Source organism: Arthrobacter hankyongi (genome assembly GCF_022012395.1).
Classification (GTDB): domain Bacteria; phylum Actinomycetota; class Actinomycetes; order Actinomycetales; family Micrococcaceae; genus Crystallibacter; species Crystallibacter hankyongi.
This window is the reverse complement of the sequence record NZ_JAKLTQ010000027.1, coordinates 1-55,203: the sequence shown is the minus strand read 5'-3', so window position 1 is coordinate 55,203 and position 55,203 is coordinate 1. Positions and strand designations below refer to the sequence as shown.

Genomic DNA, 55,203 nt, shown 5'->3' with positions numbered 1-55,203 from the left:
CACCAGCCAGGGCGTCCTGCACCATGCCAAGGGCCCGGTGATGGTGGTTCCGGACACCAAGGACCCGCGGCTGGAAGACCGCCGGAAATTCGGCTCGATGCCGGAGGACGCAACCTAGGGCCGTCAGTCGTGGTGGCGGGTTTCGTGCACCGCGTGTGAGGCCGGCTCCAGCTGGAAGGTGCAGTGCTCGGTGTCGAAATGGTCGCCGAGGCAGTGGGTCAGCCGGTCCAGGACCTCGTCCAGCCCGACGGCGCTGAGCACATCGTCGGCCAGCACCACGTGCGCCGAGAATACCGGCACGCCCGAGGTGATGGTCCAGATGTGGATATCATGCACATCCAGCACGCCCTCGGCGGCCAGGATGTGCTCGCGCACCGACTGGACCTCCACGTCCCGCGGCGTGGCTTCCAGCAGCACGTTCACCACCTCGCGCAGCAGGCCCCAGACCCGCGGCAGGATCATCAGCGCGATCAGGACCGAGGCGATCGCGTCCGCCTGCCGGAAGCCGGTTACGGCAATGACCACGGCCGCGGCGATGACGGCCAGGGACCCGAGCAGGTCCCCGAGCACTTCCAGGTAGGCGCCGCGCACATTCAGGCTCTCGGCCTGGCCCTTGCGCAGGATCAGCAGGCAGGCCAGGTTGGCGACCGCCCCGAGCACCGCGGCCAGCAGCATGGTCCCGGTCTGGATTTCGGGGACGTGGTTGAAGCGCCGCAGGGCTTCGAGGAACACGACGACGGCGATCACCGCCAGCAGCACCGCGTTGGCGAGCGCGGCCAGCACCTCGGCCCGCTGGTAGCCGTAGGTGCGCCGGGCCGAGGCCGGCCGGGTGGCGATCCACGCCGCCAGCAGCGCGATGCCGACGCCCGCGGCGTCGGACAGCATGTGCCCGGCGTCGGCCAGCAGCGCCAGCGAACCGGACAGGAACGCGCCCGCCACCTGGACCACCACCACGGCCAGCGTGATGCAGACCACCAGCAGGAGCCGGTGGCGGTGCCGGCCGGTGGCGGTGGTGCCGGCGGGCAGGCCGTGGCTGTGGCTGTGCCCCATCCTCAGTCCCATCCCAGTTCGTGCAGCCGGTGGTCATCGATGCCGAAGTAGTGGGCCACCTCGTGGATCACCGTCACCTTGATCTCGTGGACCACCTCCTCCCGGCTGCCGCAGCAGCGCAGGATCGGGCCGCGGAAGATCGAGATCCGGTCCGGCAAGGATCCGGCATCCCACCAGGCACCGCGCTCGGTCAGCGGAACCCCCTCGTACAGCCCCAGCAGTTCCACGCCCGGTTCGTCGCCGGGCCGGGGCACGTATTCGTCTTCGATGACGACGGCGACGTTGGCCATCGCGGCCATTTCGCGCGCCAGCTCGTCCGGGATGGCGTCGATTGCCTCGTCGACCGCCTCCTCGAAGTCCTGCAGGGACATTTGCATCGGCACGTATCCGACTCTACCGGCAGGTGGCCGGTGGGGCCGGTGTGTCAAGCCCAACAAGGTTTCCCCAACCTGCTGCTGCGAAATTTGTCGGCATGGTAGCTGCACTTGAGCTGGAAATCCGCCCCGTTCGGCGCCGCCGGCTGATCATCGTTCCGTTGATCCTCGTGGGCCTGCTCGCGGCCGGGCTCGGCTACCTGTTTACGACCGCCGAAACCAAGCCCAGCACCCAGTTGGGCGCTCCGGCCCAGGTGCCCGGCGGGATAGCGCTGATCACGGGCATCGTGCCGGTGGAATCGGATGGCTGGGAACCGCCTGCTCCGGTGGATTCCCTCCAGCGCCCGGTGCCCGAGGGGGCGCACCGGGTGCGGGTCCAGGTCCAGTTCATGGCCATGGACCCGCAGGGCCTGCGGCTGGATCCGGCGGCCTTCGTGGTGGACGGGCTCGGCTCCGGCCGGCCGCATCCGCTGTGGACCTCGCCGCAGTCCCGTGTCCTGGCGCGGGGCGAGACCGCGGAAGCCACGATGGTGTTCGAACTGCCGGACAAGGCGGTGGCGCTGGTCCTCGAAGGCCCCGGGGGAGGCCGGCTGTCGCTGGGCAAGTCGCACCATTCCGGCAGCTGAGCCGCAGCCCGAAACATCGAATTACTAGTCATCTACTGGGAGGGTGGCTCGAAAATGTCAGTAACCCGACGTGACCTGTTCAAGCTGGGCGGGGTGGGCGGGCTGGGGCTCGTGGGGGCCGGCCTGGTCACCGTTCCGATTTCCACGGTGTCCGCGAAGTCCGCCAGCCAGCTCGGTTCCGCGGACATGCCCAAGCCGTACGCGGCAGCCTTCTACCGGCCGCCGGTGCTGAAACCGCAGTCCACCTCGGTGGACCCGGACGGCGCCAAGGTCAACCATTACCGGATCACCATGCGCCAGGCGGATGCGCAGATCCTGCCGCGGAAGAAAACCGGCATCCTGGGCTATGAAGGCATTTTCCCGGGCCCGAGCATCGAACTCGAGCAGGGCACCCGGGCGGTGGTGCACATGCGCAACCAGCTGCCGCAGTTCCACCCCAAGTTCGGCCACCTGATGGCCACCTCGACCCACCTGCACGGCTCGGCGTCCCTGCCGCAATACGACGGCTACGCCAGCGACGTGACGCCCCGCGGGTTCTGCAAGGACTACCACTACCCCAACTTCCAGCCGGCGCGCACGCTCTGGTACCACGACCACGGCGTCCACTTCACCGCCCAGAACGTGTATTCCGGCCTCGCGGGCCTGTACATCATGCACGACAAGCTGGAGCGGGCACTGCTGCCGCAGGGGGCCTACGATGTCCCGCTGGTGCTCAGCGACGCGATGTTCGCCGCGGACGGCAGCCTCGGCTACGACGACCGCGACCATTCCGGCCTCTGGGGCGACGTGGTCCTGGTCAACGGCCGGCCCTGGCCGGTGATGAAGGTCCAGCCGCGGGTCTACCGCTTCCGGATGCTCAATGCCTCCGTCTCGCGCTCCTACCGGCCGTCGCTGAGCACCGGGGACCCGCTCTACATTGTCGCCACCGACGGCGGCCTGATGCCCTCGACCCAGGCCGTGAGCAACTGGCGCCACGGCATGGCCGAACGCTACGAGGTGCTGATCGACTTCAGCAAGTACAAGCCGGGCCAGCGGATCGAACTGCGCAACCTCTCCAATCCGAACAACCGCGACTACGACCATACGAACAAGATCATGGCCTTCGACGTGGTCGCGCCGCCGAGTGAGAGCGCGATGAAGCTGGACCCGAAGTGGAACGTCATCCCCACCAAGCTGGCGGACAGCCACGTGATGGCGCTGACCGAGAAGGACGCCGAGAAGAAACGGTATTTCCGGGTCGAACATGAGGGCACCGGCGAGCCCTGGACCATCAGCGACGTGACCTGGGAGGACGTGATCGCCAGCAACTTCAAGCTGGTCAGCGCCGATCCGAGGCTGGACGCCGTCGAGGTCTGGGAGATCGAGAACAAGTCCGGCGGCTGGTTCCATCCGGTGCACATCCACCTGATCGACTTCCAGATCCTCAGCCGCAACGGCAAGGCGCCCTTCGGCTACGAGAAGGGCCCGAAGGACGTCGTCTACGTCGGCGAGGGCGAGAAGGTCAAAGTCATCATGAAGTTCGGCCCGCACAAGGGCCGCTACATGGTCCACTGCCACAACCTGCCGCACGAGGACCATTCCATGATGATCCAGTTCCGGGTCGGCCTGGCCGCGGACGATCCGGACCCGAACGATCCGATCCACGCCGCCCCGTGCGAGCTCGACACCGAGACGGACTAGCCGTGCGTGCCCTCATCATCGACCGCCCCGCCGCCACGGGCAGGACGCGGCGGGACCGGGCCGTCCTGGCTGCCGCGGCCGCGGTGCTCCTGGGGCTGCTGGCCGTCCGGCTCTGGATCCTGGAGCCGGTGGCCGTGGCCTCGGACAGCATGGCCCCGACGCTGGAAAACGGCAGCCTGGTGTTCGTCTTCAAGCCCGGCCCGGTGGTATCCGGGGTGCACGCCGGCGACCTTGTGGTCTTCAGGTCCCCGGCGGACGGCACTCCGGTGATCAAGCGGGTGGTCGCCGTCGGCGGCCAGCAGCTGGAGGTCCAGGATGCGGTGCTGTACGTGAACTCGGTCCGCATGCATGAGCCGTTCGTGGATCCGGCCACCATCGACGGCACCTACTATCCGGTCACCGAAGTGCCGCCCGGGACCGTCTTCGTCATGGGCGACAACCGCGAGCGGTCCATCGACTCGCGCGACTACGGACCCATCCCGCTCGAGGCCATCGAGGGGCTGGTGCTCAGGCCCTGACTCCGAAACCCGTTCCGACCGCATCACTCCACCCCCCCCCCGAAAGGACAAGGCAAGATGGAACATTTGAAAGCAGGCCAGGGGCCGCGCCGGACACGGACCGCGCTCATCGCGGTCTCGGCCGCCAGCCTGGCCGCCACCTCGCTGTTCGCGGCCCAGAGCGCCAGCGCCGCCGTCCCGTCATTTCCCGACAACGTTGTGGTCTTCCCCGACCGGGACTTCGTCTCGATCGAGGGCTTTGCCGAACATGCCGGGGAAAAGGCCGTCATCGAGGTGACCAGGCCGGGCCAGGGCGTCATCGGCTCGGCCGAGTCGACCATCTCGGGCACCGACGTCGCGTTCGAGGTCAACCACCCCGGCGGGGTCTGCTGGGGCAACGGCACCACCCACAAGGTCACCCCGGACATCCGGCCCGGCGACGTCGTGGCGATTAAGTTCAGCGATGGCACCTCGCAGGAGACCACCACGGCCGACGCTGCCGTCACCGGGGACATGACCCGGAACGGGAACACGATCACCGTCAGCGGCCACGTGGGTCCGACGGTGAACAAGGCCCAGATGGAGCAGCGGATCATCAACCCCGACCTGGTGGACACCGCGGTGGCCAAACGCGACATCCGGGCCGTCCCCGGCCCGCTGGTGCCGGCGGCCAAGGGCGGCTACTCGTCGAGCCTGGAATTCCCGTCCGCGGATACCTTCCGGGCCACCTACGTGTTCGACGACGCGGCCACCGCCGGGATCGCTGCGGCGGCCGACCTGGGCGAGCGGGCGATGTCCTGGCAGGTGGAGGATGCGGACGGCAACCGGCAGGGCCTGACCATCGCCGAATACGGCGAACTCGGCGGCCCCGGCATGGGCGGCTGCCCGGCGGGCCCGGGCGACCAGGCCGCGCCGCAAGCCGGCGCCGCCTCGGTGGTCTACTCGGCGGACAAGACCTCGATGCAGGTGAAGTGGACGCCGGCGGTGCCCCAGGCGGGCGCGGCTGTCGTCACCGGCTACAGCATCGCGGCGATCGCGCAGACCGTCACCGGCGGCCAGCAGGTCCAGCTCGGCATGCGCACGGAAGCCAATGCCACCCAGACCACCATTTCCGGGCTGGACCCGGCAGAGAAGTACACGGTGGAGGTGCGCTCCCTGGCCGGAGCAAGGATGAGCGAGGCGCTGACCATGGCACCGGCACCCGCCACGGATCCGGGCACCCCGGGCGACACCGTCCAGCCCACGCTTGAGATCTCCCCGGCGCCGGCCGCAGCCGGCGGGCCGACGACGGCGGAGTCCGTCACCCTGTCCAGCGACGGGCAGATCTTCTTCACCACCGACGGCAGCCCGGTGGTCAGCGGGAACCTTCCCTCCGACACCGCGCAGCTGTACACCAAGCCGATCGCCATCACCGGGCCGGTCACGCTGCGGGCGGCCGCCTTCGACCAGGCCGGCAACAGCCGGATCTTCGAAGGCGACTTCGCGCCCCCGGCAGCGCAGCTGGAACCGCCGGCCGCGCCGACCGGCCTGAACGCCACACCGGGCCAGGGATCGGTCACGCTGCGCTGGGATGCCGGCGCCGCCTCGGTCACCGGTTACCAGGTCACCGTCTACAACGCGGCGGGCACCGCCCAGGTGGCCAATGTCCAGCCGGCGGAAACCACGGCCAGGACCCAGACCGTCACCGGCCTGACCGGCGGCACCGGCTACCAGTTCACGGTCAAGGCCAAGAACGCCGCGGCCGGGTACGGCGCCGAGTCGGCCAAAGTCACCGCGGCCGCCCAAGTGGTCACCGACCGGGTAACGATCGGCACGGCCAGGTGGAAGGCCGGTTCGGAGTTCCGGATCACCGGCACCGGATCGGTGGTCGGCGCCACCGTCACCGTGTACCGGGCAACCAGCACCGGCACCATCGGGACGGCGATCACCGGCGCCAACGCCGCGGTGGTGGCCGCCGCGCCTCCGGGCATCGGCGACTACGACATCCGGCTGCGCAACGGGTCCGTCCCGGCCACCAATCCCGGCCGGATCTTCGTCAAATCCAGCAACGGCGGGGTAGCCGGCCCCTTCACCGTTTCCACCAAGTAACACCATGGGCAGGACGTGCCGCCGGCAGCCCCGGCGGCACGTCCTGCGTCCTGCGGAGGCGGCCGCCGGCTGATTTTGGAATTTTCCAGCCGAGGCCCTATAGTTTTATGAGTCCGCAGCGGAGACAACCCGAAGCGAACAAGGCCCCCATCGTCTAGCGGCCTAGGACACCGCCCTTTCACGGCGGCGGCACGGGTTCGAATCCCGTTGGGGGTACGCAGGGGAATTTATTCCCAGGCCGGGATGGAGTGGTCAAAAGCTCCTGAAAAGCCTGCTAAGATGGATTCTCGTGCAAAGCAAGGCCCTGTAGCGCAGTTGGTTAGCGCGCCGCCCTGTCACGGCGGAGGTCGCGGGTTCAAGTCCCGTCAGGGTCGCTGTAGCTTCCTGGAGCATCCGGGAAGCCAACGGTGATCATCGCCAGATGTTCCCACGGCTCTGTAGCTCAGTTGGTAGAGCGTTCGACTGAAAATCGAAAGGTCACCGGATCGACGCCGGTCGGAGCCACCACCTAGAACCCCCGGTCCGCCGGGGGTTTCTGTTTTTAACAGTCCGCCACCCCGCATAAACCCCGCACATTCAGATCAGCCGTTCGAGCCGCTGCCCCGTGACCTCGGCGGCCCGCGTCGATCCCTGACTTCGCGTTGTGTGCTCGACGTATCATGCAGGCGTGGAGGGATCGGTGAAGGCACTTTGCTCGACGGATCCGGAACCGATCCACCCAAGAATGATGCATCGGTCCCCGACCCGCCGCGGCGCTGGGGCTCCGCGGCCCTCGTCACTGGCCTTCACCTGCGCCCGGATGGTGTGATGCGAGACACCGCAGACCTCCGCGGTGGCCAGGTAGGACAAAGCCAAACCATAGGTCGCTAGAATTTCCATGAACTCCCTGAAGACTTCAAGACGAGCCCCTTCTTTCAAATACGCGTGAATACGGCGATTGGCATCGCTGTTCCACGCGGAAGGAAGGGGCTCTCCCCGTACCGCCACGGGGAACGAAAAGGGACATCACCGGCACAGGACGCAGGCCGGCCGGACGAGCCGGTCACATAGAGTATGCGCCGTTCGAAAAGTCGGGTCATTCGAGTAGACCGTAGTTATTTCGCGTAGCCGATACGCATGTTCCCTCCTGCTCCGCTCCCTAGCGTGAAACGTATCGACATCCCAAGGAACACCCCCAGGAGGCGATTTTGAGCAAATACGTAGTTCGAGGCGCTTGCAGCGCCGTTTTGCTGTCCGGGTTGTTAGCCAGCGGAGTAAGTGCAGCTTCTGCTGCCACGGACCAGAGCCAGACAGGGAAAACAGCCGACGCGACCCAGATAAATTCATCAGCCCGCCATGTTCCGCCTGCTGGAAATGGGGGCAACGGCGGCGGTAACGGCAACGGCAACGGCAACGGCGGCGGTAACGGTTACGGCAATGGCGGCAACGGCAACGGCAACGGCGGCGGTAACGGTTACGGCAATGGCGGCAACGGCAACGGCGGCGATACCGGCACTCCGGCCGACGGCGGCAACGGCGGCGATACCGGCACTCCGGCCGACGGCGGCAACGGCGGCGATACCGGCACTCCGGCCGATGGCGGCAACGGCGGCGATACCGGCACTCCGGCCGATGGCGGCAAGGGCCACGACCATGGCAAGGGCCATGACCGCGGTGACAAGGGCCACGGCTGGGGCCATGACCGCGGTGACAAGGACCATGGCAAGGGCCATGACCGCGGTGACAAGGACCATGGCAAGGGCCATGACCGCGGTGACAAGGGCCACGGCTGGGGCCACGACCGGGACGATTGTGACGACCACGGCAAGGGCCACGACCACGGCGATAAGGACCATGGGAAGGATCACGACCACGGCGATAAGGACCACGGCAAGGATCACGACCACGGCGACAAGGACCACGGTTCGCATGCCGAGTCCGGTTCTGGCGGCGCTGAACGTACCGTAGCTGTCGCCGAGGTGGGCGCGGTGATGAACCAAGGGATGAATGTGCAGACGGCGGTCGCAAGAGCTGACACCGCGCAGACGCCGGCGGGACCCATCGCTTTGGCTTTGAGCGGGCTCATGCTTGCTCTCGGTGCAGTTGCACGCCTGCGTCGTACCAGCGGCAGCAACTAGTTCCTCCAGTCGGCGCTTCCCCTGGCCACTCGTCAGGGGAAGCGCCGACGTTTCAGCCCCCAAACCCACGTACCGGTGGCCCAGACCGGGTCTCACTCCCTACAAAGCAAATCCGGACCAGGTGAAGCAGCATGGACGATCTTGAAGAACCGACAGAAGCCGCAGGACGTTCTCCGAAAAATACGGCCGGTACGCAAAAAACCGGATGGCGATTCCATCCTCGTCTGTTCGTCCTAGCCTCACTTCTGACGGCACTTCTGGCGGCGCTTTTCCTCGGGGGAAGCTCGGGCCTCTACCTCGTTCCGCCGGGCCCGTCCTCCAGCCCAGCGGCAGCCACCCATGTGCCGGCCGCTTCTGTGCCGAAGGCTGCGGCACTGGTTACCGCTCGGTCACAACCCCCTGCGCCAAGCACCCAGACCAGCTCGACCGCGAAAAGGCCTAGCCAGCCCCCGGCCTCGGCCCCGCTTCACCTTACCGTCGCTTCTGCCGGGATTGACATGCCGGTGCTGCCGCTGACCCCGACGGGAAGCGATGTGGCTGGCCATTCGATTGTGCCCCCCATGACATTCGACGCCTACTGGCTAACCTCTTATGGCATTCCCGGGAAAGGCTCGGTCAATACCACCTACATCATTGGCCACAGTGGGATCAACCAGGATGCTCCGTTCAACAGACTCAGCACCTTGGTAAAGGTTGGCGACACCTTCGTCCTGACAACAGGTTCCGGGAAAATCAAATACGAAGTTGTATCGGTCGCCACGCATGACAAAAACACTCTTGTGAATAGCGATATCTGGCGGGTCGTGCCAAACAAGGTCGTACTGATCAGTTGTTACACAGAAGACCCTTGGGGAAAGAACGTCGTCGTCTCCGCCTTACCTGCGGCCTAACCCCAATTTTTGGCCGTCAACGAGCCATGGTGGCCTCGTAGGTCGTGGTCGGGGTCAGCAGCAGGCGGTTGCCGGGGTGCCTAGGTGGTGCAGCAGCCCTGGGCTTCGCCTTGGGCTGCGGAGAACGTGGGGCTGTCGGCCAGGACGGTGTAGATCTCCCACTGTTCGCCGTTGGGGGTGTTCTGTACCCAGAACTTGTCCTGCTTCGCGTAGCAGCAGGTGGTCCGCCGCTCGTCCACGGTGGCGAACCCGTGTTCTGCGAGCCGGGCCTGCTCGGTATCGACGGTATCGGTGTCCTGGACCTCCACACCCAGGTGATTGAGCGATCCACCCTTGCCGGGGTTCTCGATGAGGACGAGCTTGAGTGGCGGTTCGGCCACGGCGAAGTTGGCGTAGCCGGGACGGCGCTTGGCCGGCTCGGTGCCGAAGAGCCGGCTGTAGAACGCGACCGACTGCTCAAGGTCGTCGACGTTGAGGGCAAGCTGCAGGCGGGACATGGGACCTCCTATAAATAGATGGTTGTCTATGTCTCGAGATTGCCACCGAATATTGATGTATGTCAATATTCATGTGTGTCGAAATCCCTACTTGAACTGACCCCGGTCGAAACGGTGGCCTGCTGCGCCCCGCTGACGCGGGAACCGATGGCTGCGGCCCAGGCCGAGCGGGTAGCCCCGCTGCTGAAAGCCCTGGCCGATCCGGTCCGGCTGCGGCTGCTCTCGCTCGTGGCCTCGCACGAGGGTGGGGAGGCCTGCGTGTGCGACCTGAATGAGGCCTTTGACCTGTCCCAGCCCACGATCAGCCACCACCTGAAGGTGCTGCACCAGAGCGGACTGCTGGAGCGCAGCAAGCGCGGTGTCTGGGTCTACTACAAGGTGGAGGCGAACGTGCTGGACTCGCTGGGCAAGCTGATCTCCAGCGCCGGCGCATGAGCGGCCTGGCACGGCGCTCCCTGGCCGAACTGATCGGAACCGCCCTGCTGGTGGCCACCGTGGTGGGCTCGGGCATTGCCGCCTCCCGGCTCTCCCCGGAGGACACGGGACTGCAGTTGTTGGAAAACAGCCTGGCCACCGGCGCCGTCCTGGTGGCGCTGATCATCGCCCTGCAGCCTGTCTCGGCCGCCTTCAACCCGGTGGTCACTCTCGCCGAGCGCTGGCTCGGGGTCATCGGCTGGCGGGAAGCCGGGGCGCTGATCGCCGCCCAGGTCGCCGGGGGAATCCTGGGCACCGTGCTGGCGAACCTGATGTTCGACCTGCCCGCCGTCACCATCTCGGCCAACCAGCGCACCGGGCCCGGGCTGTGGCTGGCCGAGGCCGTGGCCACGGCCGGGCTGCTGCTGATGATCTTCGGGGCCGCCCGCGCCGGGCGCAAGGACATGATCGCCTTCGCGGTCGGCGGGTATATCGCCGCGGCCTACTGGTTCACCAGTTCCACCAGCTTCGCCAACCCCGCGGTCACCGTGGCGCGGATGTTCTCCGACACCTTCGCCGGCATCGCCCCGGCCTCGGTCCTGCCCTTTGTGGCCATGCAGCTGGCCGGCGGGATCCTCGCGGCCGTGCTCATCCGCCTGCTCTACCCCCGGGCCGCCCAGGCGGCGGCCGAAATGACCACCGAAAACAGCACCGAAGGATGATCCCGATGACCAGCCAGCCCACCGTCCTTTTTGTCTGCGTGCACAACGCCGGGCGCTCCCAGATGGCCGCCGGCTACCTGCGGCAGCTGGCCGGGGACCGCATCACTGTGCTGTCCGCCGGTTCCGAACCGGGCGACAAGGTCAACCCGGTGGCCGTGCAGGCCATGGCCGAGGAGGGTATCGACATCAGCCAGGCGGTGCCGCAGATCCTCACCACCGGGGCCGTGCAGGAATCCGACGTCGTCATCACCATGGGCTGCGGCGACACCTGCCCGGTCTTCCCCGGCAAGCGGTACGAAGACTGGGCCCTCGAGGACCCGGCCGGCCGGGACCTGGACATGGTCCGCGGTGTCCGGGACGACATCAAGAAGCGCGTCCAGGCGCTGATCGAGGAACTGGCCGGCTGACCCCGCACCCCCCGTTGAAACTTGGGCGGGATAGATGCTGTTATCGAGCCTGATAACAGCATCTATCCCGCCCAAGTTTCAGGGGTAGGGGGAGGACTTGCCTGAGGCTGGGAGCAGGCTGGGACTTTGCTGCTATTACCCTGTGCTTGTTGCCGTTGGGCCGTTTTTGCCTGTCTGCGGCACGAGGGGCCGGTATACGCTGGAATGGAGCTTTCAGCCGAGGATAGGCGGGGTAGTCGAAGGGAGTCCGGTGCACGTCTGTTTCCAGGTTGCCACGGTGGCCGCAGCGGCGGTCCTGGCACTTACCTCCTGCAGCCCGCCGGCAGTTCCCGGCCCGGACGCCACGTCCGGCGCCTCGGCGACGGCCGCCACACCCCCGCCGGCAGCTGTCCCGCCGGCTACCGCGGGCGGAACCGGCCCGGCCGCGCGGCCGCAGGAGCCCGGCAGCCAGACGCCGCAGCCGGGCAAATCCATGAGCCGCAGCGCGCAATGGGGCAGCTATTCGGGCCGGCAGGAGGCCTGCGTGGCCGTGGCCGCCAACGTGGCCGTGCTGCTGCTGGTGCCGCTGAGTTTCCTGACCGAAGTGGATCAAGAAGAGCTGGCCGATCTCGAGGCCCAGGTAGCCAAGACGCGCAACCGGGTTCCGCGGGCGCTGGAGAAGGATTTCGCCCACCTCGAAAAGGTGCTCGCCAAGAACAACGCCAACGAGGAGTTCGACGACGAGGCCTTCCTCGATGCCGTGGAACCGATCCAGGACTGGCTGGCGGCTAATTGCGCAAGCTGAAGTAGGCTGGCAGCAGGAGAACACAAGGAACCACTGCGACCGGCCGACACGGGGGACCGAGATGGAAGAACCAGCTGGACCGGGTGCGCTGCCGGCCCCCGGCCGCACCGTTATTGCCGAGACCGCCGTGGCCAAGGTGGCCGCGATCGCGGCGCGCGCCGTACCCGGGGTTTTCGCGCTGGGTGCCGGCAGTGCCCGGGCCCTGAGCGCCCTGCGGGATGCGGTCGGCGGCGGCGAGCAGAACCAGGGTGTGCGCGTGGAGGTCGGCCAGACCCAGGTGGCCGTGGACGTGAGCCTGGTGGCGTTGTACGGCGAGCCGCTGCAGGACCTGGCCGCCCGGGTCCGCGCCGCCGTCTACCAGGCCGTCGAGGACCTGGTAGGCCTGGAAGTCATCGAGGTCAACGTGGAGATCAACGATGTCCATCTGCCCGGGCTCAGCGAGGCCCGGGCGGTGGAGAAGCCGGCCCGGACGCCCGCGCCGTGAGACGCGCCGGTGGCTGGCCGCAGGAACGCTCCACAGGGCGGGGAAGCGAGGCTTGGATGAGCTACACAGTGGTGGGAATGGCAGCCGGAGCGGTCCTGGCCTGGGCCACGCTCAGCTACCGGTTCTGGGGGTTCCTGATCATGCTCGTCTTCCTGGCCGCCGGGGCCCTGTGCGGCCGGGCGGCCGAGGGCAAGCTGGACCTGCGCGGCATCCGCGACGCTCTGACCGGGCGGCGTTCCTCTTCATGAGCGGCGGCACGGACGCGGGCCGGAGCCTAACCGGCCACACCCGCGTGAGCACCCAGGCCCTGACCAGCACCGCGCAGGGGGTGGCCGGCGAGGTGCTGGGCGTCGCGCCGGAACTGGTCCGTGCCGCCTGGCGGGATGACAATGGCTCGCTGGCCCTGGCCCTGTCGCTGCCGCTGGGCATTCCGGCCCTGGACCGGGTGGTGGCGGATCCGCGCCTTGTGGCCGGCTTCGACGGGACCGTTCGGGAGCGGCTGCAGGCCGCCAAGGGCCGGATCCTGGACCGGATCGCGCAGCTGAGCGGTTCGGCGCTGAGCCGCGTGGACATCCGGGTCACGGGCGTGCGGATCCGGGAAGGGGGCCGGGTGCGGTGACCCAGCTCAGGGACGACACGGCGCGGGACAGCCTGCGGGCCGGCCTGGTGCGGCGCGAAATGCACAGCTCCCGGGCGCCGGCCTCCCTCATTCTGGCCTTCCTGCTGGCGGCGCTGTGCCTGTACGTGCTGCTGGAAGTGCTGCTCGAAGCCATCGGCCAGCCGCCCTGGCTGCTGGACCCGCGGGGCTTCGCCGCCTGGCTAAACCAGCTGCCGGACAATGCCAGCCCGCTGGTTCTGGGCGCGTCCGGAACCCTGATCCTGCTGGCCGGACTGGTCTTTTTCCTGCAGGGCGTGTTGCCCGGCCGGCTGCACCGCCACCTGCTCCCCAGCCGGCGCGGGATCGTGGTGGTCGATGACGAGGTCATCGCCGCCGCCCTGGCCCGGCGGGCCCGGCTGGCCGCGAATGTGACCCGTGAACAGGTGCTGGTGACCGTCACCCGCAGCACGGTCGAGGTCCAGTTGCGGCCCACTTCGGGCAGGCCGGTCAGCGAGGTGGCCATCCAGGCCGCGGTCGAGGACGAACTGGCACGCACCGGGATCGAGCCGGTGCCGCTGGTGACCGTGCGGGTCTCCGCCTCCGGGGTGGTGGGGCAGTGAACCAGACCCCGCGCGCGCTCAACCGGGTGGTGCTGGCCGTCTGCGGGCTGGCGCTGATGGCCGCCGGCGCGCTGGTGGTGGCGCTCGCGGTCTTCGAACCGGTAGCCCGCTGGTGGCGGTCGGCCACGGCGGAGGCGGGGAATCGGCTGGACCAACTGCTGGCGGACACCACGCTGCCCGGCCAACCCGGCAGCTGGGTGTGGCTGGCGGCCGCCGGCGGGCTGGTGGTGGTCCTCCTGCTGCTGCTGGGCTGGACCGTCCAGCAGGGCAGCGGCCGCCTGGGTACCGTGGTGGTGGATTACGACGGCGACGGCGCGCCCGGCATCGTGTCGCTGGGCAGCGAGGTGGCCGAGCAGGCGCTCAAGGCGGCGCTGCATGAACGCCCCAACATCCTGCATGCGTCGGTCGCAGCCTACGAATACCGCCGCGTGCCGGGACTGCGGCTGCGGGTGCTGCCGCGGCCGGGCGTGGCCCCGCAGGCGGTGGCTGCGGACATCATGGAGCTGGTCGAGGCACTGGACCAGGTGGTGGGTTTCGACCCGCCGGTGGTGCTCAGCATCGGCGCCGGCGCCCGCTCCCGGCTGGTCCGCGCCGACCACCGCGTGCACTGAGCGCGCCGGATAACCAACCTAACTGCCGTTGGGCAGCAGCCAGACCGCCGCGTCCGCGGCCAGCACGCCGCCGTCTGCCGTGCCGGGGCCGGAGGCCAGCACCACCCGGTAGCCGGCCGGCAGCGGCACCGGCCCCTTGCCCATGTTGGCCAGCACCAGCAGCGAGTGGTTGTGGTAGGACAGGATTCCGGCCGCCGGGTTGTGTGCGTCGCTCCAGACCAGGCTGCCGTGGCCCAGGCCGTGGCCGGCGCGCAGCCGCAGGGCGTGGCGGTAGAACTCGTAGGTGGAACCGTCTACTCCCACCTGCCGGTCCGCGGCGTAGCGCGCAAAGCTGGCCGGCTGCGGCAGCCAGGGTGCGTGCCGGGACGAGCCCCAGCCGTAGCCGCGGTCCGCGGCCCGCCACGGCAGCGGCACCCGGGAACCGTCCCGGCCGCGTTCGGCGCCGCCGGTGCGGAAAAAGCTGGGATCCTGCCGGGCCTCGGCCGGCAGCGTGGTGTGCTCGGGCAGGCCGAGTTCCTCGCCCTGGTAGATGTACGCGGAGCCGGGCAGTGCGAGCATGACCAGCGCGGCGGTGCGGGCCCGGGCCAGGCCGAGCTCTTCGTCGGGCTGTTCGTCCTCGGCGCCGATGCCCTTCGGGTAGCTGGTGGGATCCGACAGCCCGAACCGGGAGGTGTGCCGCACGGTGTCGTGGTTGGAGAGCACCCAGGTGCCGGGCGCGCCAACCGTGGCGGCGGCCAGCAGGGACTCGTCGATGCTCCGGCTCATCCGCACCGCGTCCCAGCCGGCCAGCAGGTAGCCGAAGTTGAAGGCCTGCTGCATTTCGTCCGGGCGCACATAGGCAAAGAGCCTCTCGGCCGGCTCCACCCACGCCTCGGCCACCATCATCCGGTCCCCGGGGTATTCGGCCAGCACGCGGTGCCATTGCCGGAAGATCTCGTGCACGCCGTCCTGGTCGAAGTACGGCGGCGCGGCGGGCACGGGGTTTTCCCGGTTGTCCAGCGCGCTGCCGGCCACCATGGCGGAGCGGGCGGACCAGTCCGGCAGCCCCGCGGCCTTGACCAGCCCGTGGGCCACATCCACCCGGAAGCCGTCCACGCCGCGGTCCAGCCAGAACCGCAGCACGGAGACTATCTCCGCGCGGACCTCGGGGTTGTCCCAGTTCAGGTCCGGCTGGCGGGTGTCGAACAGGTGCAGGTACCACTGGCCGGGGCGGCCGTCCGGCCCGGCGAGCCGGGTCCAGGCGCTGCCGCCGAACACCGACTGCCAGTTGTTTGGCGGCTGCGCCCCGCCCCGGCCCCTGCCGTCGCGGAAGATGTAGCGGGCCCGTTCGGGCGAGCCCGGGGCGGCGGTGCGCGCCTGCCGGAACCACACGTGCTCGTCCGAGGTATGGTTCGGGACCAGGTCCACGATCAGTTTCAGTCCCAGTTCGTGGGCCCTTGCCAGCAGGCCGTCGAAGTCCGCCAGGCTGCCGAAGAGCGGATCCACCGCGCGGTAGTCCGCGACGTCGTAGCCGGCGTCGGCCTGCGGGGAGGCATAGAACGGGCTGAGCCAGAGGGCGTCCACGCCCAGGTTCTTCAGGTAGGGCAGTTTCGCGCTGATGCCGGCCAGGTCCCCCATGCCGTCCCCGTTGGCGTCCGCGAAGGAGCGCGGGTAGATCTGGTAGACCACCGCGTCCCGCCACCAGGGCTGACGCGAAGTCCGGCCGGCCACGTTGCCAAATCCTGTCTGTGCAGTGGACATGCCTTCATTCTGGCAAGGTCAGGAGGCCCGGGCCAGTTGCCGGATCTTGATCCAGCGTGCGGCCAGCCGGCGGTAGGCCGCCGCCGCGCCGGTCATGTCGCCTTCGACCAGGCATTCGATGCCGGCGCGCACATCGCCGGGGGAATCGTCCGGGAAGACCAGGTGGGCCAGCTCCCCGTAGTCCAGTTCCACGATGCCGGCGAGCGAGAAGGTCTCGAGCCACTCGGTGATTTCGGTGAGCTCCTCGAGCAGGTCCAGTCCGGGGGCGGCGATCGCCAGCGAGGCCGCGGCGTAGCGGGCCCGGTCGATGCACTGGGAGATCGGCGCGGCCAGCCGCACGGTTTCGATGCCGCCGTCGTCCTCGACCACCTCGATCCGGTCATCCTCCCGGAACAGCACGAACCAGCCGAACGGGATGCCCCAGGTGGCGCTGCGGGTATGCAGCTTGGACAGCGACTCGGCGAAGCTGTCCGGGTCCAGCCGCTCCTGCTGGGCCACCCGCGCGGCATCGGGCACCAGCAGTCCCAGCAGCGGGTTGCGCAGGTTCTGGGTCAGGGATTCGGCGGCCAGCGTGCTGCGCACCGCGAGCTGGTTGGGGCAGTAGTACGGGGTGCTCAGTCCCTCGGCGGACGGGTAGCGCAGCACCCGCACGATGTCCTGGCCGTCATGCGGGAACGGATCCGAGACCGGGCGGGTGATCCGCCGCAGCGACTCGCTGCGGTCCAGCTGTTCGGTGGCTTCCCGGTCCCTGCCGCGCTGGGCCAGGATGAGCAGCTGCTGCTGGTCGTCGAAGGCGTCCAGCGGCTCGTAGATCCGCAGGAAGGAGACGTACGGGAATCTCCCAGTCATGGTGGCTAGTCCAGTTCCACGATCACGGGTGCGTGGTCCGAGGCGCCCTTTCCCTTGCGTTCGTCCCGGTCGATCACGGCCCCGGTGACCCGGGCCGCCAGGGCGGGGGAGGCCAGCACGAAGTCGATCCGCATGCCTTCCTTCTTGGGGAAGCGCAGCTGGGTGTAGTCCCAGTAGGTGTACACGCCGGGGCCGGGGTTGTGGAGCCGGACGACGTCGGCGAAGCCCGCCTCCTCGATCGCCCGGAAGGCGGCCCGCTCGGGTTCGCTCACGTGGGTGAGCCCCTCGCGCCGGAAGAACTCGATGTCCCAGACGTCGTCGTCCTGCGGGGCGATGTTCCAGTCGCCCATCAGCGCGATCTGCGCCTGCGGGTTCGCGTCCAGCCAGCTCCGGGCCTGGCTCCGCAGTCCGTCCAGCCACGCCAGCTTGTAGGGCATGTGCTCATCGTCCAGGGCCCGGCCATTGGGTACGTACAGGCTCCAGACGCGCATCCCGCCGCAGGTGGCGCCGATGGCGCGCGCCTCCGCGACCGGGTTCAGCCCGCTCTTGCCGAACGGCGGCTGGCCCACGAAGGTGCGTTCGACGTCGTCGAGCCCCACCCGCGAGGCGATCGCGACGCCGTTCCACTGGCTCAGGCCGAAGTGGGCCACCTCGTAGTCGTTCTTCTCGAAGAGCTCCCAGGGAAAGTTCTCATCCTTGGCCTTGGTTTCCTGGATGGCCAGCACATCGACGTCGGAGCGCTGCAGCCAGGCTTCGACCCGGTCGGCACGGGCACGGATGGAGTTCACATTCCAGGTAGCAATCTTCACAGTGCCTAGGTTACCGAATAGCTACTGCCACCATTTGTCGAAGATGCTCACCGGCACGGTGCGCTTGTGCCGGGTGCGCAAATACTTCTGCTCGATTGCCGCGGCCACCTCGTCCGGCACCTGCCGGCCTTCGAGGTAGTCGTCGATCTGGTCGTACTTCAGCCCCAGCTCGTCCTCGTCCGTGCGCCCGGGCCGGTGATCCAGCAGGTCCGCGGTGGGCACCTTGGCATGCAGTGCGTCGTGCGCGCCGAGGTAGGCCAGCAGCTGCCGGTTCTGCCGCTTGTTCAGGCCGAACAGCGGCAGGACGTCCACCCCGCCGTCGCCGTACTTGGTGAAGAAGCCGGTGACGGACTCGGCCCCGTGGTCGGTGCCGATGACCAGGTAGTTGTGCTCCCCGGCCAGCGCATACTGGGCGATCATCCGGGACCGGGCCTTGACGTTGCCCTTGCCGAAGTCGGAGAGCTCCCGGCCGGTGGTGCCGGCGAATTCGGACTCGAAGCCGTCCACGGCCGGGCCGATGTTGAAGGTCTGGACCGTCTTGGGCCGGATGAACTCCAGCGCGGCCTGGGCGTCCGCCTCGTCGTGCTGGACCTTGTAGGGCAGGCGCACGGCGACGAAGCCGGCGTCGATGCCTTCGGCGGCGAGCTCCTCCACGGCCAGCTGCGCCAGCTTGCCGGCCAGCGTCGAATCGATGCCGCCGCTGATGCCCAGCACGAATCCCTGGGTGCCGGTGGCCTTGAGGTAGGCCTTGAGGAACGCGACCCGCTTGGCCACTTCCTGGGCCGGATCGATGGCGGGCTTCACACCCATTTCTTCAATGATGGTGGCCTGGAGTTCGCGCATGCGCATCAGCCTACTACCGGCTGGTTTCAAATGGGTTCCACGGGCAGGCCGCCGGACCGGATTTTGCGGGACGAGCGCTGGGCAAAGCTCCCCGGACGCCACCGGCCAACTAGAATCGAGACCATGACCGTCCTCGACACCGCCTCCGCCCGTGCCCGCCTGCTGGAACTGATCAAGGAACTCGCCGTCGTGCGGGGCAGGGTGATCCTCTCCAGCGGCGCCGAAGCGGACTACTACATCGACCTGCGCCGCATCACGCTGCACCACGAGGCCTCCCGCCTGGTCGGGCAGGTCATGCTGGCCATGCTCGACGAGGCAGGCATCGGCTGCGAGGCGGCCGGCGGCCTGACCATGGGTGCCGATCCGGTGGGCACCGCGCTGATGCACGCCGCCGGCGACGCCGGCCGCGCCGTCGACGCGTTCGTGGTGCGCAAGGCGCAGAAGTCCTACGGCATGGGCCGCCAGGTGGAAGGTCCGGACGTCAGCGGCCGGCCCGTCGTCGTCCTGGAGGACACCTCGACCACCGGCGGGTCGGCGCTGGCCGCCGTCGACGGCGTGCGCAAGGCCGGCGGCAACGTCCAGGCCGTGGCGGTCATCGTGGACCGGAACACCGGGGCCAAGGAACGCATCGAGCAGGAGGCCGGCGTGCCCTACCTGTTCGCCTTTGGCAAGGACGAACTGGGCCTGGACTAGGCTCCGGATTCCGGCCGGCCGCGCCGGCCGCTGCCTGAGGCCGTATCGGTATGGATTTTCCGGATCATGAGGCCGTCCGCCAGCTGCGCATGGCCAGCGGGCTGCACCAGGTGTCCCGGCGCAGTTTCCTGATCGCGTCCGCTTTCGCCCTGGCCACCAGCGCGGACCTGCTGGCCACCCGCAGGCTGCAGGCGGAGCGCTCGGACCCGCGCATCCTGGTGCTGGAGGACGAGGCGGCGCGCCAACGGTTCCCGCTCAGCAGCTGGGTGCTCTTCCCCGGCTACAAGACCAGCTGGGAAGAGGGGCTGTGGATCCTGAATTCGCTGCGCCCTGCGCTGACCCGGCGCGGCCAGCTGGCGGTGGCGGGCTATTCCAACCGCGGACTGGACCTGGCGCAGCTGGCCCGGGTGCTCCAGCGCCATGTCGAGGAGCAGGGCCTGGAACGGCTCTACTTCTACGGGCACAGCTTCGGCGGCATGGTGGCGGTGGAAATGGCGGCCCGGCTGCGGGCCAAGGGCATCGGCGTGGAGCTGATCCTGATGGATTCCACCCCGTACAGCCGCTTTGACGTGCTGGACCGGACCATGTTCGAGGGCGTGGTGCTCAGCTACGAGGCCGGCTACCAGGTGCCCAGCGTGCTGCGCGGGGGCTACGAGCTGGGTGAACGGATCGTCAACAAGCACGAGCGCAGCTGGCGGACGGTCATCGAGCAGAGCATGGAACAGCTGTCCCCGCTGGCGGTGTCCAGCGCGCTGATCCAGTCCGAGTCCGCCTACATCTACCATTTCGAGGGCCGCGGCTTCGCCTCGCAGCTGGGCCGGACCAAGCTTGCCTGGATGGGCAATCCGGCGGACAAGACGGTGAATTACAACACCGCCCGGCGCAGCTGGCTGGTCAATTTCAAGGAGCATTTCCTGACCAATGAGCTGGTGACGGCCGGGGCACTGCCGGCGCATGCGAGCCCGCAGTGGAACCCCGCCGTCTACCAGCCGCTGATCGAGACCTTGGAGGACACCCACTTCCCGCTGCCGTCCATCGGCGGCCTGCGCCGGCCGGTTTAAGGCCGGCGGAGGCCGGCGTCAGCCCAGCGGCCCGGTGACGTGTTCGACGGCGGTGCGCAGCGCGCCGTCGGCAATCAGCTCCTCCGCTGCGGCCAGATCCGGCGCCAGGAAGCGGTCCGGCCCCGGGCCGCCGACCCGTCCGCGCAGTGCGGCCAGCGCGGCGGCGGTGGCCGGACCCGGCTGCAGCGGGGCGCGCAGTTCGATGCCACGGGCGGCGGCCACCAGCTCGATCGCCAGCACCCGGCGCAGGTTGGCGACGGCGGTGCGCAGCTTGCGGGCCGCGTGCCAGCCCATGGACACGTGGTCCTCCTGCATCGCCGAGCTCGGGATCGAGTCCACGCTGGCCGGTACGGCCAGCCGCTTGTTCTCCGAAACCAGTCCGGCCTGGGTGTACTGGGCGATCATCAGGCCCGAGTCCACGCCCGGGTCGTCGGCCAGGAACGGCGGCAGGCCGTGCGAGCGGGCCGGATCCAGCAGCCGGTCGGTGCGGCGTTCGGCGATCGAGGCGACGTCGGCGGCCACGATGGCCAGGAAGTCCAGCACGTAGGCCACCGGGGCGCCGTGGAAGTTGCCGTTGGAGGTGACCGTGCCGTCGGGCAGCACCACCGGATTGTCGATCGCCGCGGCCAGTTCGCGCGCGGCCACGGTGGCGGCGTACTCCACGGTGTCCCGGGCGGCGCCGGCCACCTGCGGGGCGCAGCGCAGCGAGTAGGCGTCCTGGACCCGGGTGTCCCCTTCCCGGTGCGAGGCGACGATCGGGGAGTGGGCCAGCACGCGCAGCATGGTGTCCGCGCTGGCGGCCTGGCCCGGGTGCGGGCGCAGCGGAGCGTGCAGTTCGGGCCGGAAGACCTGGTCCGTGCCCAGCAGCGCCTCCACGCTCATCGCAGCGGTGATGTCCGCGACGGTGAGCAGGCCGCGCAGGTCCGCGATCGCCATGACCAGCTGGCCGAGCATCCCGTCGGTGCCGTTGACCAGGGCCAGGCCTTCCTTCTCGGCCAGCACCACCGGCTCGATGCCGGCCTCGGCCAGCAGTTCGGGCACCGGGCGCTCGGCGCCGTCGGGCCCGGTGGCCCGGCCCTCGCCCATCAGCACCAGGGCACAGTGCGAGAGCGGGGCCAGGTCCCCGGAGCAGCCGAGCGAACCGTACTCGTGCACCACCGGGGTGATGCCCGCGTTGAGCAGGGCGATCAGGGTCTCGAGCACCTCCGGCCGGATGCCGGTGCGGCCCGAGGCCAGGGTCTTGGCGCGCAGGAACATCAGGGCGCGGACCACCTCGCGCTCCACCGCCGGGCCCATCCCGGCGGCGTGCGAGCGGATCAGGGACTTCTGCAGCTGGGTGCGGTGGTCCGCCGGGATGTGCCGGGTGGCCAGGGCGCCGAAGCCGGTGGAAATGCCGTAGACCGGGGTGTCTGACCGGGCCAGCGCGTCCACGTGCGCCCGGACCCGGGCCACCTCTTCGCGGGCCCCGGGGGAGAGTTCCACCCGGGCGCCGTGGCGGGCCACGGCAATGACGTCGTCGGCGGTGGTGCCGGCGGTGTCCAGTACCACGGTGGCGAGTTGCGCCGTCGTCATGATTACTTTCCTTCGTTCATGGGGATGCGGACGCCGCGTTCGGCGGCGACCTCGATGGCACGGGGGTAGCCGGCGTCGGCATGGCGGATCACGCCCATGCCCGGGTCGTTGGTCAGCAGCGCGGTCAGCTTCGCCGCGGCCAGCTCGGTGCCGTCGGCCACGGAGACCTGGCCGGCGTGGATCGAGCGGCCGATGCCCACGCCGCCGCCGTGGTGGATCGAGACCCAGGTGGCCCCGGAGCTCGCGGCGGTCAGCGCGTTCAGCAGCGGCCAGTCGGCGATGGCGTCGGACCCGTCCGCCATGGCCTCGGTCTCCCGGTACGGGGAGGCGACCGAGCCGGAGTCCAGATGGTCCCGGCCGATCACGATCGGGGCCGAGACCTTGCCCTCGGCCACCAGCCGGTTGAACAGCAGGCCGGCCTGGTGGCGCTCGCCGTAGCCGAGCCAGCAGATCCGGGCCGGCAGGCCCTCGAACTCCACGTGCTCGGCGGCGGCGTCGATCCAGCGGTGCAGGTGCTCGTTGTCCGGGAAGAGGTCCTTGATCGCCTCGTCGGTGACCCGGATATCCTCCGGATCCCCGGACAGGGCGACCCAGCGGAACGGGCCCAGGCCCTCGCAGAACAGCGGACGGATGTAGGCCGGGACGAAGCCGGGGAACTCGAAGGCCCGCTCGCAGCCGCCCTTGCGGGCCTCGTCGCGGATCGAGTTGCCGTAGTCGAAGACCTCGGCGCCGGCATCCTGGAATTCGACCATCGCCTGCACGTGCCGGGCCATCGAGGCCTGGGCCTTTTTGGTGAAGCCGACCGGATCCGCCTCGGCCTCGGCGTGCCAGTCCTCGACGGAGATGCCCTCGGGCAGGTAGCTCAGCGGGTCATGGGCGCTGGTCTGGTCCGTGACGATGTCCACGGTCAGCTCGCCGGCCTGGTGGCGGCGGAGGATTTCGGGGAAGACCTCGGCGGCATTGCCCACGTAGCCCACCGACAGGGGCCGGCCGGCGGCCTTGGCGGCGAGCACCTGGGCGAGCGCGGCGTCCAGGTCGGTCTCGACCTGGTCCAGGTAGCGCTTGGATTCGCGCCGGCGCAGCCGGGATTCGTCCACGTCCACGATCAGGCAGGTTCCGCCGTTCAGGGTCACGGCCAGCGGCTGGGCCCCGCCCATGCCGCCGCAGCCGCCGGTCAGGGTCAGCGTGCCGGCCAGTGTCGCTCCTGGTGCCGCGGACCGTTTGGCGGCGACGGCGGCGAAGGTCTCGAAGGTGCCCTGCAGGATGCCCTGGGTGCCGATGTAGATCCAGGAGCCGGCAGTCATCTGCCCGTACATCATCAGCCCCTCGGCCTCGAGCCGGCGGAACTCCGGCCAGGTGGCCCAGTCGCCGACCAGGTTCGAGTTGGCGATCAGCACCCGCGGGGCCCACTGGTTGGTCCGGAACACGCCCACCGGCTTGCCGGACTGCACCAGCAGCGTTTCGTCCTCCGCCAGCGTCTCCAGCGTGCGCACGATCGCGTCGTATGCTTCCCAGGACCGGGCGGCGCGGCCGGTGCCCCCGTAGACCACCAGGTCCTCCGGCCGCTCGGCGACCTCCGGGTCCAGGTTGTTCATCAGCATCCGCAGCGGGGCCTCCGTCTGCCAGCTCCGGGCACGCAGCTGGGTGCCGCGCGGTGCCCGGATGCTGCGGGAGAGGTCATGCCGGGTGAAGTTCTCAGCCATTTGGCGTTCCTTCTTTCGCGTCGTGGGACTTCTGCCTCCATCAAACAGTCCGCGCAGCCCCGGCGCACCGGGGTTCGCCGCGGTTGTGTCCGGTATTCCAGACAACATGGCTTTGCCGGAGCGTTCAGGTGCCGTAGAGGCGGTGCGAGAGTTCCGCCGCCGCGGACCGCAGTTCGGCCAGCAGCGTCTCGCGCTGTTCGGCGCCGATCCGGTGGCTCAGGAACGTGACCGCCACGGCGGCGGCCGGCCAGCCCACATGGTCCAGCGCAGCCACCGCCAGCGAGGCGAAGCCGGGGGTCACATCCCCCTCTTCGGTGGCGTAGCCACGATGCCGCACCTGCTCCAGATGGGACTTCAGCTGCGCGTAGCCGGTGATGGCCGGCTCCGGCTGGCGGACGGTGAAGGAGTCCTTGTCCGGGAAGAGGGCGCGCAGCTGCGAGGCCGGCAGCGCGGCCAGGATGGCCCGCCCGCTGGCGGTCAGGTGCGCCGGCAGCCGGACCCCGACATCGGTCACCAGGGACGGGCGGTTCTTGGCCCGTTCCTCCACCAGATAGAGGACGTCCCGTCCGTGCAGCACGGCCAGGTGGGCGCTTTCACCCACCCGGTCCACCAGTCCCGCCAGCAGCGGCCGGCCCAGCCGGGCCAGCGGTTCCTGCCGGGCGTAGGCCGAGCTCAGTTCGAAGGCGGCGATGCCCAGGCCGTAGACCCGCTCCCGCGGCAGGTGCAGCACAAAACCGTTCTCCTGCATCACTGTGAGCAGGTGGTACACGCTTGAGCGCGGCAGCCCGAGGGCAGTGGCAATCGCCGCGGCGGACACCGGGCCGCGCCGCGAGGACATGTAGCGCAGGATCCGCAGCGTGTGTTCGGCCGCGGGGACCTTCGAGCCGGGCATGCCGCACCTCCGGGCAAAAAGCAGGCGGGTCCGGGATTCCAGACCTTTCCCGAAATTCTGGCACAGCCCGCGGCCCCGGTTGGCCGGTGGCGTTCCGGCCGCCGTGCGTTGGCTAGCCTTGGGGAGTGGAAACGAACGCAACCGGGGCACTCACCGAGGCCGCCGTCGAACCTGTCCAAGACGACGAACACCGCGAACACCACGGCCACCAGGTCGGCGTCGGGCCGTGGGAAGGCGCGGCCCCGGCGGGCGACCACTGGGATCCGGAGCTGCTGGCGAAGGGGGACCGGCGCAACGTCACGGACCAGTACCGCTACTGGAAGCACGAAGCGATCGTGGCGGACCTGGACGCGCGGCGGCACAACTTCCACGTCGCGATCGAGAACTGGCAGCATGACCTGAATATCGGCTCGGTGGTGCGCTGCGCCAATGCCTTCCTCGCCAAGGAGGTGCACATCGTCGGACGACGGCGGTGGAACCGGCGCGGCGCGATGGTCACCGACCGGTACCAGCACGTGCGCCACCATCCCACGGTGGAGGACTTCGTGGCCTGGGCCCAGGGCGAGGGGCTGCGGATCATCGGGATCGACAACTTCCCGGATTCGGTGCCGCTGGAGACGTACGACCTGCCGGAAAACTGCGTACTGGTCTTTGGCCAGGAGGGGCCGGGGCTGACACCGGAGGTCCACCAGGCGGCCGATGCCACGCTGTCCATTGCGCAGTTCGGCTCGACGCGCTCCATCAATGCCTCCGCCGCGGCGGCTATCGCCATGCATGCGTGGATCCGGCGGCATGTCTTCGGGCAGGCTGTCGGGCACCGGCTTGGCTGAAGCTGCTGCGTAAGTGGCTCCCGAATGCCTAGGATCTATTCCCATGACGTCTGTTGACTCCGCCGGCCGCCGGCCCGGATCCTAGCCTGCAGTGATGGACCATCGCCCGCGGATCCTCGTGGTCGAGGACGACCTCCGGCTGGCCGCCATGCTCGACGGCCTGCTTCGGGAGGAGGGTTACGATGTCGCCCTGGCGCACAATGGGCAGCAGGCACTGCATTTCGGCCTGACCCGGGAATTCGATGTCCTGCTGATTGACCGGGGGCTGCCGGTGATGGAAGGGCTGGAAGTGCTGACCCGGCTGCGCCGCAAGGGTGTGCTGGCACCCGCACTGGTCCTCTCGGCCCTGGCCAACCCCATGGACAAGGTGGAAGGGCTGGACCGGGGTGCGGAGGACTATCTGGCCAAGCCGTTCGATATCGACGAACTTCTCGCCCGGCTCAGGGCGGTGCTCCGCCGCAGCACGGCTACTGTTTCGGTGCTGCGTATCCCCGGGGGGCGGCTGGACGTTTCCGGCCGCTCCGTGACGCTGGACAGTGGGGCTGTGCTGGTGTTGTCCGAACGTGAAGGCGATCTGCTGGAACACTTCGCCCGCCGCCCCACGCAGATATTCCCGCGGGACGACCTGCTTCTGAGCGTTTTCCCCGATGCCACCGACGAAGGCGTGGTGGACACCTACGTCCACTACCTGCGCAGGAAGTTGGGGCGCGACGTCGTCCTCACGGTCCGCGGCATCGGCTACCGGCTTGGCGCAACCGGGTGAACGGACGGGAACAGGCCGAACTGCGGCAGGCAGTCAAACGCCTGGCCGTGCGGTTCACGGCACTGATGCTGGTGCTGCTGGCGCTGGTCGGCGCCCTGGTCTACACGATCGTCGCCTCTGCTGCGTCCCAATCGGTGCAGCAGGCGCTCCGCGAAGCAACCCAGGCCGCTGAGCCCAAGGAAGTGCCGCCGGGTGTCTTTGTCGCCGTCCTGGACGCGGGCCGCCTGGAGGTCTCCCGCGGCATGCCCGAGGGCCTGCCGGTCCGGGAGGCGATGTCAAGGGTGTCAGCAGGAGCCGGAACCGTGGAGGAACAGGTGGATGTGGGCGGGCGCCTGTTCACCGTGCGTACGGTCCGGCATGAGGGGATGACGGTCCAGGCGGCCGTGGATTTGCACGAAAGCCGTGAGGAACTGCGGCGGCTGCTCCTGGCCCTCGGGATGGCTGGACTGCTGGCTGTGGGCGTTGCGGTATTCATTGCCGTATGGATGGCGCGGCGTGCGATGCAGCCGATGGCGGAGGCGCTGGCCATGCAGCGGCGCTTCGTGGCCGATGCGAGCCATGAACTGCGCACGCCCCTGACCTTGCTGAGCACCCGGGCACAGCTGCTGCGCCGCAGGCTGGGCCGGGACGCCGCCGGCGGGAACTGGCAGGAGATTGCCGGCGGCGTCGACGAGATCCTCGAGGACTCCCGGCAACTGACCGGCATCCTCGAGGACCTGCTGATCTCCGCCGATCCCCGTGAGGCCGCCAGCCCGGAACCCGTCCAGCTACAGGCGGAAGCGGATTCGGCGGTTGCTGCCCAGGGCCCGCTGGCTGCCCGCCGCGGCCTCGAACTGGTCCGGACCGGGGACCAGGCCGCCGTGACCGTGGCGGGGTCCAAGGTCTCGCTGCAGCGGGTGTTTACTGCGCTGATCGCCAATGCGCTGGACCACGCACGCAGCAAGGTCCAGGTCGAGGTCACGGCCCGGGGCCGGGACGCCGTCATCCGGGTGTCCGACGACGGTGAAGGCTTCGCCCCGATGGCTGCCTCCCGTGCCTTCGAACGTTTTGCCAGCTCCCGTTCGGACAGCGGAAGCCAGCGCCACTATGGGCTTGGGCTGGCGCTGGTGGCCGAGATAGCGGCCCGCCACCACGGGACGGTCCGGATCGAGCCGGCCCGGCCGGGGCAGGGCGCAACCGTGGTCGTGACCCTGCCGTTGGTTCAGCCGTCTTCATAGCCGGCTGGTACCTGCGTCCAAGAATCCTCAAAGAATCCGCGCGGAGGATAGTAACCAGCGGATCTTCCGCCGGATTGATTGGAGGGGTGATGAGCGCAGGAACATCGGGCAGGCGGCTCGCGCTTGCGGTCACGGCTGCCCTGGGTCTGGGCAGCGTTGGCGCGCTGGCCATCGCTACCGGTGCGGTCTATGCGGAAACCGCCGCCAAATCTGCTGCCGCGGATCCGGGGACTTCGGACAAAGCTGCAAAGCAGGAGTCGTCGTCCAAATCGGATGAACAATCCGAGGATGGCGTCCCGTCCGGGGCGCAGGATGACGACGACGGCGGCGGCAGCGCCGGTTACCATACGGTTCCCGTGCAGCCCGGAACGGGCCGCGCCCCGGACGTGCGCTCGCAAGGATCCTGAGATGGCCTGCGAAACGTGGGAGGTCTGGGGGACTGAGGCATCCGTCGTCGTCACCGAGCCGGCGGCGCTCACCGCAGCGTCGGCCCTGGTGCGGCAGGTATTGCAGTCCGTCGACGAGGCCTGCAGCCGCTTCCGTAGTGACTCCGAATTGATGCGCCTGCGGGCTCCGCTGGCCCGCGGCACCGAGGTCAGCCAGACGCTGGCCCTGCTGGTCCGGCAGGCTGTGCGTGCGGCCAAATGGACCGGCGGGGATGTGGACCCCACGTTGGGCAATAACCTGCTGGCCCTCGGCTATGACCGGGATCTGCGCAGCATCGATCCCATTGCCCGCCGTTCGCCAGCGGAACCTGCGGCGGCCGGTGCGGCACCGCACCTGCCCGGATGGAAGCGGCTGCGCCTGGACGGAACCTGGCTTCAGGTCCCGGCGGATCTGCTGCTGGATCTGGGGGCCACCGCCAAGGCTGTGGCCGCAGACCTGGCGGCGGCCAAGGTCTTCGAGGCGCTGGACTGCGGTGTGCTGGTTTCCCTGGGCGGCGACCTGGCCAGTGCAGGGCCGTGCCCCGACGGCGGCTGGCAGGTGCTGGTGCAGGACACCGGTGCCGATCCTGCCCAGCAGGTATCCCTGGCCCCGGGCTGCGCCATGGCGACCTCGAGTACCCGGAAGCGGCGCTGGCAGTATGCGGGCCGGGAGATGCACCACATCCTGGACCCGCGTTTCGGGCAGCCTGCCGAAGCCGTCTGGCGCAGCGCCACCGTTGCTTCCCGGTCCTGCCTGCGGGCCAACGCGTTCAGCACCGCGGCCATCGTCCGCGGTTATGCCGCCGTCGGCTGGCTCGAGTCCCGGAAACTGGCGGCACGGCTGGTGGACCGGAACGGGAACGTGGTGGTCACCGGCGGCTGGCCGCAGCCGGCCTATCAGCCTGCCGGGGAGAGCGCACATGGATGAGGCGCTCTGGGCGTTTGGCCGCGCCAGCGGCGCCGTCTCGCTGGCCCTGTTCACGCTGTCGGTGGTTTTGGGGATCCTCGTGCGCTCCGGTCGGCCGCTGCTGGTCCTGCCGCGCTTCGCCGTGACCCTGGTCCACCGGAACGTCGCCCTGTTCGCACTCATCTTCCTGGGACTCCATGTGGGCACGCTGATGCTGGATCCCTATGCGCAGCTGCGCCTGGTCGATGTGGTGGTGCCGTTCCTGGGCGCCGTCAAACCGTTCTGGCAGGGGCTGGGAACGGTGGCCCTGGACCTGGCCGCCGCGGTGGTGGCCACCAGTCTGCTGCGCCGCCGGCTGGGCCCGGGCATCTTCCGCGCCGTGCACTGGCTCACCTACGTGCTGTGGCCGGTGGCGCTGCTGCACGCTGTGGGCAACGGCACCGATGGCACCAGCAAGTGGTTCCTGCTGCTTGCCCTTGCCGCCGCGGCAGCAGTGGGTGGGGCGGGCCTCTGGCGGTTGTCCCCGAGGTTCTTGGAATCGGCGCGGCTGCGCCAAGAGGAGGCGTCGTGACGATCTCACCAGCTTCGGCAGCCTTCCGGGGCACCAACGCAGCAGCACCCGAAGGCAACAACCGCCTCTTCGCAGCCGGCGCCTATGCCAACTACCGGAGCCACCTGCTGACCTACGGGCCGGCCGGCACCGGATATGCCACCGCCGGATTGCTGGAACTGCTGGAGGCCTCGGGCCTGACCGGACGTGGCGGGGCAGGTTTTGCCGCATGGCGGAAAGCGGCCGCCACGGCTGCCGCCCGCGGCCGGTTCGGTGGCGGTCCCGTGGTGATCGCCAACGGGGCGGAGGGCGAGCCGCTCAGCTTCAAGGACAGGACGCTGCTGCACCATGCGCCGCACCTGGTCCTGGACGGCCTGCTGGCCGCCGCGGACGCGCTGGCGGCCTCCCGGGTCTACCTGTACACCGCGGCGTCGAACCTGCCGCCGGTACGCCAGGCAATCGGGGAACGGCCCGAGGCTGGAAGGATCCGGCTGGTGGAGGCCCCTGATACGTTCATCTCCGGGGAAGCCAGTGCGGTGGTCAATGCAATCGAAAGCGGTTCGGCCACGCCAGTGGACAGGATTGGCCGGCTCACCGAGCACGGGTTCAAGGGCAGGCCCACCCTGGTGCAGAATGTCGAAACCTTGGCCCATCTGGGACTGATTGCCCGTTTCGGCCCCGACTGGTTCCGCAGCGCCGGCACCGAGCGGGACCCGGGTACCAGGCTGGTCTCGGTCTCCGGTGACGTTCCCGCCGAACAGGTGCTGGAAGTCGCCGGAGAGACCCCGCTGGTGGACGTCCTGCGCGCCGCCGGTGCCGATCCGTCCGCGTTGTCGGGCGTACTGGTCGGCGGTTTCCATGGACGCTGGGTGGATCCCGGGAACCTGCTGCTCTCCGCCGCGGGACCGGCGCAGGAAATCGTCAGGCCCGGCGCCGGCGTCGTCTTCGCCTTGGGATCGCACCGCTGTGGGTTGGCCGAGACCGCAAGGATCGCGGCTTATCTGGCCACTCAGTCCGCCGGGAAGTGCGGACCGTGCAGGTTCGGGCTGCCGGCGTTGTCGGCGACCCTGGACCGGCTGGCCTACGGAGGTGCCGATCCGGCTTTGCTGCCGGAGCTGCGTCGGCTTCAGTCGATGGTGGCCGGCCGCGGTTCCTGCCACCATCCGGACGGAACGGTGCAGCTGACTGCCAGCGCGCTGGCAGTGTTTGCCGACGACGTCGACCGGCACCTGGCCGGATACTGCAACCGGAAGGAGTTGCTGTCGTGAGCGCCGCAACCGGTCCGGAACCTGCCGGCCACCTGCACATTAACTGGACCAGATGCGATGGGCGCGGAATCTGTACCGAACTACTGCCGTCCCTGCTCATCCGCGACGACTGGGGCTACCCGCTGGCCGCGGACCCGGAGTTGGCAGAAAAGTCCCGGATCCCGTTCGGCCGAGCCTCGGAGCGGGACGTGGCCGATGCCGTGGCGCTGTGCCCGCGGCTGGCCCTCACGGTTCTGCGACCGCGGTGAAGGCAGGCGGCAGCGCCGGCCCCCGGCTGCTTCGTAAATTTAACCTAATATAACCATCTCGATTCACTTCTACTCGAACAAGTATCCTAATAGGATTCTTCCATGGCAGCAGAAGTCTGGGAGCCCGATCCGGACGAGTGGGAGGACCCGCTCGAGGATCCGGGGCTGCCTGACGGCGGCCTGCCGCCGGACCCCGGCCCGGACCGGCCCTCGTCCGCAGGGGTTTGGGTCAATATCGTGCCCATGCTCCCGGACCCGGACGAGGACTGGGTGGACGGCGACGATGACGAGGACCCGGACCCGTTCCGGATCCCCGTTGACCGTGCACCGGCCCGCGCGCCGCTGAATGCCGCTCCGCAGCAACTGCTGGCCCTGCTTGCCGGACTGGAACCGGCCGGCCTGGTGTACGAAGAGGCCGCGGACGCCCTGGTGATGGTGCGGCGGTCGCGCTCCTTCCTGGATGCCTGGGAGGCGCGGCTGCTGGGGCGGATGCAGGCGGCGGCCGAGCAGGAGCAGCCGTGCGCCGGGGAGCCGGAGGACTGCACGCTGGCGGCCGGGGCCCGGACCGAACGGCTTGCCTCGGCGTCGGTCGCCGAGGAGGCGGCGCGCCTGCTGCGGATTCCGGGCGGCCAGGCGTCCACGCTGCTGGAGGATGCCCGCCGGCTGACATCGGAACTCACCCCCACCCTTCGGGCCCTGGCCGGCGGACAGTTGACCGGTGCCCAGGCGCAGGTGATTCTGGCCGAATCCCGCTTCCTGCCGGCATCCGCCCGTCCGGCGTTCGAAGCCGAACTGCTGACGGACGCCCACACGATGACACGTCCTGCGCTGATCTGCCGGGCGCGGAAGCTCCGTGAACAGCTGCACCCGGAGACCATCGCGGCTCGCCGTACCAAGGCCGAAGCGGACCGCTGCGTGGAGCTGCGGCCGCTCGAAGACGGGATGGCCTGGCTCGGGCTGTACACAACGGCCGAAAAAGCGGTCGCAGCCTTCAACCGGATCCAGGGCACGGCCGTGGCACTGCAGGGACCGGGCGAATCCCGGACACTGACGCAGCTGCAGGTCGATGTGGCCGCGGACCTGCTGCTCTCCGCTCCCTGCGCTGCCGGCCCTGCGGGCGGGTCGGACTCCGGCATCACCGCGCAGGTGATGATCACGGTCCCGGCCCTGACCCTGCTGGGGGCGGATGATACGCCGGCGGAGCTGGAAGGCTACGGTCCGCTCCCGGCCGAAGTGGCCCGCCGGCTGGCCGGCGACGCACCCTCGTTCACCCGGCTGCTGACGGACCCGGTCAGCGGGGCCGTGCTGGCCATGGACCGCCGGCAGTACCGGCCGACCAAGGCGCAGCGCCGGTTCCTGCGCGGCCGGGACCGGACCTGCAGATTCCCCGGCTGCCGCCGCTCCGTGCGCTCCTGCGACCTGGACCACACGCTGGCCTGGTCCCGGGGAGGCCGCACGGATGCGGACAACCTGGCCTATCTGTGCCCGCGGCACCACGCCTTGAAGACGGCCGGGCTGTGGACCGCCCGGCAGCCGGAGGCAGGCACGGTCTGCTGGACCTCGCCCGCCGGGCGCACCTACACGGACCATCCCGAACCCTTGGCCGCGACCCCGCCGGCCCGGTTCCCCGCCCTGCTGGATCCACTCATGCAACCCCTGCTGGAGCCCCGCCCGGAACGCTGCGGGACGCAGGAGTCCGGCGGCCCGCCCGGGGCGGATCCTGACCGGGAGGGGCCTGCGCCCTTCTGACTCCGCGGTAGTGCGGTGCCTGCCGGCGCCGCGCGGCTGCCGGCGCTTCATACAACTACCTGTTGGCCCTGCGCCGGGCCGCTCTGGCTAGGATGGGTAACAGAGGTCACGCCCTCCTGTATTCACCTGGCGATCGAGGAGAAACCATGCCCGTTGCAACCCCCGATATCTATGCCGAGATGATCGACCGCGCCAAAAGCGGCGGCTTCGCGTACCCGGCCATCAACGTCACGTCCTCGCAGACCTTGAATGCGGCCCTGCAGGGCTTTGCGGACGCCGGCTCGGACGGCATCGTCCAGGTCTCCACCGGCGGTTCCGCCTACTGGTCCGGCGCCGGGGTCAAGGACATGGTCGCCGGTTCGCTGGCCTTCGCCGCATTCGCGCGCGAGGTGGCCAAGAAGTACCCGGTCAACGTCGCACTGCACACCGACCACTGCCCCAAGGACAAGCTGGACGGGTTCGTGCTGCCGCTGCTTCAGGCTTCCGAGGCCGAGGTCAAGGCCGGCCGCGACCCGCTCTTCAACTCGCACATGTGGGACGGCTCGGCCGAATCGCTGGATGAGAACCTGCGCATCGCCGAGGACCTGCTGGCCCGCACCGCCGCGGCCAAGATCATCCTCGAGGTGGAGATCGGCGCCGTCGGCGGCGAGGAGGACGGCGTCGAAAACGAGATCAACGAAAAGCTCTACACCACCGTCGACGACGGGCTGAAGACCATCGAGGCCCTCGGTGCCGGCGAGAAGGGCCGCTACATCACGGCCCTGACCTTCGGCAACGTCCACGGCGTCTACAAGCCCGGCGGCGTCAAGCTGCGTCCGGAGCTGCTCAAGCAGATCCAGGATGAGGTGGGTGCCCGGATCGGCAAGGCCAAGCCGTTCGACCTGGTCTTCCACGGCGGCTCCGGCTCCTCCGAGCAGGAAATCGCGGACGCGGTCTCCTACGGCGTGATCAAGATGAACATCGACACCGACACCCAGTATGCCTTCACCCGCCCGGTGGCCGGCCACATGTTCACCAACTACGACGGCGTGCTGAAGGTGGACGGCGAGGTCGGCAACAAGAAGACCTACGACCCGCGCGTCTGGGGCGCCGCGGCGGAGAAGTCCATGGCCGCCCGCGTGGTGGAGGCTGCCAAGCAGCTGGGCTCGGCCGGGAACACCTTCTGATGGCGGACCTGGGACGGAACCTGCTCGGCCCCGAGCCGACCTACCTGCCGGAGGAGACCGAGGTGCTGGCGCGCCTGGACGCCGGCGACGAGCCGCTGGACCTGGCCGCCCGGTTCCCCACGTCCTCTTTGATCTGGGCGCTGCTGGCGGACGAGGCCCACGACGAAGGGCGGACCATCGAGTCCTACGCCTTTGCCCGGGTCGGCTACCACCGCGGGCTGGACGCCCTGCGCCGCTCCGGCTGGCGCGGGGCGGGCCCGATCCCGTGGGAACATGCGCCGAACCGCGGCTTCCTGCGGGCGCTCTACGCGCTCGGCCGGGCGGCCGCCGCGATCGGTGAGACCGAGGAAGTCGAGCGGATCGGCAAGTTCCTCAACGACTCGGATCCGGACGCCCGGGCAGCCATCGAGGCGGCTGCCGGAACCGTCTAAGCGGCGCCGGTCAGGCCTTCGAGCCGGCGATGATCCGCTTGGCCGCGGCGTAGTGCTTTGCGGTGCAGGTGCCGCCGTAGCCGGCGACGTAGGACTTCGTGGTGTTCCCGGACGTGCTGAACGTCCCCTTGCGCTGGGCGCCCATCACATCGGAGATGCAGTCCGCCATGTGTTCGGTGCCGTTGGCCTTGCCGTAGACCCGGTTCATGGCCGTCCGAAGGGCCGCCGCATTGTAGTCGTAGGCGCGGTACTGCAGGATGTGGCCGCATTCGTGGTACTGGATGGCCACCGCCAGCTGATGGTTCGGATGCAGCTTGTCTCCCCAGCCGGTCACCGTGGACAGCTGGATCTGCAGCTTGGCCTTCACGGTGGATCCCGATGTGACGGTGGAGAAGCTCGCCTGGTTCACATTGCTGGTGTTGGTGGAGATCGGCACTCCGCTGCACCACTTGGCAATGTTCTTGGCGGCGGACTGGGCCCAGGACAGCTTGCCCACCGGGGTGGACAGCTTGACCTTGCTGACCTTCGAGAGCAGGACCCAGCCGGTTCGCGAGCCATAGTCGACCTGGACGCGCCGGTCGTCCGGGCTCGTCCGGCCGGTGCGGGTGCCGACCGTGTAATCCGCCGGCACGGTGGCGAGCTTCGTGGTCCCGGCCGCGGAGGAGTACAGGCTGGTGGCGGCATTGGTTTGGTATTTGGCCACGATGGTGCCGGTGGCGGCGGCCACCGCGGCGGGTGCCGCAACTCCGGAAAAGAGGCCGGAGAGCAGCAGGGCCGCTGCAGCGGCCAGCGCAAAGGCGCGCATTGGAATCCTTTCAGAGTGGCCCCGCACGCCGTCGGCGCTGTGGCGGCCACCTCAACTACATCTTTTGGATTTGTTGTGCCCTTGCAGGCTCGAACGCCCCCCGGGCCCGGTCAGTAGAATCGTCTGCTGGGACCGCGCGAAAGGACTGGATTGGCCAAGCTGTATTTCCGCTATGGGGCGATGAACTCGGGTAAGTCTACGGGGCTGCTGCAGGTGGCCTTTAATTATGAAGAACGCGGACAACGGGTGCTGCTGGCCAAACCCGTGCTGGATACCAAGGGGGACAGCGCGATCGTCTCCCGGCTGGGCGTGACCCGGGAGGCGGACTTCCTGATCCGTCCGGGCGAATCGGCGCGGGACCATTTCGGCAAGGTCGCCGCGGGCGAAGACCCGGAGGCGCTGCTCGAGCATGTCGAGGTCCAGCCGGTGGCCTGCCTGCTCGTGGACGAGGCCCAATTCCTGGAACCCGGGCAGGTGGATGACCTGTTCCGGATCGCCGTGCTGGACAACGTGCCGGTGCTGGCCTACGGCATCCGCACGGACTTCCGCACCGAGGCCTTCCCGGGCGCCCGGCGCCTGCTGGAGATCGCCCACACCCTCGAGGAGCTCAAGACCATCTGCCGCTGCGGCCGCAAGGCGGTGTTCAACACCCGCCGGATCGGCGGGCAGATCGTGTTCGACGGTGAGCAGGTCGCCATCGACGGCCAGGACGTCGGCTATGAGTCGCTGTGCGGCACCTGCTACCTGCACGCCTCCGGCGGCAGCCTGGGCTGACGGGTCCGGGCCGAGGTGGACCGTCCTCTGGCGGCTCCAGCGGCTCAGGCGTAGCCTGCAAGAAGCCGCGGACCGGGAGGAATCAGCCATGTCAACCATCACGGCCTTCACCACCACCGAGCTGGTGTACCTGCCGCCGTCGCGGGTCTGGGCGCTGCTGACGGACTGGACCGCCGCGCCTGAGTGGATGCCCGGAGTGAGCGAGATGCACGCCGAAGGCCCGCTGGAACCCGGACTCGCGCTGGATTTCCATGCCCAGGGCCATGACCGCACGGCCACGGTCTCCGCCGTCGATCCGGGCCGCAGCATCACCATCAGCTCGGGCCAGGGGGACGTGCATGCGGACTACCGCTATGAACTGGCCGACGACGCCGGGGACACCCGCCTGACGCTGACCGTCGACGTCGCGGTCAGCGAGGAGCTGGCCGGGATGGCCGGACAGATCGGGCAGGAGCTGGCGGCGGCGGAAGCCGGGCAGCTGGAGAACTTCAAGCGCTATGCGGAGAAGGCCCCCTGAGCCGGCCGGCCAGGGCCTGCGCATCGAAGGGCGCGTGCGCGGCAGCGGTGTTGTCGAAATACACGTACACGTCGCGTCCGGCCCCGTCCGGACAGCCGGACCCGGAAAGCCAGCCGCGGATCCTGGCCGCCCAGGCGTCCAGTTCGGCACCGCTGTAGCCGCTGACGTAGAGTTCGGTGCTGCCGTGCAGCCGCAGGTAGAGGAAATCCGCGGTCACCTCGTGCAGCAGCGGCCACTTGCCCGCCGTGTCCGCCACCACCAGGGCGGTGTTGTAGCGGCGCATCAGCCGGTAGCACTCCTCGGTGGCGAAGCTGCGGTGCCGCACCTCCAGCGCGTGGCGCAGCGGCCGATCCACCCCGGCACCGCCGCCGTCCGCCGGCCAGGTCCGATCCGCCGGCAGGTCCGCGTGCGCGGCGGCCAGCCCGGCCGCCGCGGCGGTGCTTTGCGGCAGCAGCGCCAGGAACTCCTCCAGCACCGCGGCGTGGTAGCGCAGCCGCGGCGGAAGCTGCCAGAGCACCGGCCCGAGCTTGGTGCCAAGCGCCAGCACGCCGGAGGCGAAGAAGTTGGCCAGCGGGACGCGGACCTGGTGCAGTTCGTCCACGTGGGTGATCAGCCGGCTGCCCTTGACCGCGAAGACAAAGTCCTCCGGCACGGTGTCGTGCCACTTCAGGTAGCTGGACGGGCGCTGCAGGCCGTAGAAGGAGCTGTTGATCTCCAGCGAGGCGACCTGCCCGGCGGCGTACTCCAGCTCCAGCCGCTGCGGCAGCCCGGCGGGGTAGAAGACGCGGCGCCACTCCGGATAGCGCCAGCCGGAAATGCCGACCAACACGGTGCCTGACCCTGCGGTGTTTCCCGCTGCGTTTCCTGCGGCCACACCCGGCAGGCTACCGCCCGGTGCCGCCGGCGGCCAGCGGCGCCGGGCCCGTTTCGGCTAAACTTAGGGCGTAAGAGCCCCAAAACCTCCTGCACTGTACTTGCTGCACGGAGTGCGGGGCTGTCCCATGCACGGCGGACCACCTCGGGTCAGCGGCACCGTCCGCGCCGGAGGGGACCCTGCCACAACAAAAATGGGGAAGGATCCCATGCCAGCAATCGTGATCGTCGGAGCCCAGTGGGGCGATGAAGGCAAAGGCAAGGCAACCGACCTGCTCGGCGGCCGCGTGGACTACGTGGTCAAGCCGAACGGCGGCAACAACGCCGGCCATACCGTCGTCGTCGGGGGCGAGAAGTACGAGCTGAAGCTGCTGCCGGCCGGTATCCTCAGCCCCAACGCCACCCCCGTGATCGGCAACGGCTGCGTGGTCAACCTCGAGGCCCTGTTCGAGGAGATCGACGGGCTCGAGGCCCGCGGCGCGGACACCTCCCGGCTGCGCGTGTCCGCCAACGCCCACCTGGTGGCGCCCTTCCACCAGACCATGGACCGGGTCACCGAACGCTACCTGGGCAAGCGTGCCATCGGCACCACCGGCCGCGGCATCGGCCCGGCCTACATGGACAAGGTGGCCCGGCTGGGCATCCGCGTCCAGGACGTCTTCGACGAATCGATCCTGCGGCAGAAGGTCGAAGGTTCGCTGCGGCAGAAGAACGAACTGCTGGTCAAGGTCTACAACCGCCGCGATGTGGACATCGAGGAGACCGTGCAGTACTTCCTCTCCTTCGCGGAGCGGCTGCGCCCGCTGGTGGTCGATTCCACCTACCTGCTGAACAAGGCCCTGGACGAGGGCAAGGTGGTGCTGATGGAGGGCGGCCAGGCCACCTTCCTGGACGTGGACCACGGCACCTACCCGTTCGTCACCTCCTCCAACCCCACCGCCGGCGGCGCCTCCGTGGGCTCGGGTATCGGCCCGACCCGGATCACCCGCAGCGTGGGCATCATCAAGGCCTACACCACCCGCGTGGGTGCCGGCCCGTTCCCCACCGAGCTGTTCGACGAGATGGGCGAGTACCTGCAGAAGACCGGCGGCGAGTTCGGCGTCAATACCGGCCGGCCGCGCCGCTGCGGCTGGTATGACGCGGTGCTGGCCCGGCATGCCGCCCGGGTCAACGGCTTCACCGACTACTTCGTGACCAAGCTGGACGTGCTTACCGGGATCGAGCGCATCCCGGTCTGCGTGGCCTACGACGTGGACGGCGTCCGGCACGACGAGATGCCGATGACCCAGACCGAATTCCACCACGCCAAGCCGATCTTCGAGTACTTCGACGGCTGGACCGAGGACATCACCGGTGCCAGGAGCATCGAGGACCTGCCGGAGAACGCACGCAACTACGTGACGGCACTGGAAAAGATGTCCGGCACGCGCTTCTCCGCCATCGGCGTCGGACCGGACCGGGACCAGACCATCGTGGTCCGGGACCTGATCGAGGACTGACACCACCAGCCAAGGCCCCGGCCGGCGCATTGTCGCCGCCGGGGCCTTGGCGTACCATCTGCTCGCATGAGCGATGGGGACGACCTGCTCCGCCGCACCGCCGAGCTCGCAGTCCAGTACCTGCGCAGCCTGCCCGAGCGTCCGGTCCGGGGCGGCTACGACGACGTCGGCGCGCTCCGCGCGGCGCTGCTCACCGACCTGCCCGAGAGCGGCGAGGACCCCGGAGCGGTGATCGAACTGCTGGCCGAGGTGGGCGGGCGGGCAGCGGTGGCGATGGCCGGGCCGCGCTACTTCGGCTTTGTCATCGGCGGCTCGCTGCCGGCGGCCCTGGCTGCCGACTGGCTGACCTCGGCCTGGGACCAGAACGCCGTGCTGTATGCGGCCGGTCCGGCGGCGGCAGTGGCCGAGGAGGCGGTGGGCCGCTGGCTGCTGGAGCTCTTCGGCCTGCCGCCCGGCAGCGGCTACGGGCTGGTGACCGGCTGCCAGATGGCCCACTTCACCTGCCTGGCCGCGGCACGCGGGGCGGTGCTGCAGCGGGCCGGCTGGGACGCGACCGCGCAGGGCCTGTTCGGCGCCCCGGAAATCGCCGTCGTCGCCGGCGCCGAGGCGCACAGCACGCTCTTCACCGCGCTGCAGTACCTCGGGCTCGGCCGGGACCGGGTGCTCACGGCCGGCACCGACGCGCAGGGCCGGCTGCGGCTGGACGAGCTGGAACGGGTGCTCGGCGGGATCGAGGACGGAACCCCGCTGATCGTCAACCTCCAGGCCGGGAACGTGAACACCGGATCCTTCGATCCGCTCCGGCCGGCCATCGACCTGGTGCGCCGGCGCGAGAACAGCTGGGTGCACGTGGACGGCGCCTTCGGCCTGTGGGCGCAGGCCAGCACCCGGCTGCGCCACCTGACCGACGGCGTCGAACGGGCCGATTCCTGGGCCACGGACGGACACAAATGGCTCAACGTGCCCTACGACTCCGGGCTGGCCTTCGTCGCCGACGCCGCGGCGCACGCCCGCGCCATGGCCCCGCCGCACGCCGCCTACCTGCAGTACGCGCCCGGCCAGGGCCAGGCACCCGAGCGGGACCCCATTTCCTGGGTGCCGGAGGCGTCCCGCCGGGCGCGCGGCTTCACCCTCTATGCCGCCCTGCGCACGCTGGGCCGCGCGGGCGTCAGCGGCCTGGTCGAGCGCTGCTGCAGCCTGGCCGGACGGATGGCCGAGCGGCTGGTTGCCAACGGCGCCGAGGTGCTCAACGACGTCGTGCTCAACCAGGTGCTGGTCCGCTTCCATCCCGCCGGCGGCGGGGATCCGGACGAGTTCACCCGCGAGGTGGTCCGGCGGGTGCAGGCCGACGGCACACTCTGGCTCTCCGGCACCAGCTGGCAGGGCAGGTCCGCGATGCGCATCAGCGTCAGCAACTGGTCCACCACCGCCGCCGACGCCGACCGCTCGGCCGAGGCTATCCTGCGGTGTGCCGGCAGGTAGGCTGGGAGGGTACAGCACGCCGGCAAGACGGGAGCGCGCCATGAAGGTAAGCGTTGGGCAGTTCAACCCCACCGGGGACGTCAGCGAGAACCTGCGCGTGATGCGCTCGCTGGCCGAGGAAGCCAAGGCCGGCGGTGCGGAACTGGTCCTCTTCCCGGAGGAATCCATGTTCACCGTCGGCAAGGTCGAGGGGAAGCTGGCCGACGCCGTGCAGACCGGCTGGTCCATCTTCGTCCAGCAGGTGTCCTTCATCGCCGCGCAGACCGGTATCGCCGTGATCGCCGGCGGCTACGAATTCAGCGGCGAGTCCCGGCCGTACAACACCCTGGTGGCGGTGGACGAAACCGGGCGGATCCTGGCGACCTACCGCAAGCTGCACCTCTACGACGCCTTCTCCTACCGGGAATCGGCGCATATCAAGCCCGGCGACGGCGAGCCGGTGCTGGTGGAAATCGGCGGCCTGAAGGTCGGCATGATGACCTGCTACGACCTGCGCTTCCCGGAGATGGCGCGGGCGCTGGCGGTCGAAGGCGCGGACCTGATCTGCGTGGCCGCGGCCTGGTTCAAGGGCGACCACAAGGTGGACCACTGGGAAACGCTGCTGAAGGCCCGGGCCATCGAGAACACCTGCTGGGTGGCGGCCGCCGGCACCTCCAGCGAGCACACCGTAGGCCACTCCGTGGTGCTGGACCCTATGGGTGTGCCGCACGACTACCTCAATGACGAGGACCGCGGCATCGTCACCGTGGACGTCACCCGGCGGCGCATCGACGAGGTCCGCGAATTCCTGCCGGTGCTCAAGAACCGCCGGCTGGCCGGCAGCATGAACGTTGTCGAACCGCAGCTCTGACCCGGACGCCCCCGGGCATACCGGCCCCGCCATGTGGGCGCCGGGCCGGCGCTGGGGGACGCTGGCGCTGATCGCGGCGGGGATGGTCCTGGCCACCGCGGGGCTGGCCGCAGCCGAGCACTGGCTCTACCCGGACAAGTACCGGGACATCCAGGCCGTAGTGGCCGGCCACGACCGCAGCGGGCAGCTGGACCCGGTCGAGGACGTGACCGGCACCGCATGCCGGTCCGGACGCTGCCAGCAGGCGGTGCAGGCCGGCACGGACGTGCGCTTCGTCCGGTACGCCACGCGCGAGCTGGCCGCCGAAGCGGTGCCGCGAGAGGCCGCCGCCGGCCGGACGGCCTACCGGTCCGAGTGGGTGGTGGTGTCCTGGCCGGCAGGCACGCCGGCGGCCGAAACCGCCCTGGTGCGGGAGATTTTCCCCGCATCGGAAAAAAATTTGCCGGCCCCGTAACTTTTCCGGCACCGGCGGCGATTACGTTTATGTAGGCACCGCGCCGGAGCTTCCCCCCCAACGAGCTCCGGCGCGGTTTCTGCCCTTGCCGCCGGATTGGGGATGCTGTGGCTAAACTGAGGTCGCCGTATTCGAAGTGACCGAAGGACCTGACGTGGAATCATTGCTGACCGACGGCGATGTGTCCGCGGCAGCTTCAGGCAGTGGCCCGGCAGCGAACAAAATCTACCGGAGCCTCTCCCCGCAGGTGTTCGGCTATCTGACCGCCCGCGGCCTCGAGGATCCCGAGGCGGCCACCCAGGAGGTGTTCCTGACGCTGTTCGAAAAACTGGCCACCGTCACCGGCGGCGCGGAGGGCCTGCGCACCTTCGCCTTTTCCATTGCCCACGCCCGGGCCGTCGACGCCGCACGCCGCCGTGCCCGGCGGCCGGTGCCGGCGGTTTATGATCCGGATACCGACCTGCGCACCAGTGCCTCGGCGGAGGAACTGGTGCTGGAGCGCGCCGGCGGGGACGCCGTCGGGCTGCTGGCGGCCCTGAAGCCCGACCAGCGGGAAGTCCTGTCGCTGCGCATCATTGCCGACCTTCCGGTGGAACAGGTCGCCCGGATCATGGGCCGCTCCGAAGGGTCGGTCAAGCAGTTGCAGCGCCGGGGGCTGGGCGCGCTGCGCAAACTGGTCGAGAGCCAGCGGGAGGAGGAATCCTATGCCTGAACCTGACGAGCTGTTCGGCGGGCGGGACCGGGAGGAACCGGACAGCCCCCAGCTGCGCGGGGCGCTGGCCGCGATCCGCGACCTGGGACGCGGGCCGGTGCCGGAAGCCTCGGCCGCCGTGGCCGCCTTTTTCGTAGACCGGCCGGTGTCCCGGGCACCGCGCCGGCGCCGCCAGCGCAATTTCCTGGCCGGTGTCCTCGTTGCCGCCTCCATGGGGCTGGGAGCCGGGGCTGTCGCCGCGGCCAGCGGGGGTTTCCACTTCAGCGTCCAGGCCGGAGCGGACGGCACCGCCGACTTCGGCCGGCCTGGGATCAGTTCGACTGCCCTCCCGACGGTCACGGCCACGCCGTCTCCGGAAACGACGGCGGCCGCGGCTGCGTCCCCGGCGGCTACGGCTCCCGCCTCGGTTGCGGCCCCGGCTCCGACGGCGGCCCCGGCGTCAGTGCCGCCGGCACCGCCTGCCGGCCACCGCCGGCAGCAGACCGTACCGGAGCAAACGAAGGCCCCGGCGAAGCGTCCCCAGGCCGAAGCCGGACCGAAACAGGCCCGGACGCCCGCGCCGAAGGCAAACCAGCGTGCCTTGGACAGGGCCGGGCGCGGATGGCAGAAGGTGCGCGAAGATGCCCATGACCGGCGCGGCAAAGCCGGGCGCGGACTGGACAAGGCCGGGCACGGGCTCGTGGACAGTGTCCGGGAGGCCCTGACGCGGCTGCGCGGCGAGGATTCGGACCGGCAGTAGCGCAAGGGCCGGCCCCCGGGTTTTCCCGGGAGCCGGCCCTTGCGGCTACTGGCCTGGACTTACCGGCCGGTGGTGAACGTCCAGCTGGTGGCCGCCAGCCGGTTGCCGTCGGCGTCCCGGATGGTGTTGCTCAGCCTCACCGTGTAGCGGGTGTTGGCCTGCCGGGTGCCGCTGGGGTTCAGCGTGGCCGTGCGGGTGGCCGCGTTGTAGCTGACGGTGCCCGTCGCCTCCTGCCCGCGGCTGTTGAACAGCCGGAAGCTGGACCGCCCCACGCCGGTGACCGGTTCACTGAACCTGACCGTGACGTTGGTCGCCCGGCTCACACCGGTGGCCCCGGGTGCCGGGGTCCGGCTGCTCAGCGACGGTCCGGGCGCGGTGGTGAAGCTCCAGCTGGTGGCTGCCAACGGGTTGCCGGTGCCGTCCTTGATCGCGTTGCTGAGCCGGACGGTGTAGCGGGTGCCGGCGGCCAGGCTGGCGTTCGGGTTCAACGTGGCGGTCCGGGTGGCGGCGTTCCAGCTTACTGCCGCCGCTACGGTAGTGCCGGCCGGGTTGGTGACCCGGAGGCTGGTGCCGTTGATCCCGGTGACCGGCTTGCTGAACGTCACGGTGATGTTGCCGCCGGTGGCCACGTTGGTGGCGTTCACCGCCGGGGTCCGTCCGGTGATGGCCGGACCGGCTTCGGTGGTGAAGCTCCAGCTGGCGGCCGCCAGCGGGTTGCCGCTGGCGTCGCGGATGCCGGCGGCCAGGGCCACCGTGTAGCGGGTGCCGGCGGCCAGGTTCGCATTCGGATTCAGCGTCACGGTCCGGTTGGCTGCGTTGTAGCCGACCGCCGCGGCAACCGCAGCGTTGTTCGGCCCCCGCAGCGTGACCGTGCCGGTGCCGGCACCGGTGACCGGCTTGCTGAACGTCACGGTGATGTTGCCGTTGGCGGCCACATTGGTGGCGTTCACCGCCGGGGTCCGTCCGGTGATGGCCGGTCCGGCTTCGGTGGTGAAGGACCACGAGGTTGCCGCCAGCGCCTTGCCCTGCCGGTCCGTAATGCCATCGGCCAGCTTCACCGTGTACCGGGTGTTGACGGCCAGGTTGGCGTTCGGGTCCAGCGTGGCCGTCCAGCTGATCGGGTCGTAGCTGAACGCGGCAGGCACCGCGGCACCGTTGGACGCCGTCAGCGTCATCGTGCCGGCGCTGATGCCGGGTACGGCCTCGCTGAAGGTCGCGGTTACGTTGGCGTTGGTGGCCACGTTGGTTGCGTTCGACGCCGGGGTCCGCCCGGCCACCGCGGGGGCGGGTCCGGTGGTGGTGAACGTCCAGCTGGTCGCTGCCAGCGGCTTGCCGCTGCCGTCCTTGATGCCCTCCGTCAGGCGCACCGTGTAGACGGTGTCCGCGGCCAGGTCGGCGTTGGGATCCAGTGTCGCCGTGTGCGTGGCCTCGTCGTAGTTCACGGTAGCCGCCACGGGGGTGCCTGCTCCGGTGCCCGGAGTGAGCGTCATGGTGCTTCCGTCGACGCCGGTCACCGCTTCGCTAAACGTGGCGCTCACGGTGCTGTTGGCCGCGACCTCCGTCGCATCGTTCGCCGGAGTCCGCACCGCCACGGTGGGGGCCGGCCCCTCGGTGGTGAAGCTCCAGCTGGCCTGGGCCAGCGCCAGACCGTCGGCGTCCTGGATGGTGTCGCCCAGTTCCACGATGTACACCGTGTCCTGGTCCAGGTCCTGGTCCGGATTCAGGGTTACCGTTCGAGTGGCCTCGTCCCAGGACACTGTGGCGGGCACGAATTCCCCGTCGAAGGCCCTGAACATCCGGAACGAGTTTTCGTCGAGGCCGGTGACCGGCTCGCTGAACGTGGCCGTGACGTTGGCCGTGACCGGAACCTCGGTGGCGCCGTCCTGCGGATCCTGGGCCGTCACCGTCGGAGTCCCGATTTCCGCTCCGTTGATGTCGAAGGCTCCGTCCGCGAACTGGAGGCGTTCGATGTTGGTGAGCCGGTCCGTGCCGTCATCGACATTGCCGGTAGCCCCCACATGGGTCACAGTGGTGACGCCGTCGGTGGTGGTGATGTCGTATTCGTTCCGTGCGCCGGAGTAATTCGCGGTGTCGACGTCGGTCTCCGCCGCGGTGTCCAGGATTTCCCGGACGATGACGACGTTGCCGGGGTTGATCCTGCCGGCCTGCAGGTCCGCCTGGAGCTCCTTCAGCGAGTTGGCGCTGCGGGTCTCGGTGGCCGGATCGGCCGGGTCGGTGCGCACGCTCAGCCGGACGTTGAGCCACTTGTCGCCGTCGATAATGTCGTCCGCGCCGTTGCCCCAGATCTGGTCCGAACCGGAGCCGCCGATGATGATGTCGCCGGCGCCGAACTCGGTGGCGCCCTTCGGCAGCAGGCCGGCCAGGCCGTCGATCCGCTTGATGCCGTCGGCGTCGAGCACGTTGGTCAGGCCGGGGACGCCGACCTCGTCTCCGGCCGGATCGGACGGAACCGTGTCCTCGCCGCGCAGCACGTCGTCCTTGTCCCAGCCGGAGAGGCCTTCGACCAGCAGGAACCTGTCCCGCAGGGCGTTCGGGCCGTCCACGATCAGCATGCGCATGTCCGAGTCGCCCGGTTCCACGGACCGGGCGTGGGTCACCCAGTCGAAGCCGTAGACGCCGTGGTTGCGCTCGATGCCCGGGCCGGCGACCATGATGTCGTCCCCGCCCTCGGCGTCGTAGTCGTCCTCGCCGCTGTCGCCGATCAGCACGTCGTGGCCGGGCTTGTTCAGGTCGTCGAAGAACGGCGCCCCGCTGTCGCCCTGGAGCAGGTCGTTCGAGTTGCCGCCTTCCTGCCAGTCGTCGCCGCCGCCGCCGAACACGGTGTCCGGGCCGTCGCCGGCCATGACCAGGTCGTTGCCTTCGCCGGCGAAGGTCTCGTTGGCATTCAGCCCGCCGTTGGCGAAGTCGTCGCCGTCGCCGGACATGATGATGTCCAGCCCCGGGCCGGCGTCGATGGCGTCGTTGCCCGGCCCGCCCTTGAGCACGTCGTCGCCGGCGGAATCGGTGATCCGGTCATCGCCCTCGCCGCCGAGCACGGTATCCGCGCCGTCGTTGCCTTCGATGACGTCGTCGCCCTCGTTGCCCCAGAAGGTGTCGTTGTCGACGCCGCCCCAGACCCGGTCCCGGCCGGAGGTGCCGTTGTAGGTGGCCTGGGCGTTCAGGCCCGGCCGGTCCACGGCGTTGGAGACGCGGTAGCGGATGGTTCCGTCCGCCATCCGCAGCAGCAGCTTGGATTCGTCACAGGCCGACGCCGGATCGTCCAGCACGTTGTTGCCGGTACCCGGGGTGATGCTGCCCAGTTCGAATTCGCAGTCCGCGACGCCAAAGACGTCGGCCTTGAGCGCGGCGGCGTCGGTGTTGCGCATGACCAGTTCCGCCATCGAGTTGCCTTCGAGCTGGGTGCGCAGGTTCAGGCCCGAGGTGCGGGAGAGGTAGTACAGCCGGTCCCCGTCCTGCAGGTCGGTCAGCTGGCGCTCGAAGATGTAGTTGAAGGTGCTGCCCAGCAGCCCGCCGAAGAGGTTCTGGGCCTCGGCCAGGCCGCCGACCCAGAGGTCCACCGCGTCCACGCCGGTGGCGGAGCTGCCGTTGTCCGTGGCCCACTGGGTCTCCGGGGCGCTGTTGACGAAGGCATAGGCGTCCGCCGGGGTATCCGGATTGGTCACGTCCATGTCGAACAGCAGCTGCGCCGCCGCGCGCTTGGCCTTGATGGTGGTGGCATTCGTGATGCTCGGGTGGGTGCCGTAGGCGGCCATGAAGTTGACCACCGAGTCCGGGTGCTTCAGCGCCTGGCCGAAGTCCACCCAGCTCTCGTACGGCTTCAGCGAGGAGTCGTTGGTCTTGCGGTACAGGTCCGTGCGGAAGTTGTTCAGCGACGGAACGCCGGTGTCCCGGCCGCGGGCGAGGTTCAGCGCCGCCAGGTCCAGCGGCAGCCCGAGCACGTTGTTGCGCAGCGTGTCGGTGACGAACTCGTCCAGCTCGGCGCCGACCTGGTCGGTCATGCCCATCGCGATGGCGCCGGCGGCGGCTTCCGGACTCAGCTGGCTGCCGCCGTTGGCGTAGTAGGCCGGCGGGTTCAGGAAGGCCTCCAGCAGCGGCATGCCGATGTCGGTGCCGTTGTTGGTCTTCCGGTCCACCCGGTCGGTGAGCATGGAGTGCCCGAAGCGATAGGTGGCGTGGGCGAACTCGGCCTTGATCGCCGGATTGATCCCCGTATCGGACTGGGTGAAGACGTTGAACGGGTTGATCCCCGGCTGGATCTTGCGCGCAAAGTCCTCGAAGACGATGTGCTGGTACTCCATCTCGGTGACAAAGCGGGCGGCCTGGAAGAGACGCTCGCCGTTCCAGGCCCCGCTGGCCAGCTTCCACTCGTCCAGGTCGAGGTTCAGGAAGGTCAGCAGGTCCTGCATGTAGCCGACCAGCCGGTTGTGCTCGGAGTGGAAGATCTGGTGGATCGCGGTCAGTCCGATGTTCTCGTTGACCCGGCCGTCGCCGGCGACGAAGTGCGCGTTGAGCATTTCGTCGTCGTAGGTGCCCGCCGGCTGCCGCGCGGCGGCGCCGGTGATGGCGCCGTCGTCGTCCTTGGCCAGCGGGGCGCCGGTGCGGGAGTCGAAGGGCACCGCGTTGTGGGAAATGTCGTCCAGGAAGGCGATGCCGGTGCGCTGGACGTCCGCCGGCGGAGCCACCGGGCTGTCCAGGTTGCCCTCGATGAGCTGGTTGTCCTGGGTGATGTACTGCGGCAGCCCGTGGGGCCCGCGCAGGAAGCGGCCGTACTGGTCGGTGGCCAGCAGCGGGATATTCGCCACGTCGGCGTCGGACAGCAGCAGGCCGAGCTTGGCCGCGGCCTGGCCCTTGAGGTCCTTCCAGGTGGACATGCCGCCCTTGGTACCGTTGGGCGTTCCTTCGGCCATCCGGCCGGTGGCGACCGGCTTGCCGTCGTCGCTCAGTTCGTATTCGCGCAGGAAGACCTGGTGCGAGGGATGGGAGGAGTACGTCTGGCTCTGGTCCACCCACGGCGAGTCCGTGTTGGTGCCGTCCGGGACGTCGTCCTCGGTGCCCAGCTTGCCGTCGGGACCGGGCTGGTTCTCGGCCCGGTTCAGGATCATAAAGCGCTGGCTGGCCGGGACCTTGCCCTCCAGCACCAGCGGATCGTCCGCCGCCAGCGGCATCATCACGTAGTTGCTGGTCTTCTTGGTGAAGTCCACGCCGTGGTCGAAGAACTGGCCGAACAGCGCGAAGAAGCCGTTGTAGGGCGGGGAGAGTCCGAAGTCGGTGGTGACGTTCGGGATGTCCAGGGTCCCGCCTTCGGGTACGCAATGCTCGGTCGCCGGGTCCTGGCCCTCCGCGCAGGGCACCGCGGTGGGGCCGTCATTGACGGTGCGGTGGGCCTTGCCGGCGGCCGCGATGGCTGCCGGGTTGGCGGCGGTCTGGTCCACGATCACGTTGGAGATGAACCGCGGCTCGGCGTCGGTCAGGTTGGCGTTGACCGTCCCGTAGCTCTTCCCGTCCGCAGTGGTGCGCCACTGCGGATCGGCCATCCGCGGGAAGGGCAGGCTGCCCGCCCCGTAGTGGCCCTGGTCCTTGACCAGGTTGTTCTCCGAGCCGTCCACCGTGCGCAGCCCGTAGGGCAGCAGGGCGTTGGCGATCTGGTTGGGCCCGCTGCCCAGCAGCGGCTGGCCGGGAACCGGCTTTCCGTCGGCGTCTTCCTTGGTCGCGTGGTTCTCGGCGATCTTGATCTGCTTGAGGATGAACCGCATATCGCCGGCGTTCAGGGTCAGTCCCTGCCCCACGGGTGCGGCTACCGCCGCCGGGGCGAGCGCCGCGGGCAGGAAGCCGGCGCCCAGGACCAGTGCCGCCAGTCCGGCGGTGAACCGGCGGGCGGCAGGCCGGCGGCCTCTGTCCGGTGGCAGGTTGTCGTAAGGTTTCGTCCGGCGGGCAGAGCGCAGCATCGTAGTTCCCCCTGGGTCGAGCGATTCGGCTGGCCTCAGCATCGCCATCCGACCTTGGGGAATTCTTGGGATGCAGCAAAAAGCCCGCCGGGCCGTGAACCTTTCCGATGGAAAGTTCGTGCGGCCCGGCGGGCAGCCTCCGCCGGTGACTCAGTCCCGGTGCGCTGTGCCTGTTGTGGCGGCCGCCTGCGCGGCCAGGTAGTGCGCCGCGCTCTTCTGCAGTTCCCGCTCGGCGCCCAGGCTCTGTTCCAAGGCCGCCAGCTGCTGCGCGGTTTCGGCCTGCTGCGCCGCGGTCCGGGCCTGCTGCTCGGCGGTCTCCCGCTGCCGGGCGGCCTCCTGGCCCACGCTGTTCAGGGCCGCGCTGAGCTGCAGCTGCTGTTCGGCCAGCAGCCGCTGGGTGACCTGCAGCTGGGCAATGAGTTCCAGCTGCGCATCGGCTGCGGCCCGGCTGCCGTCCGGCTCACCGGCTGCCAGCGGCGCGCGGTGGTGCGGTTCGGCCTGGCGCTGGGCCCCGTCCCGGCCGGCCTTGGGCAGGCTGCCGGTCATGGCGAGGACCTTGGCGAACTCGCGGTCCAGGTCGGCGTCGCCGGCCGGCACTGCCGCATGCTGGCCGGTGCCGGCCGGCTTGGCCGGCACGATGTCCACGGTGCGCCGCAGCGGTGCTTCCTTGATGAACAGGATGCAGAGCAGGGCCACGACGGACATGACGGCCGCAACCGTGAAGATCAGGGCTGTCCCGTCGCCGTAGGCGGCGCGGACGATGCGGGCGACCCGCGGCGGCAGGTCCACCAGGTCCAGCGACGCGCCGCCGGAGCCGGCGGTGTGGATGCCGGCACGGCGCAGGCCCTTGGTGACCAGGTCGGTGACATGGGTGCCCATCACTGCGCCCAGGACCGAGACGCCCGCCGCGCCGCCGACGGTGCGGAAGAACGCCACAGACGCGCTGGCCGCGCCGATGTTTTTGGCCGCCACGGTGTTCTGGACGGCCAGGACCAGGTTCTGCAGGAGCAGGCCGAGGCCGAGGCCGAAGATGAAGGTGTAGCCGCCCACGAGTGCCATGTCGGTCTCGTGGTCGATGGTCCCGGCCAGTCCGAGGCCGGCAATCAACAGCACGGACCCGGCGACCAGGAAGCGCTTCCACCGGCCGTAGCGGCTGATCAGCTGTCCGGAGAGGATCGAGCCGATCAGGTTGCCGGCAATCATGGGCAGGGTCAGCAGGCCCGCTTCGGTGGGGGTGGCGCCGCGGGCCACCTGGTAGTACTGGCCCAGGTAGGTGGAGCTGGCGAACATGGCCACGCCGACGGCGATGGAGGCGATGATGGACAGCGCCGTGGTGCGCTCGGCGATGATTTTCAGCGGAATGATCGGCTGGGACACCTTGGCTTCGACCACGACCAGCGCGGACAGCAGTACGACGGCGCCGCCGACCATCAGCGCGGAGGTTCCGGAGGCCCAGTCGTAGTAGCCTTCCTGGCCGGCGAAGCTGACCCAGATCAGCAGCAGGCTGACGCCCGCGGTGAGCAGGACGGCGCCGGCCCAGTCGATCGTGGCAGGACGCTTCACGTGCTTGATCTTCAGGGTCTTCTGCAGCAGCACCAACGCGATCACGGCCAGCGGAACGCAGACAAAGAAGGTCCAGCGCCAGCCCAGCGAACTGTCCACGATGAAGCCGCCCAGCAGCGGGCCGCCGGCGGTGGCCACGGCCATCACGGCACCCAGGTAGCCGGAGTAGCGGCCGCGCTCGCGCGGCGGGATCATCGTGCCGATGATGGCCATGGCCAGGGCGGTCAGGCCGCCCATCGCAATGCCCTGGACCACGCGGGCGCCCAGCAGCACCGGGATGTTCTGCGCCAGGCCCGCGGCCACGGAGCCGGCGACGAAGATGACGATGGAGAGCTGGACCAGCACCTTTTTGTTGAACAGGTCCGCCAGCTTGCCCCAGATCGGGGTGGTGACGGCGTTCGCCAGCAGCGCGGCGGTGATGACCCAGGCGAAGTCGGTCTGGGTTCCCTTCAGCTCCGACATGATGGTCGGCAGGGCATTGGCGACGATGGTGCTGCTGAGGATGGCGGTAAACAGGGCGGCCAGCAGCCCGGTCAGGGCCTCCAGGATCTGGCGGTGCGTCATCTGCCCGTCACTGTGGGGTGGTGCAGTGGTGGGGGTTGTCATCAGTTCACTCCTGCGAGCGTTGCGGACTTGTGGTCCTGGGTGGTTCCGGCCTTCGTTGCCCGGGGTGAATTCTGCAGGGCGGCCCGCAGGGCCGCGTTGAGGTCCGCGATGATGCGGGCCGCCTCATGGGCCCGGTCTTCTTCCCAGCCCGAGAGCAGTGCCTGGATCGTTTCGGTCCGGCGTTGTTCCGCCTCCGCGAGCCGCTCCCGGCCTTCGGGCGAGAGCGAGAGCAGGTGCGCCCGCCCGTCTGCGGGGTCCGGCCGCCGCACCACCAGGCCGTGCTCCTCAAGGTCGGCCACCTGGCGGCTCATCGCCGAGTTTCCGATGCCCAACCGGGCAGCAATGTCGGAGGCGCGTGTCTCGCCCGCGATACTGATCATGCGCAGGACGCCTTCAACGGCCGCGCCGAGGTCCGAGTGGCGGGGTGCGGCGCCGGCGGCGCAGCGGACGGAGCGCTGCAGGTCGAAGATGCAGTGCACTAGGGCGGATGCGGTGTTCGGGGTAACGCTCATGATGCCTCTACTTGTTGGTTGCCTCCAGCAACTATACGTTGATTAGTTTGGTAAGTCAACTAACTATTCCTGGCAGGGCGGTTAACGCGCAAGGCCGCCGCACTCCGGAGAGTGCGGCGGCCTGATGTGGGGGCCCCTACGCGGTGAGCTGGCGCTTCGAGGAAATGACGCCGGTGTCGAAACCGGCCAGATGCAGGCCGCCGTGGAAGCGGGCGTGCTCGATCTTCACGCAGCGGTCCATAACCACGTTCAGTCCGGACTCCTCGGCCTTCGCGGCGACCTCCTCGTGCCAGGAGCCCAGCTGCAGCCAGATGGTCTTCGCGCCGACGGCGATCGCCTCGTCCAGCACGCCCGGCAGGTCGTCATGCTTGCGGAAGACGTCCACCAGGTCCGGGGTCTCGGGCAGGTCCGCCAGCGAGGCGTAGACCGGCTGGCCCAGGATCTCCTTGGCCACCGGATTGACGAAGTACACCTTGTACGGGGACGAGGACAGCAGGTACGTGGCCACGAAGTAGGACGCGCGGCTGGGCTTGTCCGAGGCGCCGACGATGGCGATGCTCTTCGTCCTGCGCAGGATGTTCAGCCGCTCCGGGGCGGAGGGACCTTCCCAGGTGCGTTCGGCGGCAGCGGTGCTCACTTGGCGGCCCCTTCCTCGGCTTCGACGGCTTCTTCGACGGCTTCGACCACCCGGGTGCCCGGCTCGGTTGCCGCGGCCCGTGCGGACGGCAGGACGCACGCCTCGCCGTCGTACGTGGGGGAGGCAAACTCGCCCGGATTGAAGACATGATCCTCGTGCGTACGGTCCGGGCCGTGTTCGGCGCCGGCCTGCTGCGAGGCGGCCAGGGCCTGGTCGAGGTCCCAGATGATGTCCTCGACGTCCTCCAGGCCCACCGAGATGCGGATCAGGTCCTCCGGCACGCCGGCTGCCTCCAGCTGGTCGGCGGAGAGCTGCTGGTGCGTGGTGGATCCCGGGTGCAGGATCAGCGTGCGGGCGTCGCCGATGTTGGCCAGGTGGGACGCCAGCTGCAGGGCCTCGATGAACGTCTGCCCGGCCGCGCGGCCGCCCTTGACCCCGAAGGAGAAGACCGAGCCCACGCCCAGCGGCAGCAGTTCCTTGGCCCGTTCGTGGTGCGGGTGGCCCGGCAGCCCGGCGTAGTTCACGTAGACCACGCGCTCGTCCGCGGCCAGCCACTCGGCCACCTTCTGCGCGTTGGCCAGATGGTTGTCCATGCGCTGGGGCAGGGTCTCCACGCCGATCAGCAGCTGGAAGGCGGACTGCGCCGGCAGGGACGGGCCGATGTCGCGCAGCTGCTCGGAGCGCAGCTTGGTCAGGAAGCCGTACTCGCCGAAGTTGCCCCACCAGGAGACGTTCCCGTACGACGGGACCGGCTCGGTCATCTGCGGGAACTTGCCGTTGCCCCAGTTGAAGCGGCCGGATTCGACGACGACGCCGCCCAGGGTGGTGCCGTGCCCGCCGAGGAACTTGGTGGCGGAGTGGATCACGATGTCCGCGCCGTGCTCGATCGGGCGCAGCAGGTAGGGCGGGGTCAGGGTGGAGTCGACGATCAGCGGGATGCCGGCGCCGTGCGCCACCCTGGCCAGGCCCTTCAGGTCCGCGATGTCGCCGGAAGGGTTGGCCACGACCTCGGTGTAGACGGCCTTGGTGTTCTCCCGGATGGCCGCGGCGAACTCCGCCGGGTCGGTGGAGTCGATGAAGGTGGTTTCCACCCCGAAGCGGCGCAGCGTAACGTCCAGCTGGGTGATCGTGCCGCCGTAGAGCTTGGACGAGGCCACGATGTGGTCCCCGGCCGCGGTCAGCGCCGCGAAGGTGACGAACTCGGCGGCCATGCCCGAGGACGTGGCCACCGCGCCGATGCCGCCCTCGAGCGAGGCGATGCGCTCCTCGAAGGCAGCCACCGTCGGATTGCCGATGCGGGAGTAGATGTTGCCGTACTTCTGCAGCGCAAACAGGTTGGCGGCGTCGTCGGTGTCCTTGAAGACAAACGAGGTGCTCTGGTAGATCGGCACGGCACGGGCGCCGTGCTCGGCATCGGGGGTGCCGCCGGCGTGCAGGGCACGGGTGCGGAAACCGAATTTACGTTCGCTCACTTAACTCCAACCAATTCAGTATCGTTCTTGCGGGCCAGATCTGCCTCCAGCTCGCGGACGATCGGCAGCACATCGCGGCCGAAGGCCTCGACCTCCTCCTGGAAGTGCAGGTAGCAGGTCAGCAGCAGGTTCACGCCGATCTTCTTGTACTCCACAATACGTTCGGCAATCTGCTCGGGCGTACCAATGAGTCCTGTTTTGAAGCCGTCGTTGTACTGGATGAGGTCCTCGAAGCTCGAATCCGCCCACATGCCCTTGCCGTCCTTGGTGGACGGGCCGGCCTCCTGGACCGCGTCCCGGAAGCCTTCGACGGCGGGAACATGGGCCTTGGCGACGATCTCGCGCAGGGTCTCGCGCGCTTCCTTCTCGGTCCCGCGGGCGATCACGAAGCCGTTGAGGCCGAAGCGGGGCTTCCGGCCCGCGGCGGCGGCGGAGGCCTGCACGCCGGCGATGTTCTCCTTGAAGCCGTCCAGGTCCTTGCCGTTGGAGAAATACCAGTCAGCCTGCCGGCCGGCGGTGGCCTGGGCCGCGGTGGAGTTGCCGCCGAAGAAGATCTCGGGGTGCGCCCGGCCAGGAATGTCCAGCGGGCCGGGGCTGAGGGTGAAGTCCTTGATGTTGTAGTACTTGCCCGCGAAGGAGAAATCCTTCTGCGTGAGCAGCCCGCGCAGGACGGTGATGAACTCCTCGGTGCGCACGTAGCGCTCGTCATGCTCCAGCCAGGGCAGGCCGAAGTTCACGAACTCGTCCTTGAGCCAGCCGGAGACGATGTTCACGGCGGCCCGGCCGTTGGAGATGTGGTCGGCGGTGATCAGCCACTTGGCCAGCACGCCGGGGTGCCACATGCCCGGATGGACGGCGGCGATGACCTTGAGCTTCTCCGTGGCGCCGAGCAGGCCCAGCGAGAAGCTGGTGGCCTCGTGCTGCTTGTCCGCGCCGTAGCTGGCCGCGTAGCGGGTCTGCGACAGGGCGTATTCGAAGCCGGCGTCCTCGGCGATCCGGGCCAGCTTCTTGTTGTAGTCGAAGTCCCAGCTGGTGCGCTGCTCGATGGTGGAGACCACGAGGCCGCCGGAAACGTTCGGGACCCAGTAGGCGAACTTCAGCGGGGTCCGCAGGTCGGCGGCGGGGCTGACGGGGGTGCTGGTGCTCATCATGAATTCCTTGGTGGGGTGGCAGGGAATCCCGGGCAATGACGATCCTGCAGGCCGGGGGCACGGCTGCTCCGGATCAAAGATTGCTTGCGCTCTCTCCATCGCTTCTGGCGGTAGCACCCTTCCGGAAGGCCGGGGGGTTGCTGCGGCGTCGCTGAGCCAGATCTCTCGGCCGCTCGGGATGGTCCCCAACATTGTCGCAAAGCCGCGGCGGCCGGTTCAAGGACCCGGGCTGAGTATTGCGCTGCATTGCGGCCGGCCGGGAACTTGCTGGAGGCCGGCCCCGCCCGGTCCACTCCGTCCGCCGGACCTCGCCTGCCGTCCGCCCGCCGGGCCCCGCCGCCCTCCGGTCTCCGGGCCCCGCCGCCCATGTTTAGGCTTCAACTTCTGTAAACCTGCAGGTCAGAGCATTGCTTGAA

General features: G+C 69.3%; 56 protein-coding genes, 3 tRNA genes and 1 riboswitch (1 of these 60 only partly in view). Of the genes, 40 read left to right on the top strand and 19 right to left on the bottom strand.

The window, feature by feature from the left end; genetic code table 11:
• On the top strand, window positions 1-118 hold the 3' portion of the coding sequence (locus LVY72_RS22205; protein WP_237826747.1) for a universal stress protein. 902 nt of this gene lie to the left of the window's left edge; the window shows 118 of its 1,020 coding nt (coding positions 903-1,020); its start codon lies beyond the left edge, outside the window; the stop codon is at window positions 116-118.
• A gap of 5 nt (window positions 119-123) precedes the next feature.
• Here LVY72_RS22205 and LVY72_RS22200 read toward each other — a convergent pair whose 3' ends face one another.
• Together LVY72_RS22200 and LVY72_RS22195 are read right to left on the bottom strand one after the other, a co-directional pair.
• On the bottom strand, window positions 124-1,050 hold the full coding sequence (locus tag LVY72_RS22200) for a cation diffusion facilitator family transporter (RefSeq protein WP_237826759.1): 927 nt from the start codon (window positions 1,048-1,050) through the stop codon (window positions 124-126).
• 2 nt (window positions 1,051-1,052) lie between these two features.
• Complete coding sequence (locus tag LVY72_RS22195; protein ID WP_237826757.1) at window positions 1,053-1,427, bottom strand: metallopeptidase family protein; 375 nt, start codon at window positions 1,425-1,427, stop codon at window positions 1,053-1,055.
• A gap of 95 nt (window positions 1,428-1,522) precedes the next feature.
• Between LVY72_RS22195 and LVY72_RS22190 the strand changes: the two genes are divergently transcribed.
• From LVY72_RS22190 to LVY72_RS22160, 7 genes are all read left to right on the top strand, one after another.
• Window positions 1,523-2,050, top strand: a complete 528-nt coding sequence (locus LVY72_RS22190) for a hypothetical protein (RefSeq protein ID WP_237826744.1) — start codon at window positions 1,523-1,525, stop codon at window positions 2,048-2,050.
• 54 nt (window positions 2,051-2,104) lie between these two features.
• On the top strand, window positions 2,105-3,730 hold the full coding sequence (locus LVY72_RS22185; RefSeq protein WP_237826742.1) for a multicopper oxidase family protein: 1,626 nt from the start codon (window positions 2,105-2,107) through the stop codon (window positions 3,728-3,730).
• A gap of 2 nt (window positions 3,731-3,732) precedes the next feature.
• Complete coding sequence (lepB, locus tag LVY72_RS22180; protein WP_237826740.1) at window positions 3,733-4,248, top strand: signal peptidase I; 516 nt, start codon at window positions 3,733-3,735, stop codon at window positions 4,246-4,248.
• Window positions 4,249-4,305: 57 nt separating this feature from the next.
• Entirely contained in the window at window positions 4,306-6,315 is a 2,010-nt protein-coding gene (locus tag LVY72_RS22175; RefSeq protein WP_237826738.1) for a fibronectin type III domain-containing protein, read from the top strand.
• 143 nt (window positions 6,316-6,458) lie between these two features.
• Window positions 6,459-6,531, top strand: a tRNA-Glu gene (locus LVY72_RS22170).
• Between the two features lie 84 nt (window positions 6,532-6,615).
• A tRNA-Asp gene (locus tag LVY72_RS22165) sits at window positions 6,616-6,689 on the top strand.
• A gap of 57 nt (window positions 6,690-6,746) precedes the next feature.
• Window positions 6,747-6,822 (top strand) — tRNA-Phe (locus LVY72_RS22160).
• Window positions 6,823-6,972: 150 nt separating this feature from the next.
• On the opposite strand, the gene LVY72_RS22155 is transcribed toward LVY72_RS22160, so the two are convergent.
• Window positions 6,973-7,194, bottom strand: a complete 222-nt coding sequence (locus tag LVY72_RS22155; protein WP_237826736.1) for a hypothetical protein — start codon at window positions 7,192-7,194, stop codon at window positions 6,973-6,975.
• A gap of 308 nt (window positions 7,195-7,502) precedes the next feature.
• Here LVY72_RS22155 and LVY72_RS22150 point away from each other — a divergent pair, with 308 nt between their 5' ends.
• Together LVY72_RS22150 and LVY72_RS22145 are read left to right on the top strand one after the other, a co-directional pair.
• Window positions 7,503-8,432 (top strand): hypothetical protein, encoded by a 930-nt coding sequence (locus LVY72_RS22150; RefSeq protein ID WP_237826734.1) that lies wholly within the window; start codon window positions 7,503-7,505, stop codon window positions 8,430-8,432.
• A gap of 131 nt (window positions 8,433-8,563) precedes the next feature.
• A complete protein-coding gene (locus LVY72_RS22145; RefSeq protein ID WP_237826731.1) occupies window positions 8,564-9,322 on the top strand; it encodes a sortase domain-containing protein in 759 nt (252 codons plus the stop codon).
• 80 nt (window positions 9,323-9,402) lie between these two features.
• Here the strand turns inward: LVY72_RS22145 and LVY72_RS22140 are convergent, their stop codons facing one another.
• Window positions 9,403-9,819, bottom strand: coding sequence for an ArsI/CadI family heavy metal resistance metalloenzyme (locus tag LVY72_RS22140; protein ID WP_237826728.1), 417 nt, complete (start codon window positions 9,817-9,819; stop codon window positions 9,403-9,405).
• Between the two features lie 147 nt (window positions 9,820-9,966).
• On the opposite strand from LVY72_RS22140, the gene LVY72_RS22135 reads away from it, so the two are divergent.
• The 9 genes from LVY72_RS22135 (at window position 9,967) to LVY72_RS22095 (ending at window position 14,459) form a co-directional block, all read left to right on the top strand.
• Window positions 9,967-10,254: an ArsR/SmtB family transcription factor gene (locus tag LVY72_RS22135; RefSeq protein WP_443627204.1), complete on the top strand. Its 288-nt coding sequence runs from the start codon at window positions 9,967-9,969 to the stop codon at window positions 10,252-10,254.
• Window positions 10,251-10,955 (top strand): aquaporin, encoded by a 705-nt coding sequence (locus LVY72_RS22130; RefSeq protein ID WP_237826722.1) that lies wholly within the window; start codon window positions 10,251-10,253, stop codon window positions 10,953-10,955. The genes LVY72_RS22135 and LVY72_RS22130 overlap by 4 nt, the downstream gene beginning before the upstream one ends.
• Window positions 10,956-10,960: 5 nt before the next feature.
• Window positions 10,961-11,362: an arsenate reductase ArsC gene (locus LVY72_RS22125; RefSeq protein WP_237826719.1), complete on the top strand. Its 402-nt coding sequence runs from the start codon at window positions 10,961-10,963 to the stop codon at window positions 11,360-11,362.
• A 250-nt stretch (window positions 11,363-11,612) separates the two neighbouring features.
• Window positions 11,613-12,146, top strand: coding sequence for a hypothetical protein (locus tag LVY72_RS22120; protein ID WP_237826716.1), 534 nt, complete (start codon window positions 11,613-11,615; stop codon window positions 12,144-12,146).
• Between the two features lie 61 nt (window positions 12,147-12,207).
• Window positions 12,208-12,630 carry an Asp23/Gls24 family envelope stress response protein gene (locus LVY72_RS22115; RefSeq protein WP_237826713.1) on the top strand — a complete coding sequence of 141 codons (423 nt, stop codon included), beginning with the start codon at window positions 12,208-12,210 and terminating at the stop codon, window positions 12,628-12,630.
• Between the two features lie 56 nt (window positions 12,631-12,686).
• The gene (locus LVY72_RS22110) at window positions 12,687-12,878 is read left to right on the top strand and encodes a DUF2273 domain-containing protein (protein WP_237826710.1); all 192 of its coding nucleotides are present in this window, start codon (window positions 12,687-12,689) and stop codon (window positions 12,876-12,878) included.
• Window positions 12,879-12,922: 44 nt separating this feature from the next.
• Complete coding sequence (locus LVY72_RS22105) at window positions 12,923-13,249, top strand: hypothetical protein (protein WP_308190860.1); 327 nt, start codon at window positions 12,923-12,925, stop codon at window positions 13,247-13,249.
• Complete coding sequence (locus LVY72_RS22100) at window positions 13,246-13,848, top strand: hypothetical protein (RefSeq protein ID WP_237826704.1); 603 nt, start codon at window positions 13,246-13,248, stop codon at window positions 13,846-13,848. Before LVY72_RS22105 ends, LVY72_RS22100 begins: the two co-directional genes overlap by 4 nt.
• A complete protein-coding gene (locus LVY72_RS22095; protein WP_237826701.1) occupies window positions 13,845-14,459 on the top strand; it encodes a hypothetical protein in 615 nt (204 codons plus the stop codon). Before LVY72_RS22100 ends, LVY72_RS22095 begins: the two co-directional genes overlap by 4 nt.
• Window positions 14,460-14,477: 18 nt before the next feature.
• On the opposite strand, the gene LVY72_RS22090 is transcribed toward LVY72_RS22095, so the two are convergent.
• The 4 genes from LVY72_RS22090 to nadE are packed head-to-tail and all read right to left on the bottom strand — an operon-like array spanning window position 14,478 to window position 18,700.
• Window positions 14,478-16,199 carry a glycoside hydrolase family 13 protein gene (locus tag LVY72_RS22090; RefSeq protein WP_237826697.1) on the bottom strand — a complete coding sequence of 574 codons (1,722 nt, stop codon included), beginning with the start codon at window positions 16,197-16,199 and terminating at the stop codon, window positions 14,478-14,480.
• Window positions 16,200-16,217: 18 nt separating this feature from the next.
• Entirely contained in the window at window positions 16,218-17,048 is an 831-nt protein-coding gene (locus tag LVY72_RS22085; RefSeq protein ID WP_237826695.1) for a DUF8083 family protein, read from the bottom strand.
• A gap of 5 nt (window positions 17,049-17,053) precedes the next feature.
• Window positions 17,054-17,857 (bottom strand): exodeoxyribonuclease III, encoded by an 804-nt coding sequence (locus LVY72_RS22080; RefSeq protein ID WP_237826693.1) that lies wholly within the window; start codon window positions 17,855-17,857, stop codon window positions 17,054-17,056.
• 21 nt (window positions 17,858-17,878) lie between these two features.
• Window positions 17,879-18,700, bottom strand: a complete 822-nt coding sequence (gene nadE / locus LVY72_RS22075; protein ID WP_237826691.1) for an NAD(+) synthase — start codon at window positions 18,698-18,700, stop codon at window positions 17,879-17,881.
• A 123-nt stretch (window positions 18,701-18,823) separates the two neighbouring features.
• On the opposite strand from nadE, the gene pyrE reads away from it, so the two are divergent.
• Together pyrE and LVY72_RS22065 are read left to right on the top strand one after the other, a co-directional pair.
• Window positions 18,824-19,393, top strand: coding sequence for an orotate phosphoribosyltransferase (gene pyrE, locus LVY72_RS22070; RefSeq protein ID WP_237826689.1), 570 nt, complete (start codon window positions 18,824-18,826; stop codon window positions 19,391-19,393).
• Window positions 19,394-19,443: 50 nt separating this feature from the next.
• A complete protein-coding gene (locus tag LVY72_RS22065) occupies window positions 19,444-20,454 on the top strand; it encodes a thioesterase domain-containing protein (protein WP_237826687.1) in 1,011 nt (336 codons plus the stop codon).
• Between the two features lie 18 nt (window positions 20,455-20,472).
• Here LVY72_RS22065 and hutH read toward each other — a convergent pair whose 3' ends face one another.
• The 3 genes from hutH to LVY72_RS22050 form a co-directional block, all read right to left on the bottom strand.
• Complete coding sequence (hutH, locus tag LVY72_RS22060) at window positions 20,473-22,026, bottom strand: histidine ammonia-lyase (protein ID WP_237826685.1); 1,554 nt, start codon at window positions 22,024-22,026, stop codon at window positions 20,473-20,475.
• A 2-nt stretch (window positions 22,027-22,028) separates the two neighbouring features.
• Window positions 22,029-23,729 carry a urocanate hydratase gene (hutU, locus tag LVY72_RS22055; protein ID WP_237826681.1) on the bottom strand — a complete coding sequence of 567 codons (1,701 nt, stop codon included), beginning with the start codon at window positions 23,727-23,729 and terminating at the stop codon, window positions 22,029-22,031.
• Window positions 23,730-23,853: 124 nt separating this feature from the next.
• Window positions 23,854-24,621, bottom strand: a complete 768-nt coding sequence (locus LVY72_RS22050) for an IclR family transcriptional regulator (RefSeq protein WP_237826670.1) — start codon at window positions 24,619-24,621, stop codon at window positions 23,854-23,856.
• 125 nt (window positions 24,622-24,746) lie between these two features.
• Here LVY72_RS22050 and LVY72_RS22045 point away from each other — a divergent pair, with 125 nt between their 5' ends.
• The 11 genes from LVY72_RS22045 to LVY72_RS21995 all read left to right on the top strand — a co-directional run bounded on the left by LVY72_RS22045 (window position 24,747) and on the right by LVY72_RS21995 (window position 34,175).
• Window positions 24,747-25,451 carry a TrmH family RNA methyltransferase gene (locus LVY72_RS22045; RefSeq protein ID WP_237826668.1) on the top strand — a complete coding sequence of 235 codons (705 nt, stop codon included), beginning with the start codon at window positions 24,747-24,749 and terminating at the stop codon, window positions 25,449-25,451.
• A gap of 94 nt (window positions 25,452-25,545) precedes the next feature.
• Window positions 25,546-26,214, top strand: a complete 669-nt coding sequence (locus tag LVY72_RS22040; protein WP_237826664.1) for a response regulator transcription factor — start codon at window positions 25,546-25,548, stop codon at window positions 26,212-26,214.
• Window positions 26,211-27,431, top strand: coding sequence for a sensor histidine kinase (locus LVY72_RS24805; protein WP_237826662.1), 1,221 nt, complete (start codon window positions 26,211-26,213; stop codon window positions 27,429-27,431). The genes LVY72_RS22040 and LVY72_RS24805 overlap by 4 nt, the downstream gene beginning before the upstream one ends.
• Window positions 27,432-27,520: 89 nt before the next feature.
• Complete coding sequence (locus LVY72_RS22030; protein WP_237826660.1) at window positions 27,521-27,838, top strand: hypothetical protein; 318 nt, start codon at window positions 27,521-27,523, stop codon at window positions 27,836-27,838.
• Window position 27,839: 1 nt separating this feature from the next.
• Entirely contained in the window at window positions 27,840-28,784 is a 945-nt protein-coding gene (locus LVY72_RS22025; protein ID WP_237826658.1) for an FAD:protein FMN transferase, read from the top strand.
• Window positions 28,777-29,334 carry a ferric reductase-like transmembrane domain-containing protein gene (locus LVY72_RS22020; protein ID WP_237826648.1) on the top strand — a complete coding sequence of 186 codons (558 nt, stop codon included), beginning with the start codon at window positions 28,777-28,779 and terminating at the stop codon, window positions 29,332-29,334. The genes LVY72_RS22025 and LVY72_RS22020 overlap by 8 nt, the downstream gene beginning before the upstream one ends.
• Window positions 29,331-30,581, top strand: a complete 1,251-nt coding sequence (locus LVY72_RS22015) for an NADH-ubiquinone oxidoreductase-F iron-sulfur binding region domain-containing protein (protein ID WP_237826640.1) — start codon at window positions 29,331-29,333, stop codon at window positions 30,579-30,581. The genes LVY72_RS22020 and LVY72_RS22015 overlap by 4 nt, the downstream gene beginning before the upstream one ends.
• On the top strand, window positions 30,578-30,829 hold the full coding sequence (locus LVY72_RS22010; protein WP_237826638.1) for a ferredoxin: 252 nt from the start codon (window positions 30,578-30,580) through the stop codon (window positions 30,827-30,829). Before LVY72_RS22015 ends, LVY72_RS22010 begins: the two co-directional genes overlap by 4 nt.
• 102 nt (window positions 30,830-30,931) lie before the next feature.
• Complete coding sequence (locus tag LVY72_RS22005; RefSeq protein WP_237826636.1) at window positions 30,932-32,578, top strand: HNH endonuclease signature motif containing protein; 1,647 nt, start codon at window positions 30,932-30,934, stop codon at window positions 32,576-32,578.
• Window positions 32,579-32,724: 146 nt separating this feature from the next.
• Complete coding sequence (gene fbaA / locus LVY72_RS22000; protein WP_237826634.1) at window positions 32,725-33,744, top strand: class II fructose-bisphosphate aldolase; 1,020 nt, start codon at window positions 32,725-32,727, stop codon at window positions 33,742-33,744.
• Window positions 33,744-34,175, top strand: a complete 432-nt coding sequence (locus tag LVY72_RS21995; RefSeq protein ID WP_237826632.1) for a DUF3151 domain-containing protein — start codon at window positions 33,744-33,746, stop codon at window positions 34,173-34,175. Before fbaA ends, LVY72_RS21995 begins: the two co-directional genes overlap by 1 nt.
• 10 nt (window positions 34,176-34,185) lie before the next feature.
• On the opposite strand, the gene LVY72_RS21990 is transcribed toward LVY72_RS21995, so the two are convergent.
• Window positions 34,186-34,980, bottom strand: a complete 795-nt coding sequence (locus tag LVY72_RS21990) for a hypothetical protein (protein ID WP_237826630.1) — start codon at window positions 34,978-34,980, stop codon at window positions 34,186-34,188.
• Between the two features lie 150 nt (window positions 34,981-35,130).
• Between LVY72_RS21990 and LVY72_RS21985 the strand changes: the two genes are divergently transcribed.
• Together LVY72_RS21985 and LVY72_RS21980 are read left to right on the top strand one after the other, a co-directional pair.
• Window positions 35,131-35,754 (top strand): thymidine kinase, encoded by a 624-nt coding sequence (locus LVY72_RS21985; RefSeq protein ID WP_237826629.1) that lies wholly within the window; start codon window positions 35,131-35,133, stop codon window positions 35,752-35,754.
• 88 nt (window positions 35,755-35,842) lie between these two features.
• Window positions 35,843-36,271, top strand: a complete 429-nt coding sequence (locus tag LVY72_RS21980) for an SRPBCC family protein (protein WP_237826627.1) — start codon at window positions 35,843-35,845, stop codon at window positions 36,269-36,271.
• Here LVY72_RS21980 and LVY72_RS21975 read toward each other — a convergent pair.
• Window positions 36,243-37,145 carry a DUF72 domain-containing protein gene (locus LVY72_RS21975; protein WP_237826620.1) on the bottom strand — a complete coding sequence of 301 codons (903 nt, stop codon included), beginning with the start codon at window positions 37,143-37,145 and terminating at the stop codon, window positions 36,243-36,245. The genes LVY72_RS21980 and LVY72_RS21975 overlap by 29 nt on opposite strands.
• Window positions 37,146-37,353: 208 nt before the next feature.
• On the opposite strand from LVY72_RS21975, the gene LVY72_RS21970 reads away from it, so the two are divergent.
• From LVY72_RS21970 to LVY72_RS21945, 6 genes are all read left to right on the top strand, one after another.
• Window positions 37,354-38,643, top strand: a complete 1,290-nt coding sequence (locus LVY72_RS21970) for an adenylosuccinate synthase (RefSeq protein ID WP_237826618.1) — start codon at window positions 37,354-37,356, stop codon at window positions 38,641-38,643.
• 66 nt (window positions 38,644-38,709) lie between these two features.
• Window positions 38,710-40,125 (top strand): pyridoxal phosphate-dependent decarboxylase family protein, encoded by a 1,416-nt coding sequence (locus LVY72_RS21965; RefSeq protein WP_237826616.1) that lies wholly within the window; start codon window positions 38,710-38,712, stop codon window positions 40,123-40,125.
• Window positions 40,126-40,165: 40 nt separating this feature from the next.
• Window positions 40,166-40,975, top strand: coding sequence for a carbon-nitrogen hydrolase family protein (locus LVY72_RS21960; protein ID WP_237826614.1), 810 nt, complete (start codon window positions 40,166-40,168; stop codon window positions 40,973-40,975).
• The gene (locus tag LVY72_RS21955) at window positions 40,956-41,429 is read left to right on the top strand and encodes a hypothetical protein (protein ID WP_237826612.1); all 474 of its coding nucleotides are present in this window, start codon (window positions 40,956-40,958) and stop codon (window positions 41,427-41,429) included. The genes LVY72_RS21960 and LVY72_RS21955 overlap by 20 nt, the downstream gene beginning before the upstream one ends.
• Before the next feature lie 154 nt (window positions 41,430-41,583).
• Window positions 41,584-42,141, top strand: a complete 558-nt coding sequence (locus LVY72_RS21950) for an RNA polymerase sigma factor (protein WP_237826609.1) — start codon at window positions 41,584-41,586, stop codon at window positions 42,139-42,141.
• Window positions 42,134-42,880 (top strand): hypothetical protein, encoded by a 747-nt coding sequence (locus LVY72_RS21945; RefSeq protein WP_237826608.1) that lies wholly within the window; start codon window positions 42,134-42,136, stop codon window positions 42,878-42,880. The genes LVY72_RS21950 and LVY72_RS21945 overlap by 8 nt, the downstream gene beginning before the upstream one ends.
• A 59-nt stretch (window positions 42,881-42,939) precedes the next feature.
• On the opposite strand, the gene LVY72_RS21940 is transcribed toward LVY72_RS21945, so the two are convergent.
• The 6 genes from LVY72_RS21940 to sfnG all read right to left on the bottom strand — a co-directional run bounded on the left by LVY72_RS21940 (window position 42,940) and on the right by sfnG (window position 54,787).
• A complete protein-coding gene (locus tag LVY72_RS21940) occupies window positions 42,940-48,846 on the bottom strand; it encodes an Ig-like domain-containing protein (RefSeq protein WP_237826607.1) in 5,907 nt (1,968 codons plus the stop codon).
• A gap of 150 nt (window positions 48,847-48,996) precedes the next feature.
• Window positions 48,997-51,015 carry an MDR family MFS transporter gene (locus LVY72_RS21935; protein ID WP_237826602.1) on the bottom strand — a complete coding sequence of 673 codons (2,019 nt, stop codon included), beginning with the start codon at window positions 51,013-51,015 and terminating at the stop codon, window positions 48,997-48,999.
• Window positions 51,015-51,527 carry a MarR family winged helix-turn-helix transcriptional regulator gene (locus tag LVY72_RS21930; RefSeq protein ID WP_237826600.1) on the bottom strand — a complete coding sequence of 171 codons (513 nt, stop codon included), beginning with the start codon at window positions 51,525-51,527 and terminating at the stop codon, window positions 51,015-51,017. Before LVY72_RS21930 ends, LVY72_RS21935 begins: the two co-directional genes overlap by 1 nt.
• Before the next feature lie 136 nt (window positions 51,528-51,663).
• Window positions 51,664-52,164, bottom strand: a complete 501-nt coding sequence (locus LVY72_RS21925) for a CoA-binding protein (protein WP_237826598.1) — start codon at window positions 52,162-52,164, stop codon at window positions 51,664-51,666.
• Window positions 52,161-53,636, bottom strand: coding sequence for an O-acetylhomoserine aminocarboxypropyltransferase/cysteine synthase family protein (locus LVY72_RS21920; protein ID WP_237826596.1), 1,476 nt, complete (start codon window positions 53,634-53,636; stop codon window positions 52,161-52,163). The genes LVY72_RS21925 and LVY72_RS21920 overlap by 4 nt, the downstream gene beginning before the upstream one ends.
• Window positions 53,633-54,787: a dimethylsulfone monooxygenase SfnG gene (gene sfnG / locus LVY72_RS21915; protein ID WP_372463755.1), complete on the bottom strand. Its 1,155-nt coding sequence runs from the start codon at window positions 54,785-54,787 to the stop codon at window positions 53,633-53,635. The genes LVY72_RS21920 and sfnG overlap by 4 nt, the downstream gene beginning before the upstream one ends.
• 92 nt (window positions 54,788-54,879) lie before the next feature.
• Window positions 54,880-54,972, bottom strand: a riboswitch (SAM riboswitch).
• Window positions 54,973-55,203: the final 231 nt, after the last annotated feature.

Bases quoted from the DNA above. Each gene is read 5' to 3' on its own strand.
- LVY72_RS22025 (WP_237826658.1), top strand. From the start codon at position 27,840: ATGGCCTGCGAAACGTGGGAGGTCTGGGGGACTGAGGCATCCGTCGTC.
- LVY72_RS22135 (WP_443627204.1), top strand. From the start codon at position 9,967: ATGGCTGCGGCCCAGGCCGAGCGGGTAGCCCCGCTGCTGAAAGCCCTG.
- LVY72_RS22005 (WP_237826636.1), top strand. From the start codon at position 30,932: ATGGCAGCAGAAGTCTGGGAGCCCGATCCGGACGAGTGGGAGGACCCG.
- LVY72_RS22155 (WP_237826736.1), bottom strand. From the start codon at position 7,194: ATGGAAATTCTAGCGACCTATGGTTTGGCTTTGTCCTACCTGGCCACC.
- LVY72_RS21940 (WP_237826607.1), bottom strand. From the start codon at position 48,846: ATGCTGCGCTCTGCCCGCCGGACGAAACCTTACGACAACCTGCCACCG.
- fbaA (WP_237826634.1), top strand. From the start codon at position 32,725: ATGCCCGTTGCAACCCCCGATATCTATGCCGAGATGATCGACCGCGCC.
- LVY72_RS22040 (WP_237826664.1), top strand. From the start codon at position 25,546: ATGGACCATCGCCCGCGGATCCTCGTGGTCGAGGACGACCTCCGGCTG.
- LVY72_RS22200 (WP_237826759.1), bottom strand. From the start codon at position 1,050: ATGGGGCACAGCCACAGCCACGGCCTGCCCGCCGGCACCACCGCCACC.
- LVY72_RS21960 (WP_237826614.1), top strand. From the start codon at position 40,166: ATGAAGGTAAGCGTTGGGCAGTTCAACCCCACCGGGGACGTCAGCGAG.
- LVY72_RS22115 (WP_237826713.1), top strand. From the start codon at position 12,208: ATGGAAGAACCAGCTGGACCGGGTGCGCTGCCGGCCCCCGGCCGCACC.
- LVY72_RS22030 (WP_237826660.1), top strand. From the start codon at position 27,521: ATGAGCGCAGGAACATCGGGCAGGCGGCTCGCGCTTGCGGTCACGGCT.
- LVY72_RS21995 (WP_237826632.1), top strand. From the start codon at position 33,744: ATGGCGGACCTGGGACGGAACCTGCTCGGCCCCGAGCCGACCTACCTG.
- sfnG (WP_372463755.1), bottom strand. From the start codon at position 54,787: ATGATGAGCACCAGCACCCCCGTCAGCCCCGCCGCCGACCTGCGGACC.
- LVY72_RS22130 (WP_237826722.1), top strand. From the start codon at position 10,251: ATGAGCGGCCTGGCACGGCGCTCCCTGGCCGAACTGATCGGAACCGCC.
- LVY72_RS22050 (WP_237826670.1), bottom strand. From the start codon at position 24,621: ATGCCCGGCTCGAAGGTCCCCGCGGCCGAACACACGCTGCGGATCCTG.
- LVY72_RS21930 (WP_237826600.1), bottom strand. From the start codon at position 51,527: ATGAGCGTTACCCCGAACACCGCATCCGCCCTAGTGCACTGCATCTTC.
- LVY72_RS21935 (WP_237826602.1), bottom strand. From the start codon at position 51,015: ATGACAACCCCCACCACTGCACCACCCCACAGTGACGGGCAGATGACG.
- LVY72_RS21990 (WP_237826630.1), bottom strand. From the start codon at position 34,980: ATGCGCGCCTTTGCGCTGGCCGCTGCAGCGGCCCTGCTGCTCTCCGGC.
- pyrE (WP_237826689.1), top strand. From the start codon at position 18,824: ATGACCGTCCTCGACACCGCCTCCGCCCGTGCCCGCCTGCTGGAACTG.
- LVY72_RS21970 (WP_237826618.1), top strand. From the start codon at position 37,354: ATGCCAGCAATCGTGATCGTCGGAGCCCAGTGGGGCGATGAAGGCAAA.
- LVY72_RS22195 (WP_237826757.1), bottom strand. From the start codon at position 1,427: ATGCAAATGTCCCTGCAGGACTTCGAGGAGGCGGTCGACGAGGCAATC.
- LVY72_RS22065 (WP_237826687.1), top strand. From the start codon at position 19,444: ATGGATTTTCCGGATCATGAGGCCGTCCGCCAGCTGCGCATGGCCAGC.
- hutH (WP_237826685.1), bottom strand. From the start codon at position 22,026: ATGACGACGGCGCAACTCGCCACCGTGGTACTGGACACCGCCGGCACC.
- LVY72_RS22110 (WP_237826710.1), top strand. From the start codon at position 12,687: ATGAGCTACACAGTGGTGGGAATGGCAGCCGGAGCGGTCCTGGCCTGG.
- LVY72_RS22145 (WP_237826731.1), top strand. From the start codon at position 8,564: ATGGACGATCTTGAAGAACCGACAGAAGCCGCAGGACGTTCTCCGAAA.
- nadE (WP_237826691.1), bottom strand. From the start codon at position 18,700: ATGCGCGAACTCCAGGCCACCATCATTGAAGAAATGGGTGTGAAGCCC.
- LVY72_RS22125 (WP_237826719.1), top strand. From the start codon at position 10,961: ATGACCAGCCAGCCCACCGTCCTTTTTGTCTGCGTGCACAACGCCGGG.
- LVY72_RS22085 (WP_237826695.1), bottom strand. From the start codon at position 17,048: ATGACTGGGAGATTCCCGTACGTCTCCTTCCTGCGGATCTACGAGCCG.
- LVY72_RS22175 (WP_237826738.1), top strand. From the start codon at position 4,306: ATGGAACATTTGAAAGCAGGCCAGGGGCCGCGCCGGACACGGACCGCG.
- LVY72_RS22185 (WP_237826742.1), top strand. From the start codon at position 2,105: ATGTCAGTAACCCGACGTGACCTGTTCAAGCTGGGCGGGGTGGGCGGG.
- LVY72_RS21945 (WP_237826608.1), top strand. From the start codon at position 42,134: ATGCCTGAACCTGACGAGCTGTTCGGCGGGCGGGACCGGGAGGAACCG.
- LVY72_RS21980 (WP_237826627.1), top strand. From the start codon at position 35,843: ATGTCAACCATCACGGCCTTCACCACCACCGAGCTGGTGTACCTGCCG.
- LVY72_RS22090 (WP_237826697.1), bottom strand. From the start codon at position 16,199: ATGTCCACTGCACAGACAGGATTTGGCAACGTGGCCGGCCGGACTTCG.
- LVY72_RS22020 (WP_237826648.1), top strand. From the start codon at position 28,777: ATGGATGAGGCGCTCTGGGCGTTTGGCCGCGCCAGCGGCGCCGTCTCG.
- hutU (WP_237826681.1), bottom strand. From the start codon at position 23,729: ATGGCTGAGAACTTCACCCGGCATGACCTCTCCCGCAGCATCCGGGCA.
- LVY72_RS21965 (WP_237826616.1), top strand. From the start codon at position 38,710: ATGAGCGATGGGGACGACCTGCTCCGCCGCACCGCCGAGCTCGCAGTC.
- LVY72_RS22140 (WP_237826728.1), bottom strand. From the start codon at position 9,819: ATGTCCCGCCTGCAGCTTGCCCTCAACGTCGACGACCTTGAGCAGTCG.
- LVY72_RS22190 (WP_237826744.1), top strand. From the start codon at position 1,523: ATGGTAGCTGCACTTGAGCTGGAAATCCGCCCCGTTCGGCGCCGCCGG.